Raw genomic sequence first — 57,671 nt, 5'->3', positions numbered from 1 at the left:
GAAGTTATAGAAAATTTATGGACAAGAAATCGGAAAGGCAGGCATAGTTTCATGGTAAAAAATAATTTATTTAAAAAGAAATGTATTATAGCTATGCTTGTGTTTGTATGTATCTTTTCTATGGGATGTGATAGTAAGAATAAAGTGGACAAAGTACATAATGAAGCATTGAAAGTTGCTGAAGGCCATAAACTATATAAATCTTTTAAGGAAATGTTTCCATCTTGTGAGCCCATAACCTGCAAAGCTGGAGATGTAACTAATGATGGTAAAGAAGATTTAATTATGATTTACAGAAGTAGTGAAAAGGTAAGGATGAGAGTACTAATAGATGGGCCAAGCGTTGCAGTCACTGATGAAGTGCCAGCACCTATAGAAAACCAAACTATTGAGTTGAAAGACATAGATAACAAGGATGAAATTGAGTTTATAGTTAGTGGATCTAAAAGAGGTAATATAGGCTATGCTATATATCGAATTGTAAATAATAATATAAAGGATTTATTTGGACAAGATATGGATCAATGTTGTTAACATTAAAGGAGGAAAATATAAAATGAACAAGAAATTAAAGAAGTTACTTGCACTAACATGTTGTATTGGAATGATGATGACTACATTAACAGGGTGTACGGACAAAAAGAAAGATAATGGAGGGGCCTCAGGAAAGGAATCAGACATTGTAAAGTCCATAAAAGGCATGAATTTACCTAAGATTAAAGATGATTATACGGTAAATTTGGGGTATTATAACTGTGACCACATGACTGCTGCATGCATTGGTAAAGACTCAGGAATATTTGAAGCTTGCGGGATAAAGGTTAATGTGACTGGTAATGGTAAGGTGCCACAAGCCATGTCAGCAGGGAAGATGGATGCAGGGTACATAGGCTTTCAGAATATAGCCAAAGGATTTTTAGTGGGAACACCAATAACAATAGCTGCTAATAACCATACAGGTGGATCATATTACCTTGTTGTTTCTAATGATATAACCGATGGAAAACAGTTAGTAGGTCAAACACTTGGCATTGGGCCAGAACCAGAAAAGGGTTCATCATGGAGAGTAATGTCTAAAACTTTAGATATACCTACAGAAGGCAAAAACTATAATGGTATAAGCTTTGATAGTGACCAAAGTAAATATTTAGCTTTGAAAACTGGAAAAATTAAAGGATATACAGCATGTGACCCATGGGGTTCTATGGCTGAATATGAGAAAACAGGAAAAATATTTGCCATGGATGATAGAATAAAGGGTGAACAGGAAGGTGAATGTTGTGTTTTATCATTAAACACTAATTTTGCAAAAGCACACCCTGATATTGCAAAGAGATTAATACTTGCTCATAGTAAGTCAATAGAGTTTATTTATACACATCCATTAGAAGCTGCAAATATATTTGCAAATAATTATGGTGTACCACTAGAAGTTGGCCTTAGAACCGTATACAAAAAGACCGTTGGTGAGGGAAGAACTTTAACATGGAAGTTAAATAATGAGGCTATACAGAGAATGATGGACGAGAATATATCTCATGGTGATTATGGTAAAGTAACTGTAGAACAGATTGTAAATCATGATTATATTAATGATAGTAAGGTTGATGATTTCGAAAAGTTTATTAGCGAAAAAGTTGATTCTGTATTTCCGGAGGGAATAACATATGAGGAATGGCTTGAAAAAGCAAAAACTAGAGAACCAGAAATCAAAACAGTATCAGAAAAGAAATAATGTAAATCTAATAAAAAGTATATTCGTGTTCATGGGTGTGGCTGCTAGTGTTTTCGTAGCAGCTACATTCTTATTTAAAGAAAATACATATAGGGAAAAAAGTGAAATACGTATAGGTGTAACCGCTGGGGTGCCACATATAATAGGAAAATGCTTGCAAGGTATTTATGGAGAAAAGGCTGTTAAACTTGAAGATATAATGGTATACGATTTTCAAGACTGCTGAAATAATTCAGTGCAGATGGCTCTGAGTTCAGATGCCCTTGATGTAGCTATAATTTGCAGCTCTAAGGCACAAGAGTTTAAGCGAAAGGATAGCCGATTTTTTGTTTTTGATAAGGCTATTACCAACTCCAGTATTATAATTCAGAAAGACGAGCGTAACAAAAGTATTGGAGTATCTTCAGGCCGTCAGTATGAGAAAGACATGGTATCACAACTTCTTGGCAAGGAATATGCCCCCTTTGCCATGGAAACTAGAGCCTTGACATATGTGATGGAAACTGGAAAAGTTGGTGGAATAGTAATTGATTATTTTAATTCTTTAAATGTGCCTGGAAAAAGGATATTTCCAAAAAAAGCTGAAGAGTTTGACACATACTCGATTATTGTGAATAAAAAGTTTTATAGCGGTCCAGAGTACCAGAAATTTAAACAGAGTTACAACAATATTATTTCATATTTACTTGAGGATTATAACATGTTAAAAGTATCTGAGAAACTGTTCGGTGGAGATTACACAGATGAAAGGAGAGTTAGAGAATGGCAGAAGCTAAATATCAAAATACATCCCCTAAAAAAGTAAAGCTATCTGGCAATAGTAGGAAAGAGATTATTTACAAAATCATAGTTACCATTATTTTAGTTACTCTATGGCAGATGTATGCTGTAAAGCAGAATAATGCACTAATAATGCCTAAAGCTAGTGATGTATTCACCCAATTTATATCCTGTATTACTGACCAAGAAGTAATATACAATATATCTCTTACCATGGGGAGAGTTCTTAAAGGTTTCGGCTGGGCAATGATTATAGGAATCTTCCTTGGATTTATAATGGGGTTGTCAAGGTTTATGAATAGCATGCTTGCTGGTTTCATGGATTCCGTAAGGCAAATTCCCATTATGGCATGGGTGCCTCTTACCATTGTTTGGTTTGGCATAGGAGATGGACCGACTATATTTCTTATTGCTTTTTCAGGGGTATTTCCAGTAATATTAAATACCATAAGTGGAGTTAGGAGTATATCAAAGGATTATTACAATGCTGCAAGAAGCATGGGGGCAGGCCCCGTAAGTATTTTTAAAGATGTAGTTGTACCAGGAACAATTCCATACATAATGACAGGGGCTCGTGTGGCACTGTCTAGTGGGTGGATGTCTGTAATCTGAGCGGAGTTCATAGCTACAAGCCAAGGTCTTGGCTTTTTAATGGTACGATCTCAGACGATGATGATGACAGATAGGCTTATTGCACTGATGATATTTGCTGCTCTTATAGGATTTATTATAGATAGGGGACTATATGCTTTAAATAAATATCTCGTAAGATGGAGACGTGAAGAGTAATGAATATTAAGATTGATAAGATTTGTAAATCTTTTAAAAGTGGAAAAAAACAAATGCACGAAGTTCTAAATAACATAAGTTTTGAAGTGAATGAAGGTGAATTTGTGTGTCTTCTTGGACCTTCGGGGTGTGGGAAAACCACATTGCTTACAATAATAGGCGGTTTTAAAGCTGCCGATAGTGGACATATAGTAGTTGGTGAAAATGTAGTAAAAGGACCTGGTGTGGATAGAGGATTTGTATTTCAAAACTATGCTTTATTCCCATGGATGACCATAGAAAAAAATATCTTATATCCTATGAAACAACAAAAAATTCCTAAGGAAGACCGGAAGAAGAGACTTAAAGAGTTATTGGAGATGGCAAAACTTGATGGTAAGGAGAAAATGTATCCAGGACAGTTATCAGGTGGTATGAAGCAAAGAACAGCTGTTATAAGAGCCCTAGCGTGTAAACCTAAAGTGCTTTTACTAGACGAACCTCTTGGTGCGGTTGATTTTCAGATGAGAAAACTCCTTCAAGAGGAAATGGAGGGCATTTTTCTTCAAGATAAGACTACTGCAATTATGGTAACTCATGATGTGGACGAAGCTGTTTATATGAGTGATAGGGTTGTGGTTATGTCTACAGATAAAGGTAAGATCATCGCTGATATAAAGATTGATATGGATAGACCTAGGAATAGGGAGTGCAGTAAGTATCTTGGATATAAAGAGCAACTTACGGAAATTTTGAAGGACGCATTAGGATATGAAGAAAAACAGCAAACAGAAATTTAATTGATGAAGGGTACGAAATAATTATGAATACAGCACAAAAATTAAATATTGTAAATAAATGCAGTTGTTATAGTGAAGAAGAAAATATTATTCGAAAAGCTATAATGGATTTTACAATAGAAAATAAAAGAGCATTTAGTTTAAAAAAAGATATAGAAAAACTTTTCACAAAAATACGAATAGATAACTTGGAAAAAAAACTAACTTTACTTAAAGAACACAACGGTTTTGTAGCAGATGAAGATGGAAATGTAAATTTTGTTTATCCAGTGTCTGCACTAGGTACAAACCATCATGTAACCCTAGCTGATGGAAGAAGGTTTTCTGCTATGTGTGCCATTGATGCCATGGGGACAACGTTCACATTTCATCAAGATGTAGTAGTTGAATCGGTTTGCAGTAATACGGGTAAATCAGTGAGGGTGGAAATAAGGGATGGAAAGTTGTATGATTTTAACCCACCTACACTTCATGCGCTGCATGTAGATCTGAATAGGCATACAGATTGGGCATCATCTTGTTGAAATATCATGAACTTCTTCTGTACGGAGAGAGATTTCGATGAATGGGTAAGTAAAATGCAGGTAAATAAAGATGAGATATATAAATTGTCTGTAGAAGAGGCAATAGAGGTATCATATGAGCTATTTGATTTTAGATAGATTTTATAAAGATAGGAGGATTATTGTATGAAAGTTGCATATGTAATAAGTTCAGAAAACACAAGGACAATACTAAATGACATGATTATTCCACAGCTAGAGGCGGGTAATCATGGTGCAGAGGTGCTTGGGATGTTCTTCGTATTTAACAACACGTATATGTTAGAAAAGGGGAGCGAAATAGGTGAAAGACTTCAGAAACTCCACGAAAAAAGTGGCATGGTGCTTTTAGCATGCGACAAATGTGCTATAGAGAGGAATATAGATGACAAACTCGTAGATGGCGCTGGTATAGGGTGCTTCCCAACATTGTATGGTATACTTGGAGAAGCTGGAGTAGAACAGATAATCACATTGTAAGTAACAAAAATCTGTGTTTGTACAAGTTTAGACTTTTACAACACAGATTTTTTTATTGTTATATCTTAAATTGTTCTACTAGCTCTTTCAAGTGTTCAGCTTCAAGGGAAAGGGTTTCACTAGATGCTGAGGTTTCTTCAGAAGTAGCGGAGTTATTTTGAATTACGTCGGAAATTTGGCCAATGGCTGCCTCAATCTGTTTCATTGCTTGGGCCTCGTACTCTACAGCCTCGGCGGTGGTTTTTGAATCTTCAGCTATAGTAGCTAAACCTTCAATGGCTTTCTTTAAATCAGATATGACACTTTCTGTGATGCTTGTACCACTAGCGATTTCATCTATGTTTACTTGAACAAGTTCCTTGGTTTCAAGGGCAGATTTTTTACTATCTTCGGCTAGTTTTCTTACTTCTTCAGCTACAACGGCAAAACCTCTTCCAGCTTCTCCAGCGCTGGCAGCTTCTATGGCTGCATTTAGTGATAGGAGATTTGTCTGCGCTGTGATGTCTTCAATTTTCGTTACAATGTTTTTAACATCAGCAGATTTATCTCTCATCTTTTCCATGGCTAGAATCATAGAATCCATGTTTTTGGAAGATTGCTCTACAGCTTTTCTCAGGTGTAAAGTTCGTTCAAGGGATGCCTTAGTATTTTCAGCATTGTTGTTAATTTTATCTGTTATTTGCGATATTGTTGCGTACAATTCTTCCACAGAGCTGGCTTGATCCGTGGTTCCTTCCGATAAAACCCTGGATGTATCAGAAAATTGCTCAGCGGTGTAAGATACCTTAATGGCTGAATCGTTTATTTCTGCTATGACGGAAGAAATTTTTAATATGAAATCCTCAATGGAGGTTTGTATATTTTTAAAATCTCCTACAAATTCCATGTTGGGCTTCACTGTGAAATTGCCTTGAGATAGCTCTCCCATGATTCTATCTATTTCATCTATGTATGAAGAGATGGATAAGGTACTGGTTTTTATTGAAGTACACAGCTCTCCAAATTCATCTTGACTTTCATAGTCTATATGGTTGTGAAGGTTGCCTTTTTCAAATTCCGATATGAAATCCGTGATTTTCGCCACAGGGTTTGCAATATCCCTTATAAGGACTTTTGAAATTATAAGCAATACAATAATGGAAATCACAGCTATAATTGACATTAATATTAAACCTATGGTAGAAGTGATTTGGTCTCTACGCAATCCCTCAGAGGAGGTTTTTTCTATTTTGTTTGACATACTTTCAATTTTATCCGTTACAGCTTTTGTTGAGGTGGTAAAATCTAAATTAAATATAGAAAGAGCCTTTGCATAAGTTTCCTCATGAGGGGCATATTGTTCGATTTCATTTTGCAATACACTTAAAGATGCAAAGGTAATGTTCAGATCTTTTATGTCCACAGTTGAATCCAACTTTTTTATTATATTTAGTGAATTATAAACATCTTTCCAAAGTTTTCGACTTTCATCGGATAATTTACTAAACTCTTCAGTATCCTCAGAATCTGTGGCAATCATCTGCAAAATATTGTTTTCAATTTTGGAAAGATTTAATTTAACGTTGGACAACTCCCTTGTCACAGGAAGTATGGTTTCTTGAGTGGCATTTATTCCTTGACTTAGCATGATTACAAAATAGAAGCCCGTTACAAGTGAAATTATTGTAGCAGCCTGGGCGATAATCGTTATCAGTCTTAGTTTGGATTTTACTTTTAGTGTGGATTTTGGTTTTATCTTGTTTTTTAATTTAGGCATTTATATATCCTCCCCCTTATAAAGTAACATAAAACAAATTATTTCAACAATTATATTATCGTATTAAATAATCAATACTTAATGAAAGCATTATTTGTAAATATGAAATATTCCCTTAATAAACTGTTAAGATAAAATGAATTTTTATTGATTTGATATAGAAATATCCGATAGACAATTTTAAATCAATTATATATTTGTATTGTACAAATGTTTTTTCCTTGTATACAATATTCTGTGGGACATGTTGTCGAAATATATATTAATATGTAAGGAAGTGTAGACATGAAGAAAAAAATATTAGCATTGATCACTTGCGCAGTGTTGGCTTTGACTACGTTAACAGGCTGTGGCAAAACTGTGGAAAGCGGAAAAACACCAGCAAAAGGCGAAAATACAGCAACAGAAAAGTTGCCAGAACTAACCATTGCATGGGGAAATGAATTACATACAGGCATACTAAATGTATTAGGACCAAAGGCAGAAGATTTTAAAAAGCAGGGAGTATATTTAAATCCATTGTCAGATGATAAGTATGAGCTTATTGAAAATGGTAAGAAACTAGCTATTATGAATTACATACCTACAAAGGGTGGTTCTGAAACTGCAAATATGCTAAGTCAGAAAAATCTTGATTACGGTTTGTGCTCTAGTACTGCAATAATGAGCGCTGTGGACAATGGTGCAGCAGTAAAACTAATAACTCCTTTCCAAAGTAATGGAATAGCTCTTGTTTTTCCACCAAAATCAAATTTGAAATCATGGGAAGATGTTAAAAAGTACATAGTAGAATCAAAAACACCAGTGAAGATAGGATACCACTCACCAGTTAGTGCTCCAAGAATTGTTATGGAAGCTGTATTGAAAAATGAGGGAATTAAAGTAACTGAGGATCCAAGTGATTCAACTGCACAGGTTATATTAGTGGATCTAAAGGGAAGTAGCAACCTTCTACCATCTCTTGCTAGTAAACAAGTAGATGCATGGGTAGGACCATCACACCATCCAGAAGCAGCAGAGGATAAGGGTGTTGGTGAAATTGCAATTACACTTAAAAATTTCCCACCTGTTGGATCTTGGGATGATTTCCCTTGCTGTTCATTGGGTGCAAGAACAGAAGTTGTAGAGAAAAATCCAGAAGCTACAAAGGCATTGATAAAGCTTCTTGGAAACTTAGGCCATTACGCTGATGAACATAAAGATGAAGTGGCAAAAATATTGTCACAAAAAATAGGTGTGTCAGAAAATGCTATTAATAAGTGTGAAATAAAGTATTTTACAACACCATCAGAAAAATGGTACAACGGAATAAATGTATATGTTAAAGCATTAAACGAAATGGGCAAGTTCTCAGGCGAATTAAAGGGTAAATCCTTTGATGAAGTAAAAGAAAAGGCTTTTGATTTTAGTTGCTTAGAACAAAGTAAATAGATAACGCATATTTAAGCCTTTCTATGCTCATGGCATTGAAAGGCTTTTTTAAGGAGAGAAAGATGAAAGAAAACATTAAAAAGTTTTTAATAGGCTTAATCGTGCCAGTGATATTTGTGATTCTTTGGGTTATAGCATCAAATAGAATTGAAAATCCCATAGTGATGCCATACATTAGCAAGGTAATGGAGAACTTTGGACATGCATTTGATAACTTTATAGGCCTTGGCTCTATTCCCAAAAATATAGCAGTTAGTCTTATAAGGGTGCTTTCAGGCTATATTGTGGGTGTTGTAATAGCTTTGCCTTTAGGAGTACTAATGGGATACAGAAAGACTATAAATCAGTTGTTTTCAAATTTTATCAATGTTTTTAGACCAGTGCCTCCAATAGCGTGGGTGCCTCTTGTGCTAGCCTGGTTTGGTGTAGCTAGTGTATCTACGGTTCTTGGAATACAAGGTGGAAATCTACAAGCATATCTTAATAATTTCAAATTTTCTATGATGTTCATAATTGCATTGGGAACTTTTTTCCCAGTTATAACAAATACAATATTTGCAGTGAGTTCAGTGCCTAAAACTCTAGTAGAGTCTGCCAAGGTGCTTGGTGCAAAAGAAAACCATATATTTTTCAAAATACTTCTACCCGCTGCTGCTCCCACTATAATAAATGGTCTTAGAACTGGTCTTGGAACTGCATGGGCTTGTCTTGTTGCGGCAGAGATGTTGCCAGGAAGTTTGTCAGGAGTAGGATACCTTATTACCCATGCATATGAATTAGGAAGAACAGACCTGGTGGTGACTGGCATGATATGCATAGGTGCCATTGGTGCTTTGCTGGATGGCATATTCAGGTTTGTAGAACATAAGTATTTTTCATGGCAAGGTAAGGGAAAATAGGAGGTAGGGCATGAAGGAATTTATTAAAATAAATAATCTTACAAAGGTATTTAAAACAAAGGAAAATTTCCAGGTAAAGGCCTTGGAAGACATCAATCTCAGTGTGGATGAAAATGATTTCATTTGTATTGTAGGGCCATCAGGCTGTGGTAAATCTACGTTGCTTAGAATAATAGCAAGTTTAGAAACTGCCACTGAAGGAGAAGCTTTATACAAAGATAAAAAGATTGATAAGCCTACTTCGGAAATAGGAATGGTATTTCAGAACTACTCCTTGTTACAATGGAGAACTGTAATAGACAACATTAGCTTGGGATTGGAGTTTAAAGGGGTAGGGAAAAAAGAAAGAAGAGAAAAAGCAAGAGAGTATCTAAAGATAATAAATATGGAGAACTTTGAAAAAGCATATCCTTATGAATTGTCAGGAGGAATGCAACAGAGGGTTGCTATAGCTAGAGCTCTTGTAAACAATCCAGAGGTTTTATTAATGGATGAACCCTTTGGTGCTTTAGATGCCCATACTCGTATAATACTTCAAGAGGAATTGCTTAGAATATGGGATAGTCACAAGAAAACTATATTATTTGTAACTCACAGTGTGGATGAAGCAGTATATTTATCGGATAAAATAGTTGTTATGGGAAAAAATCCTGGTTGCATAAAGGAAATTATAAATGTAGAAATAGACAGACCTAGAGATAGAGCCAATCCTGAATACGGAAAACTAACTTCTAGAATATTGAAAATGCTGGAGCCATAATCTGGTGAATAGGAAAATATAAAATAAAAAGGCGAAAATAATAATTTGTTTTCGCTTTTTTTTGCATATTTACTGGCCTTGTTAAATAATACAAAGACAACTATAATTAAAGAGTAACACAACAATATTTCGATTAGAAGAAAGTAGGGTATTATGAAAAAACAATTGAGTTGTAGGGTGAAGGGTATAATATATATAATAGTATCTGCATTTTTCTTTGCTCTAATGGGTGTTTTTGTGGCTTCGTCGGGGGATCTGCCCTCTGTGCAGAAAAGCTTTTTTAGAAATAGTATTTCTGTTATTGTGGCAGCGTTTCTTGTTATAAAAAAAGGTGAGAAAGTGACTTTAAATAAAAAGGGACTTGGATACCTTGTGTTGAGATCAATCTTTGGAACGGCAGGTATACTTTGCAATTTTTACGCCATCGACAATCTGCCATTAGCAGATGCATCCATGTTAAATAAAATGGCGCCCTTTTTTACTATAATCTTTAGTTATCTATTTTTAAAGGAAAAAATAAGCTTAAAACAGCTCCTCATCATCGCCATAGCTTTTGCTGGAAGTATGTTTGTGGTTAAGCCTACCTTTGCCAACACATCACTGATTCCATCGTTCATTGGACTAATGGGAGGCGTATGCGCCGGAGCAGCTTATACTATGGTTAGAAAGTTAGGGGAAAATAAAATATCTGGTCCTTTTGTAGTTCTGTTTTTTTCTACGTTTTCTTGTTTAACAACCTTACCAGTGATGATTTTAAAATATGAACCTATGACTACTAACCAAATTATAACCTTGATTATGGCGGGTGTATGCGCGTCCTTTGGTCAATTCTCCATAACTCAGGCATATTTCAATGCGCCGGCTAGGGAGATATCGGTATATGACTATTCTCAAATCGTATTCTCTGCTATGTTGGGAATTATAGTGTTTAGTCAAAGGCCGGATGTATTTAGTTTCATTGGGTATACAATCATAATTTCCATGGCAGTTATAATGTTTTTCTATAATAAAAATAATTCTTAACATAAAAATCAAGCGACTATTACCTACAAGGGGTAGCAGTCGCTTATTTTATAAGCTCGTTTTTAAAATATTTTTTTATGCACTCAAAGGTTTCATCACTGATTTCGTGTTCTATTTTGCAAGCGTCGCTTTCAGCTGTGTTTTCACTGACTCCTAAGGATATGAAAAACCTCCTTAAGTACTCGTGCTTATTGTAGATGTCGCTAGCTACCACGTAACCTTTGTTTGTAAGGGATATATATCCGTTGCAATCCATTTCTATGTAGTTGTCTTCTTTTAATTTTTTCATGGCTACACTAATACTGGATTTTTTATAACCAGTCTCGTTGACGATATCTATAGAGCGAACTTCGCCTATGCGCTCTTTTAAAATTAAAATAGTTTCAAGATAATCCTCCGAAGATTTATATATGGCCATTTTATTACCTCCTATTACATTGTATTATTAATATGCTAACATGAAATATTATATATTTCAAGGCTACAGAGGTCATTTTAAAAATTGAGAAAAATATAAATATGAATATAAAGAAAAGGTTATCATTGGACGATAATTTAATATTACTTACAAGGAGGAACTTCTATGAACAATTTTTTCAAGAATCTCAAGATTAGCAAAAAGCTTAATTATATTTTAGGCATAATATTTGTGGCCTTTATGATAGCTTTTGCTTATGCGGAGGTATCAATATACAATCTACATAAAAAGGCACAGTATTTTTATGATGTAACATATAAAAACAATACAACTATGGAACAAGTATCTAAGGAAACAGCACAACTTAATGTGACTATTATAAAGGCTTTGGCAAATAAAGAGGTTTCTATATGCAAAAATGACATAGTGGAGAGCAACAAGTACCTATCTAACATAAAAGAGAAATTATCCTTTCTTGAAAAAAATTCTGAAAACCCTAAGTCGCTAGATAAAATAAACAAAAATATGGAAAAACTTTACAAAAGCGTCGAGGAAATATTGACAAGTGTAAACAAGGATGATATAGATGGTGCAAAGGATTTATACTATAATAGTTTTTCGCCAGACTACGGAGTTGTTGATGGCTATGTCAACACCTTTACAATACAGGGAAAAAAGGCGGCGGATGAAGCGTATCAAAGCATCACAAATACTAAAATAATGGCATATATAGTTCTTACTATCTTTGGAACAGTGGGAGTCATAATCTCTGTAATCATGTCCATTGTGTTTAAAAAATCTATTTGCAAACCATTGTATGAAATCTCTCAAGCAGTTAAGGAAATGGAAAATGGAAATTGCAATGTTATGATTAACTATGAATCTAAGGACGAAGTAGGGGAAATGGCCTATAGCTTAAAAACCACCTTTAACTTCTTGAATAGAATTATCAATGACGAAAAGTATTTATTGCAGGAAATATCTAATGGAAATTTTAATGTTCAATCTGAACTTAGGGAGTACTACAAAGGTGATTTTGCTCCTTTACTTGAATCTGTGGATAAAATCACAGAGGAATTGTCAAATACTATGAAGGATATATTGAGAAGCTCAGAATTGGTTCTTAACGGATCTGAACAAATATCTAGAACATCTCAAACCTTGTCACAGGGTGCTATAAATCAAAGTGAATCTATAGAAAATTTAAATGAAAGTTTTGATGATATATTAAAGCACGTAAATGAAAATCAGGATAGTGCTAGAGATGCCTATGAGTTAGCTACGAATACAGGATACGATTTGGAAACTGAGAAGATAAAAATAAGGGAGTTAGTAGAGGCTATAGACCATATTACCGTTGCTTCAAGCAATATTGGAAATGTCATAAAAACTATTGAAGCAATTGCAAAACAAACAAATCTTCTTGCATTAAATGCAGCTATTGAGGCTGCCAGTGCAGGGGAATCAGGCCGAGGATTTGCTGTTGTGGCAGATGAAATCCGAAAGTTAGCAGAAAATACATCCATGGCAACTAAAAGCACTGAGGCATTAATTGAAAACTGTATATTGGCATCGGAAAATGGAAAGAAAATTACAGAAGAGACAGTTGAGATTATGGAAAAAGTAACAAATGGCTCTAAACAGTCCATAGAGTTAATGCAAAACATCGCTCGAGCTTCAGAACAACAAGCGGCGTCAATTAATCAGGTTTCAGTTGGAATAAATGAGATAGCCAGTGTAGTGGAAGACAATACAGCCACATCTGAAGAAAGTGCGGCTGCAAGTCAGGAGCTTAATTCTCAAGCAGAAACTCTTTTCTCTTCTATCAGTAGATTCAAGCTTAAGTAGATTTAAACTAAAGTAGATTAAATAGGAGAAAATGAAGTTGAAATGGGGTAGTTTTATATACAATTTTTTAGTATAATTTAGTTGTGATAGAACTACGTATGTTGCAGCGTAAATATTCATAAATAAACTAGGAGGAGTTACATTAAAACTGGCAATGTTATAGGGCCTTAAATTGCATTCAGTCTCTATAAGTTTTACGTAACAGAATTTAAATAAATTGAACAAAGGTAATTATAAAAAGTACCTCAAAATTGCATTAGTTTGTTTTTTTGTTTTGGCACTTAGCATATTATTTTTCTTCTCCATATTCAAAATAAAGGATGTGCATTTTGCCTTTGAAAGGTTGATGAGAATATTAAGACCTTTTATTTATGGGGGAGTCATAGCATACCTTCTTATACCAGTGTGCAATTATATTTGGAGGAAGTCAGAACAACTCACAGTTAAAGTAATAAAGTCAAAAGAAAAGAGACAGAGATTTAATAAGAGTATAAGTATATTTTTAAGTATACTTTTTGGTTTAGCTATGGTTGTCACATTGTTATACCTTGTGATTCCACAGGTTTACACAAGTATCATGAGGATTTTGCAGGACTTACCTTACAATGTAAACCAGCTTATAGAGTGGGTTCAAGGAATATTGCAAAGAAATCCAACAATAAACGGATATGTAGAAAAGTTCGGACAGAGCATGAATATAAATTTTCAGGATTGGCTGGAATCCACTATAATTCCCAATTTTAAATCACTGTTAAGTGGATTTTCCATCGGTGTGTTTGGGTTTGTGAATTTCATAAAGGATGCTTTTGTTGGGATAATTGTGGCTATATACATCTTAAGCAATAGAACAAAATTTGCGGCACAGGCAAAAAAAGTATTATATAGCTGCTTCAATTTAAACAAAGCCAATGCAATTCTAGAGGAAATGAGATTTGCAAACAAGATGTTCAGTGGATTTGTAAACGGCAAAATATTAGATTCCCTTATAATAGGAGTTATTTGTTTTGTGTTTATGTACTTTGCTAAAATGCCTTATGCTATGCTCATCAGTGTTATTGTGGGAGTTACAAACATTATACCTTTCTTTGGACCTTTTATCGGAGCTATACCTTCTGGCTTGATAATACTTATGGTAAATCCAGAAAAATGTTTGTATTTTATAATCTTTATACTCATACTTCAACAATTTGATGGGAACATACTTGGCCCTAAAATTTTAGGAGATTCCATAGGTGTGGACAGTTTTTGGGTGCTATTCTCCATATTGCTTTTTGGCGGTATTTTTGGGTTTACAGGAATGGTACTAGGTGTTCCAACCTTTGCAGTTATTCAGGATATAATAAAAAAATTAATAAATAGTTCCTTAAGGAAAAAAGAGCTATCTACAACACGAGATACGTATAATAATCTAGATAAAATTGATGAAGAGAATAAATATCACTATTTTAATGATTAAACTAATATTTACTGTTGTTATTCCATATGGTATAATAACAGTAAATTTATTATGTTATAGAAAAGGTTTTCTGTTTGGAGGTAAATAATTATGGCAGAGTTAAGATATAATCCACTATTAGGCGATTGGACCATGGTGGCATCTCATAGACAAAATAGGCCACAGATGCCAAAGGATTGGTGTCCTTTTTGTCCCGGATCTGGAAAAGTTCCAGAGGATTTTCAGGTTTATAAATACGACAACGATTTTCCAGCGCTAAGTCAAAATCCACCTATACCAGATAGCGTAGGCAGTGATTTTTATACCACCAGGGAAAGCTATGGAAAGTGCGAAGTCATACTATACTCAAAGGAGCACAATGCTGTACTCAGCGAATTACCGTTGCCGCATGTGAGAAAGCTTGTGGATTTGTGGTGTGAAAGATATGAAGAACTGGAAAAGGACGAAAAAATAAAGTATATTTTTCAATTTGAAAACAGAGGAGAAGAGGTAGGCGTAACTATGCCCCATCCCCATGGACAAATATATGGTTATTCAGTTATGCCTCTTAAAATTAAGACAGAGCTAAATAACTGCAGAGATTACTATGAAAAGAATAATGAATGTTTAATATGCAGGATGAACAAAGAAGAACAGGATTTTAAGCAAAGGGTTATCATGGAAAATGATGATTTTGTGGCTTATCTTCCCTTTTTCACCGATTACCCCTATGGAGTTTTCATAAGTGCAAAAGCACATTATTCAAAAATAACAGACTTTAAGGATTCCGTAAAGACATCCTTTGCAGATATTATCCGCAAGATGTCGGGGACTTTTGATGCACTGTTTGATAGAAGATTTCCATATATGATGTGCATTCACCAGGCACCTGTAAACTCACCAGAGTACGGGAATTACGATGATTACTATCATTTTCATGTGGAGTTTTATCCACCTTTAAGATCTAAGGATAAAATAAAGTACAATGCATCTTCTGAAACCGGAGCTTGGGCAGCGTGTAATCCAAGAGCCGTGGAAGAAACTGCGGAAGAACTGCGAGAAGCATACGAAAAGTTTTTAAGGAAAATATAAGTATAAGGGGAATTACAAAATGAATTTAGATCAATTAGTAGATAGATTTGAAGAGCTTTATGGAGAAAATAAAGAAACAATTTCCGGATTTAGTTCTCCAGGCAGGGTAAACTTAATCGGAGAACATATAGATTACAATGGAGGCCTTGTGTTTCCATGTGCCCTGGAATTTGGAACCTTTGGTATTGTTAGAAAAAGAAAAGACAACCTTGTAAGGCTGGCTTCAACGAATTTTGAGCTCGCTGTGGACTTTAACATTGACCAAATTGAGTACAAGGAAGAAGATGATTGGGCCAACTATCCAAAGGGTGTCATAAAAACTTTAAAGGATGCAGGTTATAAGGTAGGGGGCATGGAGCTGCTTATAAGTGGAGACATACCAAATGGAGCGGGACTATCTTCTTCGGCTTCTTTAGAGGTTCTAGTAGCGTATATAATTAATGTGTTATTCAACGATTGCAGAATTAGTCTTGTGGACCTTGCAAAATTAAGCCAGAAGGCTGAAAATCAGTTTGTGGGGGTAAATTGTGGGATAATGGATCAATTTGCTGTAGCCATGGGTATGGAGAAAAAAGCCATACTTCTAGATTGCAATACTTTAGAGTATAAGTATGCCCCTGTGGATCTTAAAGATTACTCTTTAGTGCTTATGAACACAAACAAGAGAAGGGCGCTGAATGAGTCTAAGTACAATGAAAGAAGAAGTGAGTGTGATAGAGCCCTTGAAATAATTTCAAAGGAAAAACCTATAAAGTATCTTTGTGAAATTACAGAGGATGAGCTAAGTAAATGTGAAGCTCTATTAGATGAAAAGGTTCTTAAAAATAGAGTTCGCCACGTGGTTATGGAAAATATAAGGGTTAAAGAAGCCTTTAAATGTCTTCATGAGGGTGATATCATCAAGTTCGGTCAGCTTCTTGTAGAATCTCACAATTCTCTTAGAGATTTGTACGAAGTTACGGGAAGAGAGCTAGATGTTATTGTAGAAGAAGCATTAAAGATAAAGGGGTGCATTGGCGCAAGAATGACAGGCGCTGGTTTTGGAGGATGTGCCTTAGCCATTGTAAAAAAGGATAACCTTGAAGAATTCGGGAAAAATATGATAGAAAACTACAAAACTATCATTGGATATGAGCCGGAGTTGTACCTAAGCGATATTGGCGATGGTGTTCTACAAATAAAACTATAATAAAATACAGACTTGAATTTTGAACTACAAAAATATTTTAATAATAGTTTTGTAGTTCTTTTTGCTATAAAAATAATATGATTTCTTTTGATAATGTTAAATTAAATAATAAAATTTGGTATAATAGTATGGTCAGTATTATTTTAATTAAGGGAGGCTCATAATGGATTGGAGAATAGATAAACTGTCAAATCTTGAAAAACATGATATAGATCGAATTTTTGAAATAAGGACGAAGGTGTTCGTAGAGGAACAAAAATGTTCATCTCCTGATAGGGATAATAAGGATGATGATGCATATCACTTGTTTTTGATGAATTACGTGAGTGGGGAGATCATAGCGTATTTGAGAATATTGGAGAGGGGAGTTGCCTACGGAGAAGTGTCCATTGGTAGATTGCTTGTGAACCCTTCATACAGAAGAAGAGGATACGCTAGAGAAGCTATACATAAGGCCTTTGATTTCATAATGTATAATTTGGGTGAAAGCTCCATAAGAATAAGTGCGCAAGAGCATCTTGTGGAATTTTATGAATCAGAGGGATTTAGAAAAACTTCAAGTGTGTATATTGAGGAAAATATACCTCATATTGAAATGTTAAGAGAAAGGTAGTGAATGATAATATGGGTATATTTGGCGAAGAGAAAAATATGGAGAAAATCCGAAAAAGTTGGAGAAAGGAGAGCAAGATAAAAAGAAATTTTAAAAGCATACGTTCTTTATTTGATATATTAAAGGGAAGAGAGTTATTGGACTTCTATATTGACGACAATACCTTTGAGGACCTTAACTTAGAACAAGTGTTTTGCAAGATAGATAGAAACCAAACTACCGTTGGACAACAGGTTCTATATAGTATGCTTAGAACTCCTTTGATGGAAGAGGATAAGCTTAAGGAAAGAGATAAGAAAATAAGATTTTTTCAGGAAAAATACAATGAGAGAATGCAAGTGCAACTAGAGCTTTCTAAAATAGGAAAGAATAAAAATGATGTATTTGATATGCTATGGGATGATTTCAAAGATCAAAGCGCCATAAGGTACCTATTTTATTTATTGCCTTTGATGAACTTTATGGCAATTATATGGCTGATATTTTCCGGTTTTAGCATAAATAAATTGCTGCTCATACTTACACTGGTGGTTGTGGATATAATGTTTCACTATAAAACTGAGGTCACGTTGTCTACATACATGGAATCTATGAAATACCTTGGATACCTTATAAGTGGGGCTGGTAAGCTTGGGAAAATCAAAGTAGACGAACTTAAGGTATATACAGAGCCTCTAGCTACTTCCGCTAAAAAGTGTGAAACTGTAAGAAAAAAAGCTGCAGCTATGAGCATGAAAACGGGAAATGATTTCATAGACTCCTTTTTAGAATACATAAATATTATCACTTTTATGAAGGAAAGAGCCTTTTACTCTGTTATAAAAGAACTTAACAAATTAAATGTAAAAGAGGAATTGAAAAATATTTACTTTAACATAGGTGAACTGGATGCTCTTATTTCCATAGCATCCTACAGAGAAGGAATGGAGCAAGATAAGTATTGCGTGCCACAGCTGAAAAACAACGGAAGGTACATCAATGCAAAAGGAATTTACCATCCTATGTTAGAAAATCCAGTACCCAATGATATAACCATGGATGAAAGAGGTATAATCCTTACAGGTTCAAATATGGCTGGAAAATCTACATTTTTAAGGACCATAGGGGCCAACGCGGTTATGGCTCAAACTATTTGTACTTGTAATGCAAAATCGTATGAATCCTCTTATTTTTACACCTTAAGTTCCATAAGTCCTGAAGACAATTTATTAAGTGGAAAGAGTTATTACTATGGAGAGGTTGAGGGCATACTCAGGATCATAAAGAAGTGCAATGAAGAGATGCCAGTATTAGCTCTTATTGATGAAATATTCCGAGGCACAAATCCTGTGGAGAGAGTAAGTGCAGCAACGGAAATATTAAGTTACTTAGACAAAAATAATGCCTTAGTATTGGTGGCTACTCACGATTTAGAGCTGACAAAGTTATTGAATGATAAGTATGAATGTTATTACTTTAGAGAAGACGTGAAGGAAAATGAATTTATATTTGATTACCTTATAAAAAAAGGTGTATCACCAACACGTAATGCCATAAGAATATTAAAACACATTGGATATCCAGATGAAATCGTTGACAACGCAGAAAAGAGAATTGCAATGGGAGAGAATATAATCAAATAGTATAGAAAAGTAGTACCTATTATAGCCTACATTAATATTATATAATTATAACTTATGTTAAAAGGAGTGATTATGTGATATATCTTGATAATGGTGCCACAACTTATCCAAAGGCACCCAATGTAGGACGAAAGATGAGAGAGTATATAGAAAAGTATGGTGTCAACGCTGGTAGGGGCAGCTATAAATTATCTGAAATTGTTGAAGAGAAGATTTTAGAGACTAGACTACTTATAAAAGAATTGTTTAATATAGATAACCCTTCAAATATATTTTTTACAAGTGGTGCTACGGAATCTATTAACACGGCTATACAGGGAGCCTTAAAAAAGGGTGACCACGTTGTCACCACAGCCATAGAACACAATGCAGTTTTAAGACCTATAAAGTTTATGGAACAAATGGGAGTCACCAATACTATTGTACCTGTAAATGAGCTAGGGGAACTCAATATGGTAGATTTAGAAAGGGCCATTAGGGAAAATACCAAGCTTATGGTGGTGAACCACGTATCTAACGTATTGGGAACTATCCAGGATATAAAGGATATAGGTCGATTGTGCAAAAAACACGGCATAATATTTATGGTGGATGCAGCTCAAAGTGCTGGAAAGCTGAATATAGATGTAAAGGAAGAGAATATAGACATTTTAGCGTTCCCAGGTCACAAGGGTCTTTTAGGACCTCAGGGAATAGGCGGGCTGTATATAAGTGAAAGTGTATGTGATATTGTAAATCCATTAAAAATGGGTGGCACGGGTAGTAATTCACTGGAATTGATTCAACCTTCCATGGTGCCAGATAAGTTTGAAAGCGGAACTCTCAATATTCCCGGCATAATAGGACTTTGTGAAGGTATTAAATTTATTAAAAAAGAAACGCCTGAAAGAATAGATAAAAAAGAAAATGAATTTATAAAATACCTTGTAAGGGAACTGGCAAAACTCAGCTATGTGAAGATTTACGGTGATATAAGGGCTAGAAGAGCAGGTGCCCTAGCCATAAATATTGATTATATGGAACCTTCAGAGGTGGGGACTGCTTTAAATAAAAGGAATATAGCCGTTAGAACTGGATACCATTGTGCGGCCATGATCCACAAGTGTATAAACACAGAGAGACAGGGTGTAGTTAGGGTGACTCCGGGGTATTTTAATACCATGAAGGATATGGAACGCTTTGTGGAAGCTATAAAGGATATTTACGAGGAAGTATTTTATTGAAGAGAGTGTTAAGTTTCATTTAAAAGATAAAAAAAGAGGCTCTGCTAAAAGCAGGGTCTCTTTTTGGTTACTCATTAGTTGGAGTTGCTAAAGGCGCTTTCTCTCCCCTCTGTAATAATGGGGTTGAAGAAACACAATCAAACACTGAGAAGTCTATAGGTGGATAGAATGGTCCTGGTGCAGTGTTTAAACACTGAATGCAAGGACAAGTATCTGCTGAGGAAGAACAAGTTTTGCCAGTGTTATAGAATCCATAGAATGGTATAAGAATCTGAGATTCTAATTCAACTTTTATCATCAACGTATAACAGATGTTAAAGTATGCTGTAACATCTACTTTATCGTTGCCTTGGCCACCACCACCACCACCGCCGGTTGGTTCATAAATGAAGTAAGCACCTGAATTTGCAATATCAGGTAATAAAACGATTTTAAAAGTTGGAGATGATAAGGAGTTAGGGGAACTATTTGTTGAAACAGAAATTTGTGAAACATTAGAAGGATAATCCAACAACACCGTCTCTGTTAAGTTACTTATAGTAATGGTTTCGGACTCGGAGTCTGCTCCTAGAAAAACTTCTGCTATAAATTCAAGTTCATAGTTAATAGTTACAGATTTTTGGGTAGATGACACAGTAGTGCTTGATACACTGTTTATTGTGACTTTGAAATCTCGAAAACCTCTAAAATTAACAGGTGTACCAACTGCAACGTTCTTAAATTCAGCGGTTAATCCAGAAACAGCTGTGTAGGAATGTTCCGGACATATAGGGGTCGCTCCTAGTATTCTTGGATCCTCTTCGTCTAGTAAACATTTTTTTATAAGGCATTGATCGTATACTACGGGAACTTCTATAGCTATAACCTGTTGATATTGTTCAAAACCTGTATATTGGGGTAGTTCTGTAATGTCTATAGGACATTTTATTTCTGAAATTGGCATAAGTGCCATAATTGTAGCCTCCTTAAAAATATAATATTCATCTATTACATAATATGAAAATATACATTATATGTGAGATAAAATCATATTTTTTTTGCTCAAAGAATATATTGTAATAGGAAAATCATAGGGTGAAGGTGATAGCGGTATGGAGAAGTATATACGAGTTTACAAAGAAGATTGTATGTATACCTTTGAAAAAAATCAAGAAAAGGAACTTGTACTATATGTAGATAATACAAAGGATGCTTTAAAATCATTTACAAAGAATATGGGTAGGGACATAGAAGAGATAAGCGTCTACGTGGAGGACAGTAGAAGTATATATATGCTATTTAGACAAGGAGAGGATTTGAAATGTAGCATATTGCAAGATGAAAATATAAATACGGGCATACTGTATTCCTACTATTCAGGTAATTATAAGATATGCAATGCCCATATGTTCATTGAAAGTGGAAATATAAATATAATAGCCATCTTGAAAAATAATTCTAACAAAGTAAAAAATGTACTTATTCATTACATATACGAAGAAGAATCGGTGAAGAAAAATGTACTACACAGCCTGAATAAGGCACTTAGGTACAAGCATTGTGTAATGGATAATAATTTCCAAGAAATTGGCCTTTATTATGTGGATAAGATGTTTAGCAAAAACTACATCTTCTATAGAGGCTACAAATCTCAGCTGTGGAGCGATGAAATAAAGCTGTTAAATGTAAGAGGCGAGATTGAGAGTTTAGATGTAAAGAAAAAGCATGGATTTACCATTGTGGCTATGGTGGAACACGTTGCATCCATATGGTCAGTTAGAATTGTAATTTTAGATAAGGAACTAAAATTGACAAAGCAGAAAATTCATCATAGTATCCATAAAATAGAAAAAATTGATATCATAGAACAAGAGGAAATGTACGCTGTTTGGAGGGAAAATAAGTCCATGCTCACTACAACGCCCCTTTGCAGTGTAAACAACATTGATATATTGAAATTTGAAAATATGAATTTCACTGTTTGCGAGAGCTATGTTGTAGAAAAATTCTGCATAAAATGCAAAAAAGAATCCCTTAAAAGAGGTGTGAGTGGTATTATGGAAAATTTAGATATTAAGACATTGATAGAAAACAAAGTGAATGACAGTGCGGACAATGAGAGAAATTTAGAGGATAAGCCTGAAGAAGAATGCTCTGAGGAAATAAGAAAGGCCATAGAGGGAAATGTGGAAAATTTAAAAAATAGCATTATAAATAAACAGAATATGGTTTTAGATAAAATAAAGTCATATGACATAGAAAAAGATGCCATAGAAAATTATCTAAGTGAACTAAATATAATAAAGTCACAAAAGGATAGGTTAGAAGAAGAGCTAATGGAGAGCAACAGGATAATAGAATCTTACGAACAAACTATAAAAAATAATGATGATGTGATACAAGGTAAGAATAAAATAATCCAAGATGCAGAAGCTAAAGTTAAGGAAAAGGAAATTATAATAGAGGAATTAGAAGATGAACTTCAAGAAGAATTGGAAAAAGGATTCTTTAGGCGTCTGTTTAGGTTGTAAAGTAATCACCTGATATGCTTGTATGGAATATAATAATTAAGGCAGAACTATTCACAAACATTAATAATACAAGGAAGTGCAATTATGGAAGAAAAGTATTTGGCTGTTTTTGCATCCTATACCCATACAAGCATGCTCAATCGAAAGTTAAGGGATATGAAGGTGGAATCAGAGATTATTTCTACGCCCAGCAAAATATCTGTAGGCTGTTCTAGATCTGTTAAATTTAATGCTAGCGATTACAACACAGTAATTCAAATCATTAATCAGAACAACCTGAGCTGCAGAGGCATATTTGGTAAGGTAACTTACAAAGGTTATATTACCTATGTTTTTGTATAATATTTTGCATTTGTAAAGAGCCGAAGTTTTAAGCTTCAGGCTCTTTGTTTTTATACGCATATTTAAGGTGTCATGTTGTTTTCAGGCAATAATGTATTTAACAAAGTATCTAAAAAATCATTGTTATTTTCAAGTGCCGCAAGGGTTTCCATCAAAGACTCTACACTTTGCTTTTCCGACAAACTCAGCCTTTGCTCTAGGCTACTGTAAAGGGAGGATAATTTAAGGTATTTTTCAGATAACTCTTCTTTTGTCTCTATTAGTTTATTGATTATGGACTTTTGTTCTTTTAACTCTTCTATTAATTTTATGGATTTTGCACCAGTTTTATTTACTTTATTTCCCGGCTTAATTTTAGGAGGTGTAAAGATACTTATGTTGTCCGCATAGTCTAGAAAATTATTTATGTCTTCTTTTGGAATGACATATAAATCTGATTTTGACATATTTAGCTCCTTAAGAATTGTTTGTTGTAATAATTATATGAGAAGGTTACAGAAATTATTATAAATGGTATAATGAATTATTATGTGATATAATAATTTTATCTGATGGCTAGCTGTTGTAACAATTCCTTATACTTATGAGGAAGATAACAACGGACACGCTGTGCATAGGAGGAAACAAAAATGGTTGGAATAGACACAGATAAAAACGAGATTACTCGTGATGAATATATTCAGTGCGAAAAGAGTTTCATGTATTATTTTGTTAAGAGATTGGTGGATATTGTAGGATCCATAGTAGGAATTTTGCTTCTTAGCCCAGTGTTTTTCATTCTAGCTATCATTGTAAAGCTAGATTCTAAGGGTCCAGTGTTTTTTGCTCACAAAAGATTAGGCTATAGAGGCAAGATAATTAAGGTTTACAAGTTTAGAACCATGGTACAGGATGCAGAGGATCTCATCGAGAAGCTTCCAGAGGATCAAAAGGAAGAATTTAAGAAGAACTTTAAACTGGAAGATGATCCGAGAATAACGAAAATAGGCGGTTTTTTGCGTAAAACCAGTCTAGATGAGCTACCACAACTTCTAAACATTTTAAAAGGTGATTTAACCATAGTTGGACCGAGACCTATTGTAGAAAAGGAAATAGAACTATACGGAAAGTATGGTCATAAGCTTTTAAGCGTAAAACCAGGACTTACGGGTTATTGGCAAGTTAATGGAAGAAGCGACACTACATATGAACAGAGAGTTCAACTGGATATGGAATATATAGATAGACGAAATTTATTGCTTGATTTTACTATAATTTTAAAGACTTTCGTGGAAGTCTTTAGGGGACGAGGAGCAAAATAGGTATGAAGAAGTATGATTATTTAGTGGTAGGTGCTGGGCTTTTCGGGGCTGTATTTGCACACGAGGCTGCTAAGTATGGGAAAAGTTGTATAGTTATTGATAAAAGAGATCATGTTGGCGGGAACGTGTATTGTGAGGAATTTCAAGGGATACAAGTTCATAAATATGGAGCACATATTTTTCATACAGATGATGAAGAAATCTGGAATTACGTAAATAAAATTGTTAAATTTAATAACTTTATAAATTCGCCCATAGCAAACTACAAGGGAGAGATATACAATCTCCCTTTTAATATGAACACCTTTAATAAATTGTGGGGTGTTGTTACACCAGAAGAGGCAAAGGAGAGAATTGAAAGCCAAAAAAAAGCATACAACTGTGTTGATATATGCAATTTAGAACAACAGGCTATTTCTCTTGTGGGTACGGATATTTATGAAAAGTTAATTAAAGGTTATACTGAAAAACAATGGGGAAGACCTTGTAGCAAGCTTCCTTCTTTTATAATAAAGAGAATACCAGTTAGGTATACTTACGACAACAATTACTTTAATGATAAATATCAAGGCATACCTGAGGGTGGTTATACAAAGCTTATCCAAGGGCTCTTAAAGGATGCTGACGTTTTTCTAAATACGGATTTTCTAAAGGAAAAAAATTTGTACGAAAATGTGGCAGACAAGATTATATACACAGGTATGATAGACGAGTATTATGGTTATAGATTTGGACATCTTCAATATAGAAGTCTTAAACTAGAGGAAGAAGTTATTTCGAAGGAAAATTATCAGGGAAATGCAGTGGTGAACTACACTTCTTCAGATGTTCCATACACAAGAATCATCGAACACAGGCATTTTCAAAAAGAATGTCACAGCAGCTGCACTGTAATAACAAGGGAATACCCACTAGAATGGACACCGGGAGAGGAACCTTATTATCCAGTATTAGATGATAGGAACAAAGAAGTATACGAAAAATATAGAGCATTGGCAATGGGGGATAAACATATATTGTTTGGTGGCAGACTTGGGGAATACAAGTATTATGACATGCACAAGGTCATAAAAGAAGCTTTAAAAATGGCTAAAGGAGAGCTTATAGGTGATGGATATAAAAATCTTGGTAGCTACACATAAGAAGTATGACATGCCCAAGGATAATATGTATATACCGCTTCACGTGGGTTGCCAGGGTAAACAGAAACTTGGCTATATGGGGGATAACACTGGAGATAATATTTCAGATAAAAACCCAAACTATTGTGAACTAACTGGGCTTTATTGGGCGTACAAAAATCTAAAATGTCAATACATAGGATTGTGTCATTATAGAAGGTATTTTACTCTAAAATCTCCATGGAAGAGATTCTTTCATAGAAATAACAAGTTGTCCTTCATTTTAAATAAATCAGAGACGGAAAGTCTTTTAGAGAATTACGATATTATTTTGCCTAGAAAGAGACACTATTACATAGAAACTGTAAGATCTCATTATGACAATGCCCATAATGGTAGTGATTTAGAAAAAATTTACAATATTCTCAAAAGTGATTATCCAGAATATGTGGAAAGTTATAATAGGATAATGGACGGTGGAAGCCTTCACCTTTACAATATGTTTGTAATGAAAAAGGAGAATTTTGACGAGTACTGTTCTTGGCTCTTTCATATTCTGTTTAAACTTGAGAAAAATATTGACTTATCCACCTACGATGAGTATCAGAGCAGAGTCTTTGGCTTTTTAAGTGAAAGGTTATTCAATGTATGGTTAGATTACAAGAGTATGAACTATGCTGAAATACCAATATTGAATATGGAAAGAGTTCATTGGGTGAAAAAAATCATTGCATTTTTAAAACGCAAGTTTGCAAATAAACTTAAGAAGGAATAATATATGAAACAAATTGTATTTTTTATTGCATCTATTGCATTCAACTTGCTTAAGGTGTTTCCAGTAAAAAAGAGAAGAATAATTATGGAATGTGATTATGGCAAAGGCTTTTATGGAAACCTATTGTATATATACAATGAGATGCAGCGTGAAAAACTAGATTATGAAATAATAATCCCTGTGAATAAAAATGTGGAGATTAACCAGGTTAAATTAGGGGAAAATACTAAAGTAGTAAAAACAAAGGGCTTCATGCATATGTTTTATTTAGCTACTTCCTCAATGTGGATAACCAATAACCATTACTACTTTTTTCTTAGAAAAAGGAAGAATACTCTTATGATAAACACTTGGCATGCCATGGGTGTATTTAAAACCTTTGCAATGGACTCGGCAAAGAGTCAACAGGAAAGAGAAAAATATATAATGGATAGCAAAAACATAGATTATCTTCTTGTAAGCTCTGACAAGGTAAAGGACATATATTCAAAGGCTTTAAATATTCCGGAGCAAAAGATTTTAGATATGGGCGTTCCTAGGACGGATCCTTTGTTTGACAAAGAGTACATAAGAAAAGAAAGGCTTAACTTTGAAGACGAGAACCCATGCTTAAAGGGGAGAAAGCTGATACTTTATGCTCCCACCTTCAGGGATGACGAGAAGGAATATTTCAATATGCAACTTGATCTTAGGGAAATGAAGCGACGATTAGGAACAGAGTATGGGGTGATTCTAAAAATTCATCCAATCATACGCCACCCCTTCAAGATAGAAGAAGAACTGAAGGATTTTGTTTATGACTTTTCAAAGCATAATATAAATGATCTCATGATCTCAAGTGATATGCTCATTACAGATTATTCTTCTGTGATTTTTGAATATGCACTTCTTGAAAAGCCAATGTTTTTCTATGCCTATGATTACCATAAGTATAAAGAAAATATAAGAGGCTTTTATTTTGATTATGAGGAGTTTATACCGGGAAAAAGGCTAAATACTACTGAGGAAGTTATAGAGGAAATAGAAAAGGTAGAAGATAAAAATTATGATATGGAGAACATAAGGAAATTTGCCAAGGAGTTCTGTCATTACACTGATGGAAAATCCAGCGAGAGATTTGTAAATAGATTTTTAAAGTAAATTTACTTTTACATTGGGAGGGTTCTATGAATATTGCAGTGATTTTAGCAGGCGGCAGTGGAACGAGAATGGGTAGCGATATTCCAAAACAGTTTATAGATATATATGGTAAACCACTTATAATACATACTATTGAGGCCTTCGATATAAATCCAGGTATCGATTATATTGCCGTCATGTGCAAACAGGAGTATAAAGAAGACTTAAAAATTTGGATAAGACAGTATGGCATTTCAAAGGTAAAGTGGATTTTAGATGGAGGAAGTACAAGACAGCAATCTGTATACAATTCCATAAAAGCCCTTACAGAATTTTGCAGCCAGGAAGATATTCTAGTTATTCACGACGCAGCAAGGCCTTTAATTGCACAGCGAATAATAGATGAAAATATTCAGGGAGCTTCAGAACATAAGGCTGTAGACACGGTAATACCAAGTGCAGACACTATAATAAAGAGCTTGGATGGTGACACCATTGAGGAAGTGCCTAGAAGGAAAGATCTATACTTAGGTCAAACACCTCAGAGCTTTACATTTTCACTTATAAAGGCAGCCCATGAATACGCTTTGCAGTGCCAAAATACGGATGCCACTGATGATTGCCAGCTTGTGTTAAAGTATGGACAAAAGGTTCACCTTGTAAAGGGCGATAAGATGAATTTCAAGGTTACTACTTTTGAAGATCTGCTTCTTTTAAAATCTATAATCAAGCTAGGTAAGCTTGAAATGAATTAGAGGTGATTTTATGCTTAGTAAAGGCTTTAAAATTGTATCACCTAAAACTTTTGAGATATACTATGAAGATGTGGAATTAAAAGAAGGATATGTTTTGGTGAAAATAGATTTTGCTGCCATATGTAAGGCGGACCTTAGGTATTTCCTTGGAAAGAGGCAGAAGAGAGTGCTTGGATTGAAATATCCCATGAGATTACTTCATGAGGCTACAGGTACAGTTATAAAAGATTATAGTGGGAAGTTTAAAATAGGAGATAGAGTTGTATTAGTTCCAAATATAGTACAGTGCCATGTAGATGGAAGTTGTCCTTTAGGTTATGAAAACCACATGGAAAAAGAGTGTTCTAAGTGCTATATAAAAAAACATGAGGAATTAGGAGAAAATTTCTGCCCTGTAGCAAAATTCGCTTCTAGCAATAAGGATGGCTTCTCCTGCGAGTATATATCTTTCCCGTCTAGTAACGTGATACCTATAGGTGATATAGAGCCTACCAAAGCTGTATTTGCCGAACTGACTTCTGTGGGCCTTGCCGCCATTAGGAGGATTAAAGAACCACTTTCTGACAAAACTGTGGCTGTATTTGGAGATGGCATTGTGGGCTATATAATAAGTTCCATAATAAGCAATACTACAAATTGCAAGGTAATTGTGGTTGGTAAGCATGAAGAAAAAATCAGTTTGTTTCCCTGCCATAGGCATTACATAGCTGAAGATGAACTGAAAATAGATGAAGAAATAGACATTGCTTTTGAATGTGTGGGATCCAAAGCGGCGGAGAGTGCCATAAATCAGATAATAGACAGGATTAAAATTGGAGGAACTGCTGTACTCACTGGTGTATCCGAGGAAAATATCATGATAAATACAAGAAAGATATTGGAAAAAGGCATCACCATAACAGGGACCACGAGAAGCAATGTAAAGGATTTTGAAAAAAGTATAGAGCTTATGAATAATTCAGGGTACAATTCCAGCCTTGAAAAATTAGTTCGTCAAGTTAGAACTATTAAGACTATAAGTGATTACTATTCCGTTTTTGAAGATGAAGCTAGAAATAAAAATATGGGGAAAATACTTATGGAATTCCATATTTAGGAGGCGTGTTTATGGAGGATAATCCTATAAAAATTTCTGTGATTATACCACTGTACAACGTGGAAAAATACGTGAAGGAAACTCTGTTATCCCTTATAAGCCAGAGTTTTAAAGCCTTTGAGCTAATAATAGTTGACGATGGTTCCACCGATAGAAGTGCAGATATATGTGAAAATATATTAAAGGAATCCTGTATATCTTATAAGATAATAAGAAAAAAAAATCAAGGTGTCAGCAAGGCGAGAAATATAGGGGTAGAAAACTCTTCAGGAGAATATATTTTCTTTTTAGACAGCGATGATTATATTTCTTCTACGGCTCTTATGGAGTTTTACAACAAAGCCATAGAGGATCAGGCAGAAGTGGTTTTTTGCGGCTATGAACATATAGACTACGAAAGCCAAAAAGTAATAAGGAAGTTAGATAGGTATATTGAAGAGCCCATGGGAGGACTGGAAGCGGCGGCGCTAATGGCTGGAGATAAATTTTGGATAAGTGCTATTTCAGGTTTTTATTTAAGGTCTCTAATAGTAGACAATAAAATAGTGTTCCCAGAGAATATTTGTTTTGGAGAAGATACAGTGTTTATTATAAAAGCACTTATGAACTCCAAAAGGGTAACTTGTGTGAAACAAGTGCTTTCTCACTATATCCGAAGAAAAAATTCTGTAACTAAAACTCCCAATGAAAGTTATTATAGCCTTTTTAATGCCAGCATGGAGATTTATAATTACAATGAAAGAAGCTATAAATCTCAAGATATACGAAAAGCCATGGTTGAATTTCAGATCCCTCACTCCATAATTAGAATATTTACTGCCCTTAGTACAAATTCTAAATGTAAAAGTGAGCTTATGGAATTTACTGGCCGTCAGGACATAAGAAGGTATTTGAAACAGTTTAAAATAAATGGTGTTAAAGCCAATATAAAATACAAGATATTTGCCGTAATGATACTTATTAATAGAAATTTGGCATACAATTTAGTACACTTTATAAAGGAAGTTAAAAATGGAAAATAAGGCAAGAACTAATTATGCAAAAAAAAATGTAGTATACAATGTGCTAACCTACGTGTTTTTAATGGTTTTGACTTTTGTCAGCAGAAAAGTCTTGCTAAGTGTGTTAGGAGATCAAATAGGCGGATTAGAGTCTTTTTTAAAGGAAGCGCTAAATTTCTTAAACCTGGTAGAATCAGGGGTGGGCACTGCTATTTTATTTGCTCTTTATAAGCCCTTTAAAGATAAAAATAGATCTGAAATAAAAAGCTTGGTTACTCTTTTTTCGAAGATATACAAAATATGTGGTACCGTAGTGCTAATTTCTTCAATTATACTGCTTCCTTTTTTAAAGTTCTTTATGAAACAGGGAGCCGAAGTCAATGGAAATTTAGATACTACATATATGCAAATATGCTTCATGCTGTTTGTTATAGACACTGTAATCACTTATTACTTTTCATACAAAATATGTCTTTTAAATGCAAGCCAAAATTTATACATAGTGACCTTTTGGGATTTTGTATGTAAATCTTTGAAAATATTTCTTCAGATATTAGTTATATATTCATTTAAGTCCTTTGTGATGTACATAGGATGCCAGATAATAACTAACATCCTATATTTGATCATCATAAATAAGATTATCAATAAAAAGTTTCAGTGGTTTAAGGAAGAGAAAATTATTGAAGTAAAATCTAAAAACAGCATACTTCGAAACATAAAAGCTCTCTTTCTACACAAAATAGGTGGTTTCGTAGTTTTCAGTACAGATAATCTTCTCGTAACTTACTTTTTTGGTTTAGTGAAAGTTGCGCTGGTACAAAACTACAATTTGATAATATCCTTTTGTAAAAATCTCATGAACAAGATATTTGAAGCCATAAGTCCAGGCATTGGTAATTTGCTAGTGGAAGGAGACAATAAAAGATCTTTTTTAGTATTTAAAAGGCTATTTTTCTTTAATTTTTGGATGTCTTCCTTTGTAACCATGTCCTTATACAATTGTATCGACTCATTTATAAGGCTGTGGATAGGCAAAAGGTACATTATGGATTCTAACATCGTAATTATAATCCTTGTGAATTTTTACATTAATACTATGAGGATGACTGCAGATAAGTTTAAGGAAGGCGCTGGGCTTTACTACGAAGACAGGTATGCGCCTATAGCAGAAGCCTTTATAAATCTTATATCTTCTATTATTTTAGCCAATAAAATAGGAATCTCCGGCATTTTCCTTGGAACCTTAATCAGCAACCTTTCAGTAGTATTTTGGCTTAAACCGAAAATCGTATTTAACAAGGTATTTAACAAGAGCTTTTTCCAATACTTAAAGTATTACCTTGCGTATACAATGTGTGCCGTGGTTCCGTTTTTACTTTGCAGTTTTTGCTTTAAATTAATTACTTTTAACAGCAATTTAATCAATCTTTTTTTCAGGATTATGATAAGCGTAATTGTAATCAACGGAAGTTACATTATAATGTTCTATAGAAAAGATGAATTTAAATATTATGTAAATACGCTTCTGAAAAAGGGCGTAGGGGGTTTATAATGATAAAATTAATGGATAATATTGCAAAGATAACTGAAAATAAGTTTAAAAATAAATACTTCCGATACGGCATACTGTTTGCCATGTTATTTTTTACTTCAGGTATAGCCCTTGGTGAGTACGCTGTTGTGAAGTTGATGAAGTACATATATTTTTCAGCGCTGACCTTTTTTGTAACTATTTATATTCTTAAGGATAAGCACTTAAGGGAAAAGCTTCTAGGCTTTAATGTACTGTTTTTGTCCGTAATGGCCTTTAGTATTTTATCTTCCATATGGTCTGTATACCACTTGGAAACCTTGAAAAATGCATATTTCCTTTGTATTACTACTATACCAGCTATTTATATTGGGATTACTTACGATAAGGAAGAATTTTTTCATATGATTTTCATTTGGTTCCTTGCATTGGGAATAATAAACTTGTATATATCCATTATAGGGCTTCCAGGCACAATACAGCTAGAGGAGATGAGATATGCCTTTAGACCAATCAAAGGATTGTTTAAACATAGAAATACTTTGGGCTTGTATTCTGTGCTTGGCGCAGGCATAAGTGTATGGATGTACATTAACAGTGAAAAAAATAAGAAAAGGCGAAAAATGTCTGTGGCTTGCATGGTAATTTGTCTAATGCTGATATATTTATCAAAAAGCATGACTTCACTGCTTCTTTTGCCAGTTATGATTTTTCTTGTGCTTGCTTGCAGAAACAGAAAGCTTGCGTCCATGACTTTAATTTTTATAATCCCTGGAATAATACTTATTTTACTTATCATAGTTACGTCGCCGCCATTTTATGTTAAAATATTAGAGAGAATGGGAAGAGATGCATCACTTACTAGTCGAAGTGTTATTTGGGATGGTGTATTGAGAGGCATAGTAGCTAAACCCTTCCTTGGCTTTGGATTTTCAGCCTTTTTAACTGCCAATGTATATGGCAAATGTTATATTAGAAATATATATGGATCCATACCCCCAAGTGCCCACAATGGATTTTTAGAACTTATGGTGGATTTTGGCGGATTGTGTACAATATTTATAATAGGGATGCTTATAATGACTTTAAGGAAAATGAAGAAGCTAAATTTGCATATAAAAGACAACAATTATTTATCTTTTATAATAAGTTTTGTGGTTTATGTTTTCTTGTTTAATCTTGTAGAGAGCCCAATAATAAAACAATTTTCAACAATTTATATTTTCCTTGTGGTATTTTCAAATATACTGCAAAGGGAAGAAAAAGAAAGTAGCTTGTAAGGAGAGAGTTATGGATATTTCTATAATATGCCCTTTGTATAAGGGTGAAGGATATATAGAAAAACTGCATAAGAGCATACTGAAACAGGAAAAGGTAGACATACGCTCTATAAAATATGTGTTGACCGAAACAGGGGATAACAGTGAAGATATTCTAAAAAGACTTCACTGCGAGTACAGCATTACTACGCCTGAAGAGTTTTCACATAGCACAACTAGAGAAATAGCCGCCATGGAAGCAAAGGGCAGCATCGTGGTTTTTATTACCCAGGACATAATAGTAAAAGATTCCCTATGGTTATACAATCTTACCCAACCTATTTCAGAAGGACAGTGTGAAGCTGCCTTTAGCCGTCAAATATGTGAGGAACGTGGCATAGAAAAGTATATAAGGGAGAAAAACTACGAAAAAAACAGCAGAATAGTGTCGAAGGATAGCATCCCCCAATTAGGCTTTAGAACGTTTTTCTTTTCCGACGCAGCTTCTGCTATAAGAAGGGATATATTTGTAGAACTAAAGGGTTACGATGGCAAAAGAATGCCTACCAATGAGGACATGTATTTTGCCTACAAATTGATCACGAATGGCTATAGGATTAAATACTGTGCTAATTCTTGGGTGGTACATTCCCACAAATTCACTTTAAAACAATTATACAAAAGATATTACGACACAGGGGTTTTTCTAGGACAGAACAGATATCTTTTAGAATATAAAGCAAATAAAACTGGTTTCTCTTTGTTTAGCTATGTGTTAAAGAGAGCTTGGCAGGAAAGAGAATACCAGGTAATTTTTCAGATTGTGCCTAACTTTGCAGCTAGATACCTTGGAACTTTCTTTGGTAAGAGGCATAATAAATAAAAAAGGAAGGTAGTTTTCATGAAGGGAATAATTCTTGCAGGAGGGTCTGGCACTAGGCTTTACCCTGTTACAAAAGCAATGTCTAAGCAAATGGTGCCAATATACGACAAACCCATGATATACTATCCTATGTCTGTGCTTATGTTAAGTGGCATAAGGGATATACTTATCATCTCCACAGCTAGAGATGTTAAGGTGTTTCAAGAGCTATTTGGACATGGGGGAGAATTGGGTCTTAATATAAGCTATGAAGTGCAAGCTGAACCTAACGGTCTAGCAGAGGCTTTCATTATTGGAGAGAAGTTCATAGGCCATGACAATGTATGTCTTATTTTAGGGGATAATATTTTTTGGGGACAGAGTTTCGGAAAACATCTTGATATAGGTGCATCAATTAAAAAGGGTGCCATGATATTCGGTTACTACGTGCAGAATCCTCGTGAATTTGGTGTAGTGGAGTTTGACAAAGATAATAAGGTCATATCTTTAGAAGAAAAGCCAGAAATTCCAAAATCAAAGTATGCAGTGCCAGGGTTATATTTTTATGACAATTCGGTGTGCGAAAAGGCAAAGTCTTTAAAACCGTCGAAAAGAGGGGAGTTAGAGATAACAGATTTAAATAAGTTGTACATGGAAGAGGGAACTCTAAAGGTAGACTTACTTGGAAGAGGAATGGCGTGGTTAGATACTGGTACACATAGCTCTATGTTAAAGGCATCTAATTTTGTGGAAGCTGTTCAGAGCACTCAAGGTACATATATTGCTTGCTTAGAGGAGATTGCCTATAGAAAAGGCTGGATCAACAAAACTGAATTAGAAAAGTTAGCCGAACCTCTATTGAAAACAGGATATGGAAAGTATCTTATGGACATTGCAGTTGGCAGTGACGAAAAATAATTAAACTGAAGTTAGTAAGATGAAATAATAGGACAAAATATAAGGAGGGCAAGAAATGGGAAAATTTGAATTTAAAAAAACCTCCATTGAAGGCTTGTATATAATTGAAACTAAAGCCTTTGGCGATAACAGAGGCTATTTTATGGAAACATACAATAAAAATGACTTTCACGCAGCGGGACTTGATATGGAATTCGTACAGGACAATCAATCTTTTTCCACAAAGGGAGTACTTCGTGGACTTCATTTTCAAAAAAAGCATCCACAGGGAAAGCTAGTGAGAGCTTTAAAGGGCGAGATTTTTGATGTGGCTGTTGATATACGAAAGGATTCACCTACTTACCTTAAGTGGGAGGGTGTTCTACTAACAGAAGATAATAAGAGACAGTTTTACATTCCAGAGGGATTTGCTCACGGCTTTGTAGTTCTATCAGAGGAAGCTATATTTACTTATAAGTGCACCGATTTCTACCATCCAGAAGATGAGGGTGGTATAAGGTGGGATGACAAGACCGTAGGAGTTAAATGGCCTATAGAAAACCTAGAAAAGCTGAACTTATCGGACAAAGACGAGAAGTGGGGAGGAGTTGAAACCTTATGAAGACATACTTAGTTACTGGGGGAGCTGGATTTATCGGCTCAAATTTTGTTATATATATGTTAAAAGAACACAAGGATATAAGGATAATTAATTTAGATGCATTGACCTACGCAGGCAATTTGGAAAACCTAAAATCCGTAGAGAAGAATGACATGTATACTTTTGTAAAGGGAAACATAAGAGATAGGGAATTAGTGCAAAAATTATTTAGTGAAAATGAAATCCATTATGTAGTAAACTTTGCAGCAGAATCTCATGTAGATAGAAGCATAACAAATCCAGAAATATTTATAGAGAGCAATGTCTTAGGCACTATGAATTTGCTGAATTGTGCCATGGAAGCGTGGAAAGTAGAAGATGGCTATAAAGAGGGTGTAAAATTCCTTCAGGTATCCACTGACGAAGTATATGGCTCCTTAGGAGAAACGGGTTACTTCACAGAAACAAACAACATATCACCTAATAGCCCTTACTCAGCTAGTAAGGCATCCGCTGATTTATTAGTAAATGCATATCATGAAACATATAAATTGCCTGTGAATATTACTAGATGCTCCAATAACTATGGACCGTACCAATTTCCAGAAAAACTCATACCTCTTATCATAAACAACTGCATGAGCCACAGAGGGGTGCCAGTGTACGGTGATGGTCTCAATGTAAGGGATTGGCTTTACGTAGAAGATCACTGCAAAGCCATAGACCTGGTAGTTTCAAAGGGCAAAGTTGGAGAAGTTTATAATATAGGTGGCCACAATGAAAAGACAAATATCGACATTGTAAAGCTTGTAATTAAGTACCTTGGAAGAAACGTGGATGAAAATATAACTGAGGATCTCATTGCTTTTGTAAAGGATAGAAAAGGTCACGATAGAAGATATGCCATAGATTCTTCAAAAATTAAAGAAGATTTGGGCTGGTACCCTGAAACTTGCTTTGAAGAAGGTATCGTAAAGACCATAGAATGGTATTTGGCAAATTACGATTGGCTGAAAAATGTGGTATCCAAGGATTATGTAGAATATTACAGAAGAATGTATGAGAGGTCCGAGAAATAATTTATGGCTAAAGAGACCCTGTATATAATAAGTTTCACATACCTTTTAATCATAAACGTGGTTGGCTATGTTTCCATGTTTATAGACAAAAGACGTGCCATAAAAAATAAATGGCGCATCAGTGAAAACATGCTGCTTATCATAGCTGCTTTGGGTGGTAGCGTGGGCTCCCTTTTGGGGATGAAAGTCTTTAGGCACAAGACAAAGCATGTAAAGTTCACCCTAGGAGTGCCAGCTATCATAATAATGCAGATTTTGCTAACAATATATATTAGTTTTAAAATGTAACTTTGAGCATAAGCTGCCCAGCATCATGAGAAAATTTCTTGTGGTGCTGGGATTTGTTTTTTTGCGGAATAACTATACGGCTCTTTTGTACTTGGCAGTGATGGAAAAAAGAGAAAAAGCTATTTAATAAAATAATAAATTTAAAATTATCTATTCATGTTATCTATTGGACAACAAGTTGTGAAAAGCATAGTATTATGTTGAGAACGAATGATTTGAGGAGAACAATAGCATGATAAAGATAGAGAAGCTTCATAAGAGGTTTAATGATTTAGAAGTATTAAAGGGTGTGGATTTAGAGGTTAAAAAAGGTGAGGTAGTTGCCATTATAGGACCTTCTGGTACTGGTAAATCCACTCTTTTAAGGTGCATAAATTATTTGGAAAAGCCTGAAAAGGGCGTCATCACCATTGGAAATGTTTCTGTGGATGCTGAAGAGTGCAGCAAGAAAGATATAAGGGATTTAAGACTTCAGACTTCCATGGTTTTTCAAAGCTACAACTTATTTAAAAATAAAACAGCTTTAGAGAATATTATGGAGCCTTTGGTTACGGTACAGAAGAAGGACAAAAAGGAAGCTGAAAACATAGCTTTGGAGCTTATTGAGAGAGTTGGTCTTATGGATAAAAAAGATCAGTATCCTTCTAAGTTATCTGGTGGACAACAACAGAGAATAGGCATTGCTAGAGCCATGGCTGTAAACCCAACACTTATGCTTTTTGATGAGCCTACATCAGCCCTTGATCCTGAACTTGTGGAGGAAGTACTAGAGGTTATAAGAGATTTAGCAGAACATCACAGAACCATGATGATCGTAACCCATGAGATGAAATTTGCAAGAGAGGCGGCGGATCGAGTGGTGTTCATGGATGGTGGAGTCATTGTAGAGCAAGGTACACCAGAAGAGATATTTGATCACCCTAAGAACCCAAGAACTATTAAGTTCTTGAATAAGGTAATTCAGAAGATATAGAAAAAATATGAAAATAGAGTAATGAAATTAGAAGTGAAAGCAAAGAAAGCGTAGTGTACGCCATGTCTTTGCTTTATTTTTTGCTTTAATGTTTTAACACATCAGTAAATAATATAAAAAAACTATTGACAAGGTTAAAATATTAGCATACAATACAAATGAAAGGGTTAGCTAGTGCTAACTGAAATAATATTAATAATTGCAATAATAAGATATTAAAGTGAGTATGTGAGTAATATTAATGGTTAGAAGGTTTACAGTATAAGGAGGGAATGGGTATGCCTTTATCAATGGCAAAATTAGGACAGAGAAGTAAAATAGTTAGAATTACAGGTAGAGATGAGGTTCGTCAACACTTATCGGAGCTTGGCTTTAATATTGGTGGAGAAGTTACAGTAATTTCTGATATGGGTGGAAATATGATTTTGTCTGTTAAGGATACTAGAATAGCATTGGACAAGTCCATGGCTAACAGAATCATGATTTAAAGGAGTTGAAAAAGATGAGTACATTAAAAGACGTGAAGATTGGACAAACTGTAAGTGTTAAAAAAATAAATGGGGAAGGTCCTGTAAAGAGGCGCATTATGGATATGGGCATAACGAAAGGGACAACTATACTTGTGAGAAAAGTTGCGCCCTTAGGTGATCCTATGGAGCTAAATGTTAGGGGATATGAGCTGTCCATACGTAAGGCTGATGCTGAGAATATTGAAGTAGAATAATTTTTTTTGAAGTGTGGTTAGACGATACTAACCAAGAAGGGAGATAACTATGAAATTAACCATTGCTTTAGCAGGGAACCCTAACTGCGGTAAGACTACCATGTTCAATGATCTTACAGGCAGCGCACAGTACGTTGGTAACTGGCCTGGTGTTACTGTGGAGAAAAAAGAAGGAAAATTGAAGGGCCATAAGGATGTTGTAATTCAAGATTTACCCGGCATATATTCATTGTCACCATATACTCTGGAGGAAGTTGTTACCAGATCATACCTTGTGAAGGAAAGACCAAATGCTATTATAAACATTATAGATGGTACAAACATAGAGAGAAACCTCTATCTTACTACTCAACTTTTAGAGTTGGGAATCCCAATGATTATAGCAATTAACATGATAGATGTGGTTAGAAAACGTGGAGATGTAATAAATCTTAAAAAGCTGTCAGAACACTTAGGCTGTGAGGTAATAGAGACATCGGCACTGAAGGGAATTGGATCTAAGGAGGTAGCAGAAAAAGCGGTAAAGATAGCTGAACAGTATAAGACCTCTCATATAATACCTTCATTGCCACAGGTTTTTAAGAGCACAGTGAGAGAAAGAATAATGAACATTGAAAGCATACTGGAAGGCAATCAAAATGGGCTTCTAGTATGCGAGGAAAATATACCTTGGATTGCCATTAAGCTTTTTGAAAGAGATGAAAAGATTTTAAAAGAATTGAAGCTTCCAAAGCATGTCATTGATGAAATAGAAAATAATATAAAGGCTTGCGAAGACGAAATGGATGATGATGCGGAAAGCATTATTACCAATGAAAGATACACTTACATTGGAAGTATAATAGAAGAATGTGTGCAGAAAAAGCATGGACATCATAAGTTATCTGCATCTGATAAAATAGATAGAATCGTCACCAATAGGTGGGCGGCATTGCCATTGTTTGTAGGTGTGATGTTCCTTGTTTACTACATTTCAGTAACTACGGTGGGAGCTTTTGTAACTGATTGGACTAATGAAACTTTGTTTGGAGAATGGATTATACCTGGTGTTAAAGGTTGGATGGAAGGTGCAGGGGTTACACCTTGGCTTGTAGGGCTAGTGTCAGAGGGTATAATCGGTGGTGTTGGTGCAGTACTTGGATTTGTACCTCAGATGTTAATATTGTTTGTTATGCTATCATGTCTTGAAGATTGTGGATATATGGCACGTGTAGCATTTATCATGGACAGGATCTTCCGCAAGTTTGGATTGTCTGGGAAGAGCTTTATACCAATGCTTATAGGTTCAGGATGTTCTGTGCCAGGCATTATGGCATCTCGTACCATAGAACACGAGAGGGATAGAAGAATGACCATTATGACTACCTCTTTTATACCATGTGGAGCGAAAATGCCTATTATAGCACTTATTGCTGGTGCCTTGTTTGGTGGAGCATGGTGGGTGGCACCTGCTGCGTACTTCATCGGTGTGGCAGCTGTAATCATATCTGGAATAATTCTAAAAAAGACGAAGGCATTTGCAGGAAAGCCAGCTCCTTTTGTTATGGAATTGCCAGCATATCATATTCCAACTGTTGGAAATGTATGGAGGGCAACCTGGGAGAGAGGATGGTCTTTCATAAAACGTGCAGGAACGGTTATTTTATTGTCATCTATAGCACTTTGGTTCTTACAAGGATTTGGAATTGTAGATGGGTCCATAGCCATGGTAGAGGATAATAATACTAGTTTATTGTCCAGCATAGGTAGATTCATAGCTCCAATATTTGCACCACTGGGATTTGGAACATGGCAAGCATCTGTAGGAACATTTACTGGACTTATAGCAAAAGAAAATGTAGTAAATACCTTCGGAGTGCTTTACGGATTTGCAGAAGTTGCTGAAGACGGTATGGAGTATTGGACAATGATGGCAAAAGATTTTACAGCCCTTCAGGCATTCTCCTTTATGGTATTCAATCTCCTTTGTGCTCCATGTTTTGCAGCCATGGGTGCTATAAAACGTGAAATGAATAGTGGAAAGTGGACATGGTTCGCCATTGCATATCTTTGTATATTTGCCTATATCATATCATTTATGGTATATCAAATTGGCTTACTATTTACAGGTGCCGGATTTACACTATTAACAGCATTAGGGTTTGCAATGTTAGGTCTTCTTTTGTATTTAATGTTTCGCAAGAATAAGTATGAGAATGTAGAATAAACTAATAGGTGGTGAGAATGTGGATTTTATAATGGACAATTTATCTTCCATCTTCGTGGGAACCATGGTAATCCTACTAGTAGCGTTAGTATTGAGAACCATGATAAAGGACAAGAAAAACGGAAAGAGGAGTTGTGGTTGTAGCTGTGGAGGATGCAAAATATGTCCTTCCGCAGGCATCTGCCACAGTAGTAAAATTGCAACAATAGATTTGAAAAAACCTGAAGACTTTGAAAAGAGTAAAGTCATAAAATAAAGAAAAAAAGCATGGTCATTTATTGTCCATGCTTTTTAAAAATAAAAGAACGTAGGTGGTATAAATGAGTATAGTAATTGTTGGTGGAAATGAGTGTATGGAATGTCAATATAAAAATGTGTGCAAAGAATACAGGTGCAATGCCAAGGTGTTTACAAAAATGAAGGGAACCCTCAGAAATAAAATAGGATCCCCAGATATAATTGTTTTGTTCACCAATACCATGTCCCATAAAATGGTGAGGTGTGCCATAAGCGAAACAAAAGGGGGGAAAACAAAGATTATTAGATGCCATTCTAGTTCAGCTTCAGCACTTAAAAATATTTTAGCTGAGCACGTAGTATAAACATAGCCATAATACATTCACTTTTTGAAAACTTATACGATATATATTATAATATTATGTATATAGCCATATCATATTTTGTGCAAATCGGGGGAAAAAAAAGTGGACGAAAAATATTTCAAAGCATTTATACAAAGCATATCGTGTCCAGTTTGGACTGTGGGGTTAGATAAAAAATATATATACGTTAATGACCAGTATTGCAAATTATTTCATATGGATGATAAAGATATAGACAACGACATCATTGGGAAATCTATTATGGAGGTTGCACCAAAGCATCTCTGCAATCTATTTTCATATAGGCTAGATGAAGTGCTAAAGGATGGAACGGAAAAGGAGTATGAAACTGAGGTTAATGGAAAATATATAAAATGTTACATATTTCCAACAAAGGATGAACAGGGGCATTTAATTGCATTTTCAGGCTTGATAGTAGACATAAGTGATAGGAGAGAAAAGGAGATTGAGTTATCTAAACAGAAAAGCATATTGCAAACTATAATGGACACCATACCAGATCCTATTTTTTATAAAGACATTCATGGTAAATATATTACTATAAATAAAAGGTGTCGAAGTGACTTGGAAGAGATGTGTAAAGGTGAAATCATCGGCAAAAATGACATGGAGATAATGTACGACAAAAACTTGGCAAAAAAATTCATGGAAGATGATAATAAGATAATAAGTAGTGGTATTGTGGTAAACAATCAACCTAAAATGGTCCTTCCCACGGGAGAAGTGAAGATAAAGGAAAGTGTCAAAGCTCCCATTATGGATGACGATAACAACGTCATTGGCATCGTTGGACTGGCTCGAGATGTGACAGAAAAGTATGAAATGGAGCGTAAATTAAAGTATTTATGTTATACTGACGTTTTGACAGGTTTGTATAATAGAGCTAGCTTTGAATCTAAAATAAAAGAATTGCAAAAAGAAGAAAACTTACCATTAGGGGTCATCATGGGTGATGTAAATGGGCTAAAGCTTATAAATGACACCTTTGGACATCTAGAAGGAGATAGGCTTCTCATATCCATATCCAAAGTGCTTAAGGACAGCTGCCCTGAAGTAGCCAATTTGTTTCGATGGGGTGGAGATGAATTTGTAATAATTCTTCCGTGTTTTGACGATAATAAATGTAGAGGCGTAATGGAAGTTATAAAGAAATCTTGTGAAAAATTCAAGGGAAGTCCTATAGAACTGAGCATTTCCCTAGGAGGAGCAATCCAGTGGGAGCTCAGTGACAATATTTACGATGTTTTAAAAGAGGCAGAAGAAATACTGTATAGACATAAAATTTTAGAAAAAAACAATTTGTTGAATTCAACTATGACATCGCTTTTAAAGAATCTTGAAAGAAAAAGCCTAGAGACAGAACATCACACAGAAAGAATGGTGAGAGGAGCTGCTTATATCGGGAAAAAGTTGAATTTTTCTGTGGGAAAAATGGAAGATTTAATTATGGCAGTAAAGTTGCACGATATCGGTAAAATCGCCATCGACGAAGATATTCTTACCAATTCTAACAATTTAACCAAGGATGAAATTGAGACTATGAGAACCCATTGTGAGAAGGGGTATAGAATAGCAAAGGCCTGTAATTGTCTTGAATCTGTGGCTAGAGCTGTATTATATCACCATGAAAGATATGACGGACAAGGGTATCCTCTTGGCATAATGGGAAAAGATATACCAGTAATATCCAGAATTATTTCTGTGGTGGACTCTTATGATGCCATGACAAATGGAAACTTTTATAAAGAACCTATACCGGAAAATGAAGCTGTAAAAGAAATACTTAGGTGCAGTGGGTCCCAATTTGATCCGGAGATTGTAAATTATTTTTTAGAATATATAAGGGAGTTATCATGAGTATATCATTAATAGTAGCTTTTTCAGAAAATAGAGTAATTGGATGCAAGGGAAAGATACCTTGGAACATTCCAGGGGAGCAAAGTAGGTTTAAGGAATTAACCACGGGAAATGTGGTCATCATGGGTCGTCATACTTTTGAGGAAATTGGGATTCCCCTACCCAATAGATACACTATTCTTGTATCTAAAACCATGAAGTATGAAAGCCCAATTTGCGTAACAGTTCCTACTCTATCAGATGCTTTAACCTTGGCCGGGGATAGGGAGGTTTTTATTTCTGGTGGTGAAAAAATATATAGAGAAGCTCTTGAAATGGGAGTAATAGACAAGATGTTTATAACCATAGTGCATAAGGAATTTTGTGGAGAAACCTTTTTCCCTGATTTTCACAAGGAAAGATACAGAGAAACGTATCGCAGGTATTTTAAAGGAGAAATTCCCTATACCTATTTGACTTTAGAAGCTTTGCCTGTATAAATCTATAGAGAAATCTATTGCATTTATTTTTGTATTTGATATAATTATGTAGTCGAAAGGGAGTAGTGGATCTATACAATCAACATCACCAGCAAATAGCTGTGGTTGCATAGACTTTCTTATAGAGTAGAAAGAACAAGACTTTTAGTACGTTTATTTGTGCTGAAAATCTTGTTCTTTTTTGTGTATGAGAATGGGATTCACGGGCACTTTAATATATAAACTAATATAAGTAGGGAGAGTGTTTTTATGGAATTATTAGTTCAAGTTTTATTTTTGGCATTAGGTTTTCTGATGCTTGTAAAGGGGGCTGACTGGTTTGTAGAGGGTGTGTCTGGTGTAGCTACTAGATTCGGTATTCCTCAAATCGTAATAGGTCTTACCATAGTAGCCATGGGTACAAGTGCACCGGAAGCGGCGGTTAGTATTACTGCGGCCATAAAAGGTTCAGCAGATATAACCATCGGAAACATAGTTGGAAGCAACATCTTAAACATACTTATTATACTTGGAATTACTGCTGTAATAATCCCTGTGGCAGTTCAAAAATCTACACTAAAAATTGACATGCCATACATGATACTTGCCTCTGTTGTACTATTCATAACAGGGTGGACAGGCGAAGTTGTGGGGAGGATGGAAGGTATTATCTTCCTTGTGTTCTTCATAGGCTTTTTAGCATATCTGTTCTACATATCAAAAAACAATAGGGAAGAGGACACTGGACTAGATAAAAGACCTATGTGGAAACTATTGGCTTTTTCCTTGCTGGGGCTTGTTCTTATTGTTTGGGGAAGTGATGTAACAGTAGACAGTGCTACCACAATAGCTAGAGTTCTTGGACTTAGCGAAAGATTTATAGGACTCACCATAGTAGCTTTAGGGACATCCTTGCCAGAACTTTTCACATCAGTTATGGCAGCTGTAAAAGGAAAAGCAGATATAGCCATAGGAAACATCGTAGGAAGCAACATATTCAACATCTTATTTATAGTGGGAATATCATCTTTAATAACTCCTGTGCCTTTTGCCCCAAATTTCCTTATTGACACAGTTATAAGTGCAGCAGCAGCTCTATTGCTTATTGTATGTGTAGCAAAAAAGAAATTGCTAGAAAGATGGGCAGGGGTGCTGATGCTATTATGTTACGCGGCTTATTTTGCATATCTATCTTTAGGATTCTAAACATTTAAATAAACACAAAACCAAGAAAAGTGTGGATGCCTTTCTTGGTTTTTATTTTTAACACACATTTAACAGCTTATAGTGGTATAATTTTGTGGAGGGGATAATCATAATAATTTAATATACTTTTATAGGAGGCTATATGATTAAAGATCTTACCATAGGAAACCCAGGCAATGTATTGTTTAAATTATCATTGCCAATGTTTATAAGTGTGATTTTTCAGCAACTTTACAACATCGCTGATAGTATAATAGCAGGTCGTTTTGCAGGTGAAAGTGCCCTTGCCGCCGTGGGAGCATCTTATCCCATCACCATGATTTTTATGGCTGTAGCCATAGGAAGCAATATAGGCTGTTCTGTTGTCATCTCTCAATTTTTTGGTGCAAAGAACTACAAAAAAATGAAAACAGCCATTTCTACCACCATGATTTCATCATTAATTTTATCACTGCTGCTTACAATAATAGGTCTTGCAAGTAGTGGGTTTTTCATGAGTATAATAAAAACTCCCTCAAATATATTTGAGCAAGGCAAACTTTATCTGAATATATACATATTGGGATTTATATTATTGTTTTTATACAACATATGCACAGGAATATTTACAGCCCTTGGGGATTCTAGCACACCACTATATTTTTTGATTGGCTCTTCCATAGGCAATGTGGTCCTTGATTATGTATTTGTAGCAGTATTCCATTGGGGAGTTGCAGGTGTGGCATGGGCCACCTTCATAGCTCAAGGCATAGCTTGCATATTGGCATTGTTCACATTGCTGAAACGTGTAAAAGAAATAAAAGCTGGAGTTTATGAAAAATTTTCCATAGAGATGCTAAAGAGAATAAGCAATATGGCCATCCCTAGCATACTGCAACAGAGCTTTGTATCCATAGGTAACATATTCATTCAAGGCCTTGTAAATTCCTATGGTTCTTCAGCCATAGCTGGTTACTCTGCCGCTATAAAATTGAACACTTTTGCCATCACATCTTTTGCCACTTTAGGAAATGGTATGTCCAACTTTACTGCTCAAAACGTGGGGGCTGGCAAATCCCATAGAGTAAAGGAAGGCTATAAATCCGGCATTCTTATGGTGTCAGCTGTAGCTTTGGCCTTTTTTGCAGTATACTTTTTTGCCAGCAACAGTATGATAAATTTATTCATGGATAGCACTGGCCCTGCCCTTAAAACGGGCACTACATTTTTAAAAATTGTAACACCATTTTATATCATCGTGGCCGTAAAGCTTCTCACTGATGGAGTTCTTCGAGGAGCCTCTGCAATGAAGGAATTTATGATATCCACCTTTACGGATCTCATTCTTAGAGTGGTTATTTCATTCATTCTTGCCAGCTTTTTTGGGGAAATCGGAATATGGATGTCTTGGCCAATAGGGTGGACCATGGGGATGATCTTGTCTGTTATTTACTATAGAAGAGGCACTTTAAATAGAAAATAACATAAGATGTATGTGGCACGCCCTCGCTAGCAATTAGTGAGGGCTTCCTGTTCAAGCAATTTAAAATTACAGTATCAGCAGGCTATGTCCGCATGCCCTGCGGTTCTAAATTATAATGCAATATATTGAGTCTATCCGTGAATTTCGTTAAATAATCTAAACCCTTCTTTTTCAATATTTATGCTTGCATTTCTATCCCTGTTATGTATGATACCACAGTGAGGACAAGTCCAAACTCTATCTTGTAAAGTCAAAGTTCTATTAACAAATCCACAGATATGACAGGTTTTACTACTAGCATACATTCGTGAAACCTTTTGAAGATACTTTCCACGCTCTTTTAGTTTGTAATTAAGAAAGGTAGTAAACATTCCCCAAGAAGCATCATTAACGGATTTAGCCCAATTAAGCACGTGGGACATCTCCACCATATCTAAATCTTCTATGCATACCATGTCATAGCAGTTGGCTATCCTACAAGACATCTTATGCAGATAATCCTTACGTCTATTTTTAATCTTTTCATGAATAGTAGCTAATTTTCTCTTCTGTTTAAGGAAATTATTGCTATTTTTTCTCATGTGAGATAACTTTCTTTGTTGTATTTTTAGTTTATCCTCTAATCTTTTATAACAGTGCAACTTAGTATCATCATTTTTTAACGAAGGATCAGATGCAACAAATAATTTTGGCAATGAAAAATCAAGACCAAGGATTTTCTTTGGAATTATGTTTAGAATGGATTTTTTAAATTCATATAACAAAGAAGCAAAATACTTTCCAGAGGCAGCCTTGGAAATGGTAACTGCCTTAAGTTTATAATGGTTGGGAATAATTCTATGGCATTTTATTTTTACATCTCTAAGTTTAGGCAGAACGATGTACTGGTCTTTCAAATATATGTTTCTTTTTACTACATTGGTAGTATACGCGCAAGTTTCTTTTTTCTTAGATTTGAACTTAGGGAACCCCGTGCCCTTGTTCCTAAAGAAATTATTATAAGCAGATTCCAATTGAAGCTGTGCATTGGCAAGGGCAAGACTGTCTACTTCTTTTAAAAATGGAAAATCATTTTTGTAACAGGCGGGAGTAAGGCGAACAAGCTCACCAGTATTTTTATAGTATTTAATTTTGTCTTCCAACATTTTATTATATATAAAACGTACACAACCAAAAGTTTTAGAAATAAGCCTTTTCTGACTTCCAGTAGGATATATTCTGAATTTATAAGCTCTGTTGGACAACGTAGGAGTTTCATTTAATGACATTTTTTATCGCCTCACTTGTAATGATTTATAATAGTGTTCCACTATTTAAGTTATATTATTCAAACAGCTATATTAATCAGATGTTTGTATGTAAAGAACTTTATTTTAGAAGGAAAAATAAAAGGAATATTGAATTATATACATAGGAATAATGTGCCAGTTAGAATAATGGGGGGTAGGGACAATGAGTAAGATTGGGAATGCACTAAAAATGATGATGTTGCTAAAACTGAGAGGGAAAATGAAATTATCAGAATTAGCTGAAAAACTAGAAGTCAGTGAACGGCAAGTAAAAAAATATAGGGATGATTTAGAACAGGGAGGAGTATTTATAACTTCCACTACCGGGAGTAATGGAGGGTACGAGCTTAGCGATAAGAATAGTATTGTGGAAATGAGGTTAACAGAGGATGAAATTTCTATGTTGGATATACTAACAGCTGAATTTCAACAATGTAATCATATACATCATAATGGATTTAAAGAAATAGTTGATAAAATAAAATGTTCTGCACATATAGAAGGTACAGATTGTGATATGGTAGGTTTTTACGCCACGGAGCCTATAAATAATTGTAATTTGAAAGAAGAAGAGAGTAAGTATGATAAGTTAAAAGAAGCAAATATAATAAAGAAAAAAGTGGCAATAAAATATAAAAAGCCAGGAGTAGAAGCTGAATACAGAATAATTCACCCATATGCATTTTATACCAATAAAAATGAAATTTACGTTGTAGCTTTTTGTGAAAAGGGACAAGGAATAAGAGAATTTAAGCTTTGTAGAATAAAAGAGTGTATGTTAATGGAAGAAAAATTTGTGATGGATCCTAATTTCAACTGGAAAGCATATAGTAAAAATTGTATTGGTGTATGGAAAGGTAAAGAAATAAAAATTAAATTAGAAATACAATATCCATATGCAAGCAGTATAAAGGAGAAGATATGGTCTCAAGATCAAATTGTTGAGGAAACAGGGAACAATTCAATAGTGTTTTCAGCTACGGTAAGAGAATCTCCAGAGCTTATAAGCTGGATCATGGGTATGGGAAGATACGTTAAAGTGTTAGAACCAGCTAGCGTTAGAGAAAATGTTATAAAAGAGATAGATATGGTAATGAAAAATAATCAATAGAAAATAATAATAACTAAACAAAATATAATAGAATATTTCAATATAACACAAAAATCAACAAATTATATGGGAATATTTTAATTGAACCACAAATAGTTCCTCAATGGGTGATATAATGGAATTATAAGAAAAATTTAAGAGAAGGATGGTGAGAAAAATATGAGACTAAGATGTGAGTTTAAGACCGAGAAAATTCCTATGACATACAATATGATGGTAGTTTCTATGATAAAAGAAGCATTAAAAAAATCGAATCCAGAGTATTTAGATAAAATCTATTCTTATAAGGAAAATAGTAAGAACAAGCATAGCAAAAATATGACTTTTTCTGTGTATATGAAAGGGTTTGAGGTTAGAAATGATGAGTTTTTGATCAAAGATAAAGTTGTGGTTGAAATAACGTCGCCTGACTATGGCTTTATGGTAAATCTATACAATGGCATTGTATCGAAAAAAGCATTTAACTATAAAAATAAATATGACATCATAAGTACAGGAATACGAATGGTGCCTGAGAAAACTATAACTAATGATAAAGTCATAATGCGGACACTATCGCCTATTGCTGTAAAAAGCAAAGATGGAAAATTCCTTAAAATGGAGGAAGAAGCATTTAGGACTGAGCTGAACTATATGTGTGACCTTATAATAAAAAATTATAGAGGATCTGGTTTAAAACAGGAACTAATATTTGAACCGGTTTCCATGAAAAAAACTGTAGTAAAAGAAGAAATAAGCGGTTGCACCAATATGAAACATGATTACTTGTATGTAAATGCCTACAAGGGTTTGTTTAATCTTGAGGGCGATAAAGAAGATCTAAACCTTCTTTATCAATTAGGTCTTGGGTTTCGTAGAAATCAAGGATTTGGAATGGTTGATATTGTAGAATAGGGAGGTGAAGGAGGATGGCAAGTATAAAAGTATATATGAATGATTGGTTCATGAATATGGGGATTGTAGGATTCCTTAATATATTAAAACATTCAGATGTAGAAGAACAAGTGGAAAAAAAAGATAACTATATAAAATTCGATAGTGCATTGCTTGAAAACTTTCATGAATACTATTTTTCATATTTCATGAATGAATATGATATGTCAAAAAGAATGGAGAATAGTATAAATTACTCTATAGCATATGCAACTAAGAATAATGATAAAGTTAAGGAGGCCGTTAAACGAATAAGAGATACCATAAAATATCAGGCAGATAATAAAATAAAAAAATTTGATTTGGGTTCTTTTGAAAAACTAAAAGATATTTTAAATGAGATTATCAATATAAAAACCTATGATGAAATAGAAAAGTTAAAAGATTTATCACAACAATGTATTGATATATTTAAAATACCGCATATAAATGAGCGACTCACATTAAATTTATATAAATATATTATTGGAGATAATTATTTTGGTCAAGTTAGTTATTTTAATGTGTTAAAATCAAGTCTTGACGCAAATGGTTTAAAAAAAGTAATGTACAATGATTATTTGTTACCATTAGTTTATTATTATAAGTTACAAGATATTATAGAGGATGATGATCTCCAAAGGTTAAAAAATTTTATGGAAGATTCATTAGAACATTGGAATGAAGAAATTAAAGCAAAAGCTATAAGCAAGGGCAGTATCAAAAACATTGAAAAATTTTTTAAAGACATAAACAATAAGTATATCAAGAAGGGTAAGAACATTGGAGATATAAAAGAATACGTGGATTCATTGGAAACTTGCCAAATGTGTGGAAATATCAAAGGTATAATGGATATTTATACAGAAAGTAATTTTGCCCCATTAGCCGTAAGCTCAGATAATGCATTAAATTTATATTGGAATATGAATCCTGATACTAACATATGCCCATTATGTAAACTAATATTATTTTGCACTCCAGCTGGAACGACGCCTATAAGAAAAAAGTATATATCTAATGGTGATAATGAATTTTATGGTTTTGTAAATATGGATACGTCAATAGATGAGTTATATAGCAGGAATTTAAACCTCAAAAATAAAAAGGAAAATGATAATCCATTTAATCAACTTATTATTGATATTGTGGAGGAAAACAAGGAGAGAAGCAAATTCCAATTACAAAATATAATGTTTGTTGAATTTAAAGCTAGTATAGATGCAAAAAAATGTGTACTAAATTATTTTAATATGCCTGTTTATTTAGCAGAATTTTTCACTAAAGAAACATCAAGTTTAAATAGGGTAAAGTCCGAAATACTGAAAGCACAAGTTATAGATTATATATTGAAAAATAAAGATTTAAAGCATATGATTTATAGACTTTTAAAAGAAAAAATAAATTTTCAAATGGACGGTGATAAAAAAGTAACTTATGGAGTCAATGACATATATAACATTATCAATATAAGATATATTCTTAATGAATATAAAAAGGGAGGTAAAGAAGAGTGGATGAGAAAAAGTTAAAATCGGTACGAATGGCAGGTAGAGAAGTACATGACTATTATGAAAGCATCAGTGGAAATAACAAGATTGTAAGTATTTCTTATAGGTTGCTTAATACTGCAAAAGTGAGAAATAAAAAAGATTTTATGGATATTGTGTTGAGAGTATTTATGGGTTGCAATAAGAGTGTACCTATGATATTTCTTGAAATTATGTCGGAAAAAGAAATTGATTTTGAATCTATAGCCTATGCGTTTATAGCAGGACTTATATCCGAAAAATATGAACCTAATGTAGAGGGAGGAAAATAACATGAGAAGAGGAATAACTGCAACTATAGTATTTAAAGCTCAAAGTATGAATTACGGTGAAGGGTTTGGGAATATATCTGAGTTGAAAAAACTTAGTAGAGCTGATGGAAATGTTTACTCGTTTGCTTCTAGGCAAGCAATTAGATTTGATGTAGTAAGACTGGGACATGAGCTATTCGATTGGAACTTACAAGTGGTTGATAAAGCTAAGGGAACAATTCAGTTTAAAGACAATTGCACAATAGTGGACTCCCAAGAAATGGACCTATTTGGATATATGAAAACTATAAAAAAAGGGGATGAGTCTAAAGGGGGATCTGCTACACGTGAAGCTGTTGTTAGATTAAGTAATGCTATATCTTTAGAACCGTATAGGGGTGATATGGATTTTTTAAATAACAAAGGATTGGCAGATAGAATTGGTGAACACCCAAACCTTGCAAACATAGAGCAACATTTAAGCTTTTACACGTATACTTTCACAATAGATCTTGCTAGAATAGGCAAGGACGGTGAACTAGAACTACCTAAAGCAGATAAAGTTAAAAGGTTAACTGAGCTACTTGAAATAATAAAAATTCTTAATCGAAATATAAGAGGCAGACAAGAAAATCTTTCACCACTATTTGTAATCGGTGGTGTATATGATGTTGCTAATCCATTTTTTCTTGGTAGAATAAAACTTGATGGGAATCAAAATGGATATTCTATAAATGCAAAGGCTATAAAAGATATTGTTGGTTCTACATTCATGGGTAAGAGTTTAAAAGAGTCAACTTCTGTAGGAATTATTGATGGTATATTTGACAATAGAGATGAATTCGAAGAAATACTACCAGAAAAAGTGATGAGCGTTGATGAGTTTTTTAATAACCTTATAACAGGAGTAAAAGAATATTACGAGGTGTAGAATATGAGAGCCTTAAGATTGGATTTATTTCAAGAAACGGTATGCTATAAAAAGCCATTTGCAATGAAAATATCTGAAACGTATCCATTGCCACCATACTCTACTGTGAATGGATTACTTCATAAGTTATTAGAGGCAGACAAGTATATCCCTTTAGGTATTAGTATACAAGGCAGTTATGAGAGTATAGTCAATAACTATCAAACAACATATTTTTATAAATCTAAAGAGATAACTACTATGCCTATGAATCAACATATGCTTTTAAATGTTAATCTCATAATTCATATAAGTGGCGAAGAGAAGATTCTTCAACAATTGTATGATAAGTTTTTAAATCTTGACGAATATGTTTCTTTAGGACGTAAGGAAGATTTAGTTAGAATAGACAATATGCGATTTGTGGATGTTGAAGAATATTGTATTGATGGTGATGGTGGAAATGATTACGAAAATCATGTAATAAACGATTATTATATGAAGATGCCAATATATGTTCCAAAGGTTCATGGCAAAGAGTATAGTGGTATAAACTATAGACTAAATAATTATTATAAAGATGATAGGAAATGTTGGAATAAGATAAATGTAATATATGTTGAAGAAGGCCAAGGAGTAAAATCAGATACAATTCTATTGGATGACTTTCAGGATGCTGTGTATTTTAATAATTAATTTTAAGGCAAGATGGCTTTACAAACATCTTGCCTTATTAATAAATCAAAAAGGGGAAATGTGTATGATATATGCAAAATCAGAGCCTACTGAAACTTTGAGAGAACATACAGATGCTTTGAGGGAGGAATGTGAAGTATTAAAGACATCTTATGGAGATAAGATTTGTAGCATAGTTGATATAGAAATAGAGGAATTTTGGAGAATGTTAGATATTATCATCGAATTTCATGATTTAGGTAAAACGTATACTCCATTTCAAAATGCAATAAGAAAAAAAATAGGCGAAGAAGAAATTACAACAGAATTTGAGAATGATATTTTTCATAATTATATTTCTCCTGCTTTTCTGATGTGTAGCAAATTAGGCATAAATAAAGAGTTAAACAAGTGCGTTGTTCAGTCAATAGGTTACCACCATGAAAGAAATGTTATTATAGATAAATCACTAAAGGATAAGATTCTACAAATACTAAATAATGATATATATACAAAAATAGGAGAATTAAAAGAAGAATTCAAACCTAAATATGTGATCAAAGAAGAGAATTTTAATTGTAGATATTTTAATGATATGGAGAACAGAATATTACCTAAGGATGATAACTACATATTGTATATAATGCTAAAGGGGTTGACTCATAGGTTAGATTATGCTGCTTCTGCTCACGAGAAGGTTGAATTAAACAGTAATGAAAATGTGGGTGAGTATACAGAGAAATTTATCCTTGCCCAATATAAAGAGCTTAGGGAAGTACAAAAGTATGCGAAAAAGAACAGGGAAAAAAACTTGGTACTTATTGCATCGACAGGTATGGGTAAGACGGAGACGGCACTTATATGGATTAACAACGACAAAGCTTTCTTTACATTGCCATTAAGGGTAAGTATAAATGCATTATTTGATAGAGTATCAAAGGAGGATATTAAATATAATTATGCTGGACTTTTGCATTCCACTAGTATGGATTACATGTCAGATAATGATTATACTGGTTATGAAGAAATAGCAAGTCAATCAAGGTTGATGTCTACAAAGCTAACTTTTTCTACAATAGATCAGATATTTAAGTTCCCATTTCTTTACGCTGGATATGAAAGAGAGTATGCCACACTGGCATATTCCAAGGTTGTTATAGATGAAATGCAAGCATACTCACCAGAAATATGTGCTGTTTTAATAAAGGGAATTGAGATGATTCATAAAATTGGCGGCCGTTTTATGATAATGACAGCTACTATGCCCCAAATATATATAGATGAACTAAAAAGGAGAAAAGTATTGGATAATAATTTCGAGCCATCAGTATATAATACAAAAGTTATAAGACACAATATCTGTTTAAAAAATGAATCTATAGAAGAAAATATTAAGGATATAATTAAACAGGGACAAAGTAGTAAAGTGCTAATTATAGTTAATACAGTTAACAGAGCCGTAGAAATTTATGATAATATTTGTAGGGAAGCTATTAGTTTAAATATAAATGTAGATACAAATATGCTCCATTCAATGTATATACAAGAACACAGAAGTATACTAGAAAAGAACATAAAAGAATTTGCTAAGAGTAATGAGAGTGGTATATGGATAACAACTCAATTAGTAGAAGCATCATTAGATATTGATTTTGATGTGCTTCATACTGATGAGTCTACTTTAGATAGTATGTTCCAACGATTTGGACGATGTAATAGAAAAGGTCTTAAATCTATAGAAAATCCTAATGTATATATTTATCTGAAAAATGTTACTGGTATAGGAACAATATATGATGAGGGTATAGTTGAAAATGGCATAGAATTGTTAAATACTGAAATCAAACATAACGGTGTGGAGGATACATTAAAAATAAGTGAAGATATTAAGGTAAAACTTGTAAAAATACTGTACTCAAAAGATTCTTTAAAAGGAACAAAGTTTCATAAAAAATTCAACAAAGCTTTGGAAGTGTTAGACAATATTACTTCATACGAGCTCTCTAAAAATGATGCTCAGAGAATTTTGAGAGATATAGAAGCCTACACAGTTATACCTAGGATGATATTTGATTCTATAAGAGATAATATCTTACAAGAATATATAGATGTACAGGGTAAATTAGATAAAGAATATGGAAAGAAAGTCAAAAATAAATCGTTGATTTCGACACTAAAGAAAGAGAAGGCATCAATAAAGTCTAGGATATTAAAGAAGACAGTTAGTATTCCCAAATATAGATTAAAAAGTGATTCTATAACCCAATGTAATATAAAAGGGTGTGAAGATATAATGATATTTGAAAAGAAATATGATTTTGATGAAAATAAATATTATGGAAAAGGTGTATGTATAGAAAAGGAGTTAAGTCCATTTCTATAATAAGGAGTGGTTGTTTATGTCTATTGACTTTGAGTTATTAAAGGTCCAAGGTATAAAAATTAATTATTATTATATTTGTAAACGAAAACTATGGTTGTATACTAAGGGGATAACCATGGAAAATAATAGTGATCGGGTTATGTCAGGCAAATTAGTACATGAAAATTCATATACAAGAGAAAAACATAAAGAGGTAATGGTAGATGATATGTTGAAACTCGACATATTGGATAGTGAGCATGTGCGAGAAGTGAAGATAAGCAGCAAGATGAAAAAGGCTGATGAAATGCAAGTCTATTACTATTTGTATTATCTAAGAAAACTTGGTATCGAAAGAAAAGGTATTATAAATTATGTGAAAGAAAAACGACAAGAAGAGGTAGAATTGGATGATGAAATAGTAGAAGAAATAGAAAAAACATTGATTGATATAAACCAAATTAATACGTCGAAAAATCCACCTAAGATGCCAAAATTGCCGTATTGTAAAAAATGCGCATATTATGAATTCTGTTTTTCTGGGGAGGAAGAATAATGTCTAGAGATTATTATATAATGAGTAACGGTAGGATAAAGAGAAAAGATAATACAGTATATTATGAAGATATGGATGGAAATAAACGTTCATTACCCATTGAACAGGTTGATGATATTCATGTATATGGAGAGGTTGATTTAAATACAAAGATGTTAAATTATATAAGTCAGTATGGCGTAATGCTTCATTTTTACAATTACTATGGATTTTACTCGGGGACTTATTATCCTAGAAAAAAGAATATTTCAGGGTATACGGTGGTATGTCAAGCTGCATGTTATCTTGACGACATAGAGCGATTGAAAATTGCCATTGCATTTATTGATAGTGCTGCCCATCATATTTTAAGAAATATGAGATACTATAAGGTAGATGATAATTTAATTGATCGAGTTATGTCGGAAAGGAAAACTTTGCCTCAATCGTGTTCAATTCAAGAGCTCATGGGAAAAGAAGGAAGAATGAGGCAAGCATATTATGAATCATTCAATGAGATTTTAAAAAACGGATATACCTTTGAAAAACGAGAAAAAAGACCACCTAAGGATCCTATAAATGCTTTAGTTTCTTTTGGAAATAGTATAATGTATACAAATGTATTAAGTGAAATATACAAAACTCAATTAGATCCTACTATTAGTTTTTTACATGAACCATCTACTAAACGTTTTTCACTAAGTTTAGACATTGCTGAGATTTTTAAACCGATGATTATAGATCCACTAATATTTTCTTTGGTGAATAATCGAAGGTTAAATAAAAAAGATTTTATCTTCGAAGATGAAGTGTGTTTTCTTAGTGAAGAGGGAAGGAAAAAATTCTTAGGGGAATTTGAAAATAAAATGAGTACTACAGTTATGCATAGGCATTTAAATAGAAAAGTGTCTTACAGAACTTTTATTCGTCTAGAATGTTATAAACTTATTAAACATTTTATTCACGATGAAGATTACAAACCATTGAAGGCGTGGTGGTAGAATGTTTGTAATAGTAACTTACGATGTAAATGAAAAAATTGTAAATAAAGTAAGGAAGCTTCTAAAAAAATACCTTGTTTGGACTCAAAATTCTGTTTTCGAGGGAGAAATAACGGATGGAAAGATGCATAAATGCATCACCGAATTAGAGAAGATGATTTGTAAGGGTAGAGATTCAATTTATGTATATGAGGTAAAGAACCCCAAAAATGTGGAGAAAAAAGTATACGGAATACAAAAGAATTTTGATGAATTATTTCTTTAATTGCAGTGGGCGAATATTTTTTTGAAATATGCTTTAACATAGGTATTATAAGGCTTTACAACATTATAGTATTAGTTTATAATTTCACTATCGGGGGTGCACTGCAAAAATGGTAAAAATCAATAGTACATTAATAGGTCAAACCTTGTAATATCAGTAGGTTTATTGATATACATTTTTGGGGTCTTATCTTAACTATGTGGTATGTAAAGCAACAATACTTTTTTATAATAAACTACTTATACAACGTCTTATCTTAACTATGTGGTATGTAAAGTGGAAATCCATAGCATTAATTATGATCATACCGAAAGTCTTATCTTAACTATGTGGTATGTAAAGTAGCT

61 protein-coding genes (1 of these 61 running past the window's edge) are annotated in these 57,671 nt (G+C 34.0%); 56 read left to right on the top strand and 5 right to left on the bottom strand.

The window, feature by feature from the left end; translation table 11 throughout:
• The 9 genes in view from saoE to saoD are tightly spaced (at most 27 nt apart) and all read left to right on the top strand, a layout consistent with a single transcriptional unit that may run on beyond the window.
• Positions 1-47: the 3' portion of an efflux transporter SaoE gene (gene saoE, locus BUA73_RS08895; RefSeq protein ID WP_072903778.1), read on the top strand. The gene continues 1,039 nt to the left of window position 1, outside the view; 47 of the gene's 1,086 nt are visible here — the last part of the coding sequence; the start codon falls outside the window, past its left edge; it ends in the stop codon at positions 45-47.
• Between the two features lie 4 nt (positions 48-51).
• Positions 52-534, top strand: coding sequence for a Cys-Cys-COOH (seleno)protein SaoC (saoC, locus tag BUA73_RS08890; protein ID WP_084672179.1), 483 nt, complete (start codon positions 52-54; stop codon positions 532-534).
• 22 nt (positions 535-556) lie between these two features.
• Positions 557-1,735: an ABC transporter substrate-binding subunit SaoX gene (gene saoX, locus BUA73_RS08885; protein ID WP_072903777.1), complete on the top strand. Its 1,179-nt coding sequence runs from the start codon at positions 557-559 to the stop codon at positions 1,733-1,735.
• A complete protein-coding gene (locus BUA73_RS08880) occupies positions 1,680-1,961 on the top strand; it encodes a hypothetical protein (RefSeq protein ID WP_072903776.1) in 282 nt (93 codons plus the stop codon). The genes saoX and BUA73_RS08880 overlap by 56 nt, the downstream gene beginning before the upstream one ends.
• A 9-nt stretch (positions 1,962-1,970) precedes the next feature.
• Entirely contained in the window at positions 1,971-2,540 is a 570-nt protein-coding gene (locus tag BUA73_RS08875; protein ID WP_072903775.1) for a hypothetical protein, read from the top strand.
• Positions 2,498-3,304 carry an ABC transporter permease subunit SaoP gene (saoP, locus tag BUA73_RS08870; protein ID WP_242942358.1) on the top strand — a complete coding sequence of 269 codons (807 nt, stop codon included), beginning with the start codon at positions 2,498-2,500 and terminating at the stop codon, positions 3,302-3,304. The genes BUA73_RS08875 and saoP overlap by 43 nt, the downstream gene beginning before the upstream one ends.
• On the top strand, positions 3,304-4,083 hold the full coding sequence (saoA, locus tag BUA73_RS08860) for an ABC transporter ATP-binding protein SaoA (RefSeq protein ID WP_072903772.1): 780 nt from the start codon (positions 3,304-3,306) through the stop codon (positions 4,081-4,083). Before saoP ends, saoA begins: the two co-directional genes overlap by 1 nt.
• 23 nt (positions 4,084-4,106) lie before the next feature.
• A complete protein-coding gene (saoL, locus tag BUA73_RS08855) occupies positions 4,107-4,745 on the top strand; it encodes a MerB-like organometallic lyase SaoL (RefSeq protein WP_242942357.1) in 639 nt (212 codons plus the stop codon).
• A 27-nt stretch (positions 4,746-4,772) separates the two neighbouring features.
• Positions 4,773-5,105: a DsrE-related protein SaoD gene (saoD, locus tag BUA73_RS08850; protein ID WP_072903771.1), complete on the top strand. Its 333-nt coding sequence runs from the start codon at positions 4,773-4,775 to the stop codon at positions 5,103-5,105.
• A 58-nt stretch (positions 5,106-5,163) separates the two neighbouring features.
• Here the strand turns inward: saoD and BUA73_RS08845 are convergent, their stop codons facing one another.
• On the bottom strand, positions 5,164-6,861 hold the full coding sequence (locus BUA73_RS08845; protein WP_072903770.1) for a methyl-accepting chemotaxis protein: 1,698 nt from the start codon (positions 6,859-6,861) through the stop codon (positions 5,164-5,166).
• A gap of 285 nt (positions 6,862-7,146) precedes the next feature.
• Here BUA73_RS08845 and BUA73_RS08840 point away from each other — a divergent pair, with 285 nt between their 5' ends.
• The 4 genes from BUA73_RS08840 to BUA73_RS08825 all read left to right on the top strand — a co-directional run bounded on the left by BUA73_RS08840 (position 7,147) and on the right by BUA73_RS08825 (position 10,974).
• Positions 7,147-8,292 carry an ABC transporter substrate-binding protein gene (locus BUA73_RS08840; RefSeq protein ID WP_072903769.1) on the top strand — a complete coding sequence of 382 codons (1,146 nt, stop codon included), beginning with the start codon at positions 7,147-7,149 and terminating at the stop codon, positions 8,290-8,292.
• 62 nt (positions 8,293-8,354) lie between these two features.
• Complete coding sequence (locus BUA73_RS08835) at positions 8,355-9,191, top strand: ABC transporter permease (RefSeq protein WP_072903768.1); 837 nt, start codon at positions 8,355-8,357, stop codon at positions 9,189-9,191.
• Positions 9,192-9,201: 10 nt separating this feature from the next.
• Entirely contained in the window at positions 9,202-9,951 is a 750-nt protein-coding gene (locus BUA73_RS08830) for an ABC transporter ATP-binding protein (RefSeq protein ID WP_072903767.1), read from the top strand.
• Between the two features lie 153 nt (positions 9,952-10,104).
• Positions 10,105-10,974, top strand: coding sequence for a DMT family transporter (locus BUA73_RS08825; protein ID WP_072903766.1), 870 nt, complete (start codon positions 10,105-10,107; stop codon positions 10,972-10,974).
• A gap of 43 nt (positions 10,975-11,017) precedes the next feature.
• Here BUA73_RS08825 and BUA73_RS08820 read toward each other — a convergent pair whose 3' ends face one another.
• Positions 11,018-11,392, bottom strand: a complete 375-nt coding sequence (locus BUA73_RS08820) for a metal-dependent transcriptional regulator (protein ID WP_072903765.1) — start codon at positions 11,390-11,392, stop codon at positions 11,018-11,020.
• A gap of 165 nt (positions 11,393-11,557) precedes the next feature.
• Here BUA73_RS08820 and BUA73_RS08815 point away from each other — a divergent pair, with 165 nt between their 5' ends.
• The 7 genes from BUA73_RS08815 (at position 11,558) to BUA73_RS08785 (ending at position 20,414) form a co-directional block, all read left to right on the top strand.
• Complete coding sequence (locus BUA73_RS08815) at positions 11,558-13,240, top strand: methyl-accepting chemotaxis protein (protein WP_072903764.1); 1,683 nt, start codon at positions 11,558-11,560, stop codon at positions 13,238-13,240.
• A 217-nt stretch (positions 13,241-13,457) separates the two neighbouring features.
• Positions 13,458-14,696 (top strand): AI-2E family transporter, encoded by a 1,239-nt coding sequence (locus BUA73_RS08810; protein WP_072903763.1) that lies wholly within the window; start codon positions 13,458-13,460, stop codon positions 14,694-14,696.
• A 90-nt stretch (positions 14,697-14,786) separates the two neighbouring features.
• On the top strand, positions 14,787-15,767 hold the full coding sequence (galT, locus tag BUA73_RS08805) for a galactose-1-phosphate uridylyltransferase (RefSeq protein ID WP_072903762.1): 981 nt from the start codon (positions 14,787-14,789) through the stop codon (positions 15,765-15,767).
• Positions 15,768-15,786: 19 nt separating this feature from the next.
• A complete protein-coding gene (locus BUA73_RS08800) occupies positions 15,787-16,956 on the top strand; it encodes a galactokinase (RefSeq protein WP_072903761.1) in 1,170 nt (389 codons plus the stop codon).
• A 163-nt stretch (positions 16,957-17,119) separates the two neighbouring features.
• Complete coding sequence (locus BUA73_RS08795; protein WP_072903760.1) at positions 17,120-17,569, top strand: GNAT family N-acetyltransferase; 450 nt, start codon at positions 17,120-17,122, stop codon at positions 17,567-17,569.
• Positions 17,569-19,191, top strand: coding sequence for a MutS-related protein (locus BUA73_RS08790; RefSeq protein WP_084672175.1), 1,623 nt, complete (start codon positions 17,569-17,571; stop codon positions 19,189-19,191). Before BUA73_RS08795 ends, BUA73_RS08790 begins: the two co-directional genes overlap by 1 nt.
• A 74-nt stretch (positions 19,192-19,265) precedes the next feature.
• Positions 19,266-20,414, top strand: a complete 1,149-nt coding sequence (locus tag BUA73_RS08785) for an aminotransferase class V-fold PLP-dependent enzyme (protein WP_072903759.1) — start codon at positions 19,266-19,268, stop codon at positions 20,412-20,414.
• 67 nt (positions 20,415-20,481) lie between these two features.
• Here the strand turns inward: BUA73_RS08785 and BUA73_RS08780 are convergent, their stop codons facing one another.
• Positions 20,482-21,366, bottom strand: a complete 885-nt coding sequence (locus BUA73_RS08780) for a hypothetical protein (protein ID WP_072903758.1) — start codon at positions 21,364-21,366, stop codon at positions 20,482-20,484.
• 139 nt (positions 21,367-21,505) lie between these two features.
• On the opposite strand from BUA73_RS08780, the gene BUA73_RS08775 reads away from it, so the two are divergent.
• Together BUA73_RS08775 and BUA73_RS08770 are read left to right on the top strand one after the other, a co-directional pair.
• Complete coding sequence (locus BUA73_RS08775) at positions 21,506-22,924, top strand: hypothetical protein (RefSeq protein ID WP_072903757.1); 1,419 nt, start codon at positions 21,506-21,508, stop codon at positions 22,922-22,924.
• 84 nt (positions 22,925-23,008) lie between these two features.
• A complete protein-coding gene (locus BUA73_RS08770) occupies positions 23,009-23,266 on the top strand; it encodes a putative Se/S carrier protein (RefSeq protein WP_072903756.1) in 258 nt (85 codons plus the stop codon).
• Between the two features lie 62 nt (positions 23,267-23,328).
• On the opposite strand, the gene BUA73_RS08765 is transcribed toward BUA73_RS08770, so the two are convergent.
• On the bottom strand, positions 23,329-23,712 hold the full coding sequence (locus BUA73_RS08765) for a hypothetical protein (protein WP_072903755.1): 384 nt from the start codon (positions 23,710-23,712) through the stop codon (positions 23,329-23,331).
• A 183-nt stretch (positions 23,713-23,895) separates the two neighbouring features.
• Between BUA73_RS08765 and BUA73_RS08760 the strand changes: the two genes are divergently transcribed.
• The 24 genes from BUA73_RS08760 (at position 23,896) to BUA73_RS08645 (ending at position 46,463) form a co-directional block, all read left to right on the top strand.
• Positions 23,896-24,567 carry a sugar transferase gene (locus BUA73_RS08760; RefSeq protein WP_072903754.1) on the top strand — a complete coding sequence of 224 codons (672 nt, stop codon included), beginning with the start codon at positions 23,896-23,898 and terminating at the stop codon, positions 24,565-24,567.
• Between the two features lie 2 nt (positions 24,568-24,569).
• On the top strand, positions 24,570-25,709 hold the full coding sequence (glf, locus tag BUA73_RS08755) for a UDP-galactopyranose mutase (protein WP_072903753.1): 1,140 nt from the start codon (positions 24,570-24,572) through the stop codon (positions 25,707-25,709).
• On the top strand, positions 25,678-26,463 hold the full coding sequence (locus BUA73_RS08750; protein WP_072903752.1) for a DUF4422 domain-containing protein: 786 nt from the start codon (positions 25,678-25,680) through the stop codon (positions 26,461-26,463). The genes glf and BUA73_RS08750 overlap by 32 nt, the downstream gene beginning before the upstream one ends.
• 3 nt (positions 26,464-26,466) lie before the next feature.
• The gene (locus BUA73_RS08745) at positions 26,467-27,603 is read left to right on the top strand and encodes a CDP-glycerol glycerophosphotransferase family protein (RefSeq protein WP_072903751.1); all 1,137 of its coding nucleotides are present in this window, start codon (positions 26,467-26,469) and stop codon (positions 27,601-27,603) included.
• Positions 27,604-27,629: 26 nt separating this feature from the next.
• Positions 27,630-28,337: a 2-C-methyl-D-erythritol 4-phosphate cytidylyltransferase gene (gene ispD / locus BUA73_RS08740; RefSeq protein ID WP_072903750.1), complete on the top strand. Its 708-nt coding sequence runs from the start codon at positions 27,630-27,632 to the stop codon at positions 28,335-28,337.
• A 10-nt stretch (positions 28,338-28,347) separates the two neighbouring features.
• On the top strand, positions 28,348-29,433 hold the full coding sequence (locus BUA73_RS08735) for an alcohol dehydrogenase catalytic domain-containing protein (protein WP_072903749.1): 1,086 nt from the start codon (positions 28,348-28,350) through the stop codon (positions 29,431-29,433).
• An 11-nt stretch (positions 29,434-29,444) separates the two neighbouring features.
• Positions 29,445-30,455: a glycosyltransferase family 2 protein gene (locus tag BUA73_RS08730; RefSeq protein WP_072903748.1), complete on the top strand. Its 1,011-nt coding sequence runs from the start codon at positions 29,445-29,447 to the stop codon at positions 30,453-30,455.
• On the top strand, positions 30,445-31,989 hold the full coding sequence (locus tag BUA73_RS08725) for a lipopolysaccharide biosynthesis protein (protein ID WP_072903747.1): 1,545 nt from the start codon (positions 30,445-30,447) through the stop codon (positions 31,987-31,989). The genes BUA73_RS08730 and BUA73_RS08725 overlap by 11 nt, the downstream gene beginning before the upstream one ends.
• Complete coding sequence (locus BUA73_RS08720; protein WP_072903746.1) at positions 31,989-33,248, top strand: O-antigen ligase family protein; 1,260 nt, start codon at positions 31,989-31,991, stop codon at positions 33,246-33,248. The genes BUA73_RS08725 and BUA73_RS08720 overlap by 1 nt, the downstream gene beginning before the upstream one ends.
• 10 nt (positions 33,249-33,258) lie before the next feature.
• The gene (locus BUA73_RS08715) at positions 33,259-34,110 is read left to right on the top strand and encodes a glycosyltransferase family 2 protein (protein WP_072903745.1); all 852 of its coding nucleotides are present in this window, start codon (positions 33,259-33,261) and stop codon (positions 34,108-34,110) included.
• A gap of 18 nt (positions 34,111-34,128) precedes the next feature.
• Positions 34,129-35,007, top strand: coding sequence for a glucose-1-phosphate thymidylyltransferase RfbA (gene rfbA / locus BUA73_RS08710; RefSeq protein WP_072903744.1), 879 nt, complete (start codon positions 34,129-34,131; stop codon positions 35,005-35,007).
• A gap of 55 nt (positions 35,008-35,062) precedes the next feature.
• A complete protein-coding gene (gene rfbC, locus BUA73_RS08705; protein ID WP_072903743.1) occupies positions 35,063-35,608 on the top strand; it encodes a dTDP-4-dehydrorhamnose 3,5-epimerase in 546 nt (181 codons plus the stop codon).
• Entirely contained in the window at positions 35,605-36,666 is a 1,062-nt protein-coding gene (gene rfbB / locus BUA73_RS08700; RefSeq protein ID WP_072903742.1) for a dTDP-glucose 4,6-dehydratase, read from the top strand. The genes rfbC and rfbB overlap by 4 nt, the downstream gene beginning before the upstream one ends.
• Positions 36,667-36,669: 3 nt before the next feature.
• Positions 36,670-36,954, top strand: a complete 285-nt coding sequence (locus tag BUA73_RS08695) for a DUF1294 domain-containing protein (RefSeq protein ID WP_072903741.1) — start codon at positions 36,670-36,672, stop codon at positions 36,952-36,954.
• 232 nt (positions 36,955-37,186) lie between these two features.
• Positions 37,187-37,927 (top strand): amino acid ABC transporter ATP-binding protein, encoded by a 741-nt coding sequence (locus BUA73_RS08690; RefSeq protein WP_072903740.1) that lies wholly within the window; start codon positions 37,187-37,189, stop codon positions 37,925-37,927.
• Positions 37,928-38,205: 278 nt separating this feature from the next.
• Positions 38,206-38,415 (top strand): FeoA family protein, encoded by a 210-nt coding sequence (locus BUA73_RS08685; protein ID WP_072903739.1) that lies wholly within the window; start codon positions 38,206-38,208, stop codon positions 38,413-38,415.
• 14 nt (positions 38,416-38,429) lie between these two features.
• Positions 38,430-38,651, top strand: a complete 222-nt coding sequence (locus tag BUA73_RS08680) for a FeoA family protein (RefSeq protein WP_072903738.1) — start codon at positions 38,430-38,432, stop codon at positions 38,649-38,651.
• 49 nt (positions 38,652-38,700) lie between these two features.
• Positions 38,701-40,857, top strand: a complete 2,157-nt coding sequence (feoB, locus tag BUA73_RS08675) for a ferrous iron transport protein B (RefSeq protein ID WP_072903737.1) — start codon at positions 38,701-38,703, stop codon at positions 40,855-40,857.
• A 19-nt stretch (positions 40,858-40,876) separates the two neighbouring features.
• Positions 40,877-41,113, top strand: coding sequence for a FeoB-associated Cys-rich membrane protein (locus BUA73_RS08670; protein ID WP_207649869.1), 237 nt, complete (start codon positions 40,877-40,879; stop codon positions 41,111-41,113).
• 64 nt (positions 41,114-41,177) lie between these two features.
• Complete coding sequence (locus tag BUA73_RS08665; RefSeq protein WP_072903736.1) at positions 41,178-41,459, top strand: DUF2325 domain-containing protein; 282 nt, start codon at positions 41,178-41,180, stop codon at positions 41,457-41,459.
• Positions 41,460-41,561: 102 nt separating this feature from the next.
• The gene (locus BUA73_RS08660; protein WP_072903735.1) at positions 41,562-43,337 is read left to right on the top strand and encodes an HD domain-containing phosphohydrolase; all 1,776 of its coding nucleotides are present in this window, start codon (positions 41,562-41,564) and stop codon (positions 43,335-43,337) included.
• Positions 43,334-43,816 carry a dihydrofolate reductase gene (locus BUA73_RS08655; RefSeq protein WP_072903734.1) on the top strand — a complete coding sequence of 161 codons (483 nt, stop codon included), beginning with the start codon at positions 43,334-43,336 and terminating at the stop codon, positions 43,814-43,816. The genes BUA73_RS08660 and BUA73_RS08655 overlap by 4 nt, the downstream gene beginning before the upstream one ends.
• Positions 43,817-44,065: 249 nt before the next feature.
• Positions 44,066-45,001 (top strand): calcium/sodium antiporter, encoded by a 936-nt coding sequence (locus BUA73_RS08650; protein WP_072903733.1) that lies wholly within the window; start codon positions 44,066-44,068, stop codon positions 44,999-45,001.
• A gap of 142 nt (positions 45,002-45,143) precedes the next feature.
• A complete protein-coding gene (locus BUA73_RS08645) occupies positions 45,144-46,463 on the top strand; it encodes an MATE family efflux transporter (protein WP_072903732.1) in 1,320 nt (439 codons plus the stop codon).
• Positions 46,464-46,594: 131 nt separating this feature from the next.
• On the opposite strand, the gene BUA73_RS08640 is transcribed toward BUA73_RS08645, so the two are convergent.
• Positions 46,595-47,731, bottom strand: coding sequence for an RNA-guided endonuclease TnpB family protein (locus BUA73_RS08640; protein ID WP_084672171.1), 1,137 nt, complete (start codon positions 47,729-47,731; stop codon positions 46,595-46,597).
• A 184-nt stretch (positions 47,732-47,915) separates the two neighbouring features.
• Here BUA73_RS08640 and BUA73_RS08635 point away from each other — a divergent pair, with 184 nt between their 5' ends.
• From BUA73_RS08635 to cas2, 10 genes are all read left to right on the top strand, one after another.
• A complete protein-coding gene (locus tag BUA73_RS08635; protein WP_072903731.1) occupies positions 47,916-48,863 on the top strand; it encodes a helix-turn-helix transcriptional regulator in 948 nt (315 codons plus the stop codon).
• Positions 48,864-49,022: 159 nt separating this feature from the next.
• Complete coding sequence (gene cas6 / locus BUA73_RS08630; RefSeq protein WP_072903730.1) at positions 49,023-49,757, top strand: CRISPR-associated endoribonuclease Cas6; 735 nt, start codon at positions 49,023-49,025, stop codon at positions 49,755-49,757.
• Positions 49,758-49,771: 14 nt separating this feature from the next.
• Positions 49,772-51,307 (top strand): type I-B CRISPR-associated protein Cas8b1/Cst1, encoded by a 1,536-nt coding sequence (cas8a1, locus tag BUA73_RS08625; protein WP_242942356.1) that lies wholly within the window; start codon positions 49,772-49,774, stop codon positions 51,305-51,307.
• On the top strand, positions 51,289-51,597 hold the full coding sequence (gene cas8a1 / locus BUA73_RS14385) for a type I-B CRISPR-associated protein Cas8b1/Cst1 (protein ID WP_242942355.1): 309 nt from the start codon (positions 51,289-51,291) through the stop codon (positions 51,595-51,597). Before cas8a1 (BUA73_RS08625) ends, cas8a1 (BUA73_RS14385) begins: the two co-directional genes overlap by 19 nt.
• Position 51,598: 1 nt before the next feature.
• On the top strand, positions 51,599-52,507 hold the full coding sequence (cas7i, locus tag BUA73_RS08620; protein ID WP_072903729.1) for a type I-B CRISPR-associated protein Cas7/Cst2/DevR: 909 nt from the start codon (positions 51,599-51,601) through the stop codon (positions 52,505-52,507).
• A 3-nt stretch (positions 52,508-52,510) separates the two neighbouring features.
• Positions 52,511-53,182 carry a type I-B CRISPR-associated protein Cas5b gene (gene cas5b, locus BUA73_RS08615; protein ID WP_072903728.1) on the top strand — a complete coding sequence of 224 codons (672 nt, stop codon included), beginning with the start codon at positions 52,511-52,513 and terminating at the stop codon, positions 53,180-53,182.
• Positions 53,183-53,246: 64 nt separating this feature from the next.
• Complete coding sequence (locus BUA73_RS08610) at positions 53,247-55,544, top strand: CRISPR-associated helicase/endonuclease Cas3 (RefSeq protein WP_072903813.1); 2,298 nt, start codon at positions 53,247-53,249, stop codon at positions 55,542-55,544.
• Positions 55,545-55,560: 16 nt separating this feature from the next.
• The gene (cas4, locus tag BUA73_RS08605) at positions 55,561-56,079 is read left to right on the top strand and encodes a CRISPR-associated protein Cas4 (RefSeq protein ID WP_072903727.1); all 519 of its coding nucleotides are present in this window, start codon (positions 55,561-55,563) and stop codon (positions 56,077-56,079) included.
• Positions 56,079-57,059 (top strand): type I-B CRISPR-associated endonuclease Cas1b, encoded by a 981-nt coding sequence (gene cas1b, locus BUA73_RS08600; RefSeq protein ID WP_072903726.1) that lies wholly within the window; start codon positions 56,079-56,081, stop codon positions 57,057-57,059. The genes cas4 and cas1b overlap by 1 nt, the downstream gene beginning before the upstream one ends.
• 1 nt (position 57,060) lies before the next feature.
• Positions 57,061-57,324 (top strand): CRISPR-associated endonuclease Cas2, encoded by a 264-nt coding sequence (gene cas2 / locus BUA73_RS08595; protein ID WP_072903725.1) that lies wholly within the window; start codon positions 57,061-57,063, stop codon positions 57,322-57,324.
• Positions 57,325-57,671 lie beyond the last annotated feature (347 nt).

It is taken from the genome of Hathewaya proteolytica DSM 3090, from assembly GCF_900142225.1.
In the GTDB taxonomy this organism is placed as follows: domain Bacteria; phylum Bacillota; class Clostridia; order Clostridiales; family Clostridiaceae; genus Hathewaya; species Hathewaya proteolytica.
This window is presented reverse-complemented; position numbering and strand designations above follow the sequence as displayed.

Excerpts from the sequence above, each read along its gene's own strand:
- BUA73_RS08655 (WP_072903734.1), top strand. The coding sequence starts at position 43,334 with ATGAGTATATCATTAATAGTAGCTTTTTCAGAAAATAGAGTAATTGGA.
- cas1b (WP_072903726.1), top strand. The coding sequence starts at position 56,079 with ATGTCTAGAGATTATTATATAATGAGTAACGGTAGGATAAAGAGAAAA.
- cas4 (WP_072903727.1), top strand. The coding sequence starts at position 55,561 with ATGTCTATTGACTTTGAGTTATTAAAGGTCCAAGGTATAAAAATTAAT.
- BUA73_RS08725 (WP_072903747.1), top strand. The coding sequence starts at position 30,445 with ATGGAAAATAAGGCAAGAACTAATTATGCAAAAAAAAATGTAGTATAC.
- rfbB (WP_072903742.1), top strand. The coding sequence starts at position 35,605 with ATGAAGACATACTTAGTTACTGGGGGAGCTGGATTTATCGGCTCAAAT.
- BUA73_RS08770 (WP_072903756.1), top strand. The coding sequence starts at position 23,009 with ATGGAAGAAAAGTATTTGGCTGTTTTTGCATCCTATACCCATACAAGC.
- BUA73_RS08800 (WP_072903761.1), top strand. The coding sequence starts at position 15,787 with ATGAATTTAGATCAATTAGTAGATAGATTTGAAGAGCTTTATGGAGAA.
- BUA73_RS08680 (WP_072903738.1), top strand. The coding sequence starts at position 38,430 with ATGAGTACATTAAAAGACGTGAAGATTGGACAAACTGTAAGTGTTAAA.
- BUA73_RS08745 (WP_072903751.1), top strand. The coding sequence starts at position 26,467 with ATGAAACAAATTGTATTTTTTATTGCATCTATTGCATTCAACTTGCTT.
- glf (WP_072903753.1), top strand. The coding sequence starts at position 24,570 with ATGAAGAAGTATGATTATTTAGTGGTAGGTGCTGGGCTTTTCGGGGCT.
- cas7i (WP_072903729.1), top strand. The coding sequence starts at position 51,599 with ATGAGAAGAGGAATAACTGCAACTATAGTATTTAAAGCTCAAAGTATG.
- saoA (WP_072903772.1), top strand. The coding sequence starts at position 3,304 with ATGAATATTAAGATTGATAAGATTTGTAAATCTTTTAAAAGTGGAAAA.
- BUA73_RS08750 (WP_072903752.1), top strand. The coding sequence starts at position 25,678 with ATGGATATAAAAATCTTGGTAGCTACACATAAGAAGTATGACATGCCC.
- rfbA (WP_072903744.1), top strand. The coding sequence starts at position 34,129 with ATGAAGGGAATAATTCTTGCAGGAGGGTCTGGCACTAGGCTTTACCCT.
- BUA73_RS08830 (WP_072903767.1), top strand. The coding sequence starts at position 9,202 with ATGAAGGAATTTATTAAAATAAATAATCTTACAAAGGTATTTAAAACA.
- BUA73_RS08765 (WP_072903755.1), bottom strand. The coding sequence starts at position 23,712 with ATGTCAAAATCAGATTTATATGTCATTCCAAAAGAAGACATAAATAAT.
- BUA73_RS08840 (WP_072903769.1), top strand. The coding sequence starts at position 7,147 with ATGAAGAAAAAAATATTAGCATTGATCACTTGCGCAGTGTTGGCTTTG.
- BUA73_RS08685 (WP_072903739.1), top strand. The coding sequence starts at position 38,206 with ATGCCTTTATCAATGGCAAAATTAGGACAGAGAAGTAAAATAGTTAGA.
- BUA73_RS08815 (WP_072903764.1), top strand. The coding sequence starts at position 11,558 with ATGAACAATTTTTTCAAGAATCTCAAGATTAGCAAAAAGCTTAATTAT.
- BUA73_RS08735 (WP_072903749.1), top strand. The coding sequence starts at position 28,348 with ATGCTTAGTAAAGGCTTTAAAATTGTATCACCTAAAACTTTTGAGATA.
- BUA73_RS08760 (WP_072903754.1), top strand. The coding sequence starts at position 23,896 with ATGGTTGGAATAGACACAGATAAAAACGAGATTACTCGTGATGAATAT.
- feoB (WP_072903737.1), top strand. The coding sequence starts at position 38,701 with ATGAAATTAACCATTGCTTTAGCAGGGAACCCTAACTGCGGTAAGACT.
- saoC (WP_084672179.1), top strand. The coding sequence starts at position 52 with ATGGTAAAAAATAATTTATTTAAAAAGAAATGTATTATAGCTATGCTT.
- BUA73_RS08695 (WP_072903741.1), top strand. The coding sequence starts at position 36,670 with ATGGCTAAAGAGACCCTGTATATAATAAGTTTCACATACCTTTTAATC.
- BUA73_RS08635 (WP_072903731.1), top strand. The coding sequence starts at position 47,916 with ATGAGTAAGATTGGGAATGCACTAAAAATGATGATGTTGCTAAAACTG.
- BUA73_RS08775 (WP_072903757.1), top strand. The coding sequence starts at position 21,506 with ATGGAGAAGTATATACGAGTTTACAAAGAAGATTGTATGTATACCTTT.
- BUA73_RS08780 (WP_072903758.1), bottom strand. The coding sequence starts at position 21,366 with ATGGCACTTATGCCAATTTCAGAAATAAAATGTCCTATAGACATTACA.
- BUA73_RS08845 (WP_072903770.1), bottom strand. The coding sequence starts at position 6,861 with ATGCCTAAATTAAAAAACAAGATAAAACCAAAATCCACACTAAAAGTA.
- cas2 (WP_072903725.1), top strand. The coding sequence starts at position 57,061 with ATGTTTGTAATAGTAACTTACGATGTAAATGAAAAAATTGTAAATAAA.
- ispD (WP_072903750.1), top strand. The coding sequence starts at position 27,630 with ATGAATATTGCAGTGATTTTAGCAGGCGGCAGTGGAACGAGAATGGGT.
- BUA73_RS08690 (WP_072903740.1), top strand. The coding sequence starts at position 37,187 with ATGATAAAGATAGAGAAGCTTCATAAGAGGTTTAATGATTTAGAAGTA.
- saoD (WP_072903771.1), top strand. The coding sequence starts at position 4,773 with ATGAAAGTTGCATATGTAATAAGTTCAGAAAACACAAGGACAATACTA.
- BUA73_RS08645 (WP_072903732.1), top strand. The coding sequence starts at position 45,144 with ATGATTAAAGATCTTACCATAGGAAACCCAGGCAATGTATTGTTTAAA.
- rfbC (WP_072903743.1), top strand. The coding sequence starts at position 35,063 with ATGGGAAAATTTGAATTTAAAAAAACCTCCATTGAAGGCTTGTATATA.
- cas5b (WP_072903728.1), top strand. The coding sequence starts at position 52,511 with ATGAGAGCCTTAAGATTGGATTTATTTCAAGAAACGGTATGCTATAAA.
- cas6 (WP_072903730.1), top strand. The coding sequence starts at position 49,023 with ATGAGACTAAGATGTGAGTTTAAGACCGAGAAAATTCCTATGACATAC.
- BUA73_RS08825 (WP_072903766.1), top strand. The coding sequence starts at position 10,105 with ATGAAAAAACAATTGAGTTGTAGGGTGAAGGGTATAATATATATAATA.
- galT (WP_072903762.1), top strand. The coding sequence starts at position 14,787 with ATGGCAGAGTTAAGATATAATCCACTATTAGGCGATTGGACCATGGTG.
- BUA73_RS08720 (WP_072903746.1), top strand. The coding sequence starts at position 31,989 with ATGATAAAATTAATGGATAATATTGCAAAGATAACTGAAAATAAGTTT.
- BUA73_RS08835 (WP_072903768.1), top strand. The coding sequence starts at position 8,355 with ATGAAAGAAAACATTAAAAAGTTTTTAATAGGCTTAATCGTGCCAGTG.
- BUA73_RS08820 (WP_072903765.1), bottom strand. The coding sequence starts at position 11,392 with ATGGCCATATATAAATCTTCGGAGGATTATCTTGAAACTATTTTAATT.
- saoX (WP_072903777.1), top strand. The coding sequence starts at position 557 with ATGAACAAGAAATTAAAGAAGTTACTTGCACTAACATGTTGTATTGGA.
- BUA73_RS08610 (WP_072903813.1), top strand. The coding sequence starts at position 53,247 with ATGATATATGCAAAATCAGAGCCTACTGAAACTTTGAGAGAACATACA.
- BUA73_RS08650 (WP_072903733.1), top strand. The coding sequence starts at position 44,066 with ATGGAATTATTAGTTCAAGTTTTATTTTTGGCATTAGGTTTTCTGATG.
- BUA73_RS08640 (WP_084672171.1), bottom strand. The coding sequence starts at position 47,731 with ATGTCATTAAATGAAACTCCTACGTTGTCCAACAGAGCTTATAAATTC.
- cas8a1 (WP_242942356.1), top strand. The coding sequence starts at position 49,772 with ATGGCAAGTATAAAAGTATATATGAATGATTGGTTCATGAATATGGGG.
- BUA73_RS08795 (WP_072903760.1), top strand. The coding sequence starts at position 17,120 with ATGGATTGGAGAATAGATAAACTGTCAAATCTTGAAAAACATGATATA.
- BUA73_RS08665 (WP_072903736.1), top strand. The coding sequence starts at position 41,178 with ATGAGTATAGTAATTGTTGGTGGAAATGAGTGTATGGAATGTCAATAT.
- BUA73_RS08715 (WP_072903745.1), top strand. The coding sequence starts at position 33,259 with ATGGATATTTCTATAATATGCCCTTTGTATAAGGGTGAAGGATATATA.
- BUA73_RS08730 (WP_072903748.1), top strand. The coding sequence starts at position 29,445 with ATGGAGGATAATCCTATAAAAATTTCTGTGATTATACCACTGTACAAC.